51 protein-coding genes and 3 tRNA genes (1 of these 54 cut by a window edge) are annotated in these 56,296 nt (G+C 70.5%); 32 read left to right on the top strand and 22 right to left on the bottom strand.

Translation table 11 applies throughout. The features are described from left to right. Both pruA and ADL03_RS25685 read left to right on the top strand, forming a co-directional pair. Positions 1–1,480, top strand: partial view of an L-glutamate gamma-semialdehyde dehydrogenase gene (gene pruA / locus ADL03_RS25690; protein ID WP_053736110.1) — the 3' portion only. The gene continues 146 nt to the left of window position 1, outside the view; the window shows 1,480 of its 1,626 coding nt (coding positions 147–1,626); the start codon falls outside the window, past its left edge; it ends in the stop codon at positions 1,478–1,480. A gap of 89 nt (positions 1,481–1,569) precedes the next feature. Then, positions 1,570–2,493 (top strand): proline dehydrogenase family protein, encoded by a 924-nt coding sequence (locus ADL03_RS25685; protein WP_053736109.1) that lies wholly within the window; start codon positions 1,570–1,572, stop codon positions 2,491–2,493. On the opposite strand, the gene ADL03_RS25680 is transcribed toward ADL03_RS25685, so the two are convergent. Then, positions 2,480–4,900 carry an ATP-binding protein gene (locus ADL03_RS25680; RefSeq protein ID WP_053736108.1) on the bottom strand — a complete coding sequence of 807 codons (2,421 nt, stop codon included), beginning with the start codon at positions 4,898–4,900 and terminating at the stop codon, positions 2,480–2,482. The two genes, ADL03_RS25685 and ADL03_RS25680, sit on opposite strands and share 14 nt — an antisense overlap. Positions 4,901–5,094: 194 nt before the next feature. Here ADL03_RS25680 and ADL03_RS25675 point away from each other — a divergent pair, with 194 nt between their 5' ends. The 4 genes from ADL03_RS25675 (at position 5,095) to ADL03_RS25660 (ending at position 9,435) form a co-directional block, all read left to right on the top strand. Then, positions 5,095–6,738: a bifunctional 3'-5' exonuclease/DNA polymerase gene (locus ADL03_RS25675; protein ID WP_053736107.1), complete on the top strand. Its 1,644-nt coding sequence runs from the start codon at positions 5,095–5,097 to the stop codon at positions 6,736–6,738. Between the two features lie 493 nt (positions 6,739–7,231). After that, positions 7,232–8,611, top strand: a complete 1,380-nt coding sequence (locus tag ADL03_RS49765) for a carbohydrate-binding protein (protein ID WP_053736106.1) — start codon at positions 7,232–7,234, stop codon at positions 8,609–8,611. 55 nt (positions 8,612–8,666) lie between these two features. Continuing rightward, positions 8,667–8,738 (top strand) — tRNA-Val (locus ADL03_RS25665). Positions 8,739–8,793: 55 nt separating this feature from the next. Beyond that, on the top strand, positions 8,794–9,435 hold the full coding sequence (locus ADL03_RS25660) for a helix-turn-helix domain-containing protein (protein WP_063798704.1): 642 nt from the start codon (positions 8,794–8,796) through the stop codon (positions 9,433–9,435). Here the strand turns inward: ADL03_RS25660 and ADL03_RS50525 are convergent. Next, complete coding sequence (locus ADL03_RS50525; protein ID WP_053736105.1) at positions 9,417–10,244, bottom strand: hypothetical protein; 828 nt, start codon at positions 10,242–10,244, stop codon at positions 9,417–9,419. The genes ADL03_RS25660 and ADL03_RS50525 overlap by 19 nt on opposite strands. Positions 10,245–10,396: 152 nt before the next feature. On the opposite strand from ADL03_RS50525, the gene ADL03_RS48725 reads away from it, so the two are divergent. From ADL03_RS48725 to ADL03_RS25635, 4 genes are read left to right on the top strand one after another with little or no spacing between them, the layout of a single operon-like run. Further along, positions 10,397–10,810, top strand: coding sequence for a hypothetical protein (locus tag ADL03_RS48725; RefSeq protein WP_053736104.1), 414 nt, complete (start codon positions 10,397–10,399; stop codon positions 10,808–10,810). A gap of 7 nt (positions 10,811–10,817) precedes the next feature. After that, positions 10,818–11,396, top strand: a complete 579-nt coding sequence (locus ADL03_RS25645; protein WP_197288652.1) for a DUF3558 domain-containing protein — start codon at positions 10,818–10,820, stop codon at positions 11,394–11,396. A 3-nt stretch (positions 11,397–11,399) separates the two neighbouring features. Beyond that, a complete protein-coding gene (locus tag ADL03_RS25640; RefSeq protein WP_053736102.1) occupies positions 11,400–12,722 on the top strand; it encodes a PPE domain-containing protein in 1,323 nt (440 codons plus the stop codon). 9 nt (positions 12,723–12,731) lie between these two features. Further along, positions 12,732–13,511, top strand: a complete 780-nt coding sequence (locus ADL03_RS25635) for an ESX secretion-associated protein EspG (RefSeq protein WP_053736101.1) — start codon at positions 12,732–12,734, stop codon at positions 13,509–13,511. A gap of 23 nt (positions 13,512–13,534) precedes the next feature. Here ADL03_RS25635 and ADL03_RS25630 read toward each other — a convergent pair whose 3' ends face one another. The 6 genes from ADL03_RS25630 to ADL03_RS25605 form a co-directional block, all read right to left on the bottom strand. Then, positions 13,535–14,695 carry a lactate 2-monooxygenase gene (locus tag ADL03_RS25630; RefSeq protein ID WP_053736100.1) on the bottom strand — a complete coding sequence of 387 codons (1,161 nt, stop codon included), beginning with the start codon at positions 14,693–14,695 and terminating at the stop codon, positions 13,535–13,537. 40 nt (positions 14,696–14,735) lie between these two features. After that, positions 14,736–16,862, bottom strand: a complete 2,127-nt coding sequence (secD, locus tag ADL03_RS25625) for a protein translocase subunit SecD (RefSeq protein ID WP_197288651.1) — start codon at positions 16,860–16,862, stop codon at positions 14,736–14,738. An 80-nt stretch (positions 16,863–16,942) separates the two neighbouring features. Then, entirely contained in the window at positions 16,943–17,269 is a 327-nt protein-coding gene (locus tag ADL03_RS25620) for a hypothetical protein (protein ID WP_053736098.1), read from the bottom strand. Beyond that, positions 17,269–18,216, bottom strand: a complete 948-nt coding sequence (locus ADL03_RS25615) for a tetratricopeptide repeat protein (protein WP_053736145.1) — start codon at positions 18,214–18,216, stop codon at positions 17,269–17,271. The genes ADL03_RS25620 and ADL03_RS25615 overlap by 1 nt, the downstream gene beginning before the upstream one ends. A 303-nt stretch (positions 18,217–18,519) precedes the next feature. Further along, complete coding sequence (locus ADL03_RS25610) at positions 18,520–18,912, bottom strand: NUDIX domain-containing protein (RefSeq protein ID WP_053736097.1); 393 nt, start codon at positions 18,910–18,912, stop codon at positions 18,520–18,522. A 9-nt stretch (positions 18,913–18,921) separates the two neighbouring features. Further along, complete coding sequence (locus ADL03_RS25605; RefSeq protein WP_053736096.1) at positions 18,922–19,503, bottom strand: FMN-dependent NADH-azoreductase; 582 nt, start codon at positions 19,501–19,503, stop codon at positions 18,922–18,924. 82 nt (positions 19,504–19,585) lie between these two features. Here ADL03_RS25605 and ADL03_RS25600 point away from each other — a divergent pair, with 82 nt between their 5' ends. Next, complete coding sequence (locus ADL03_RS25600; protein ID WP_053736095.1) at positions 19,586–20,059, top strand: MarR family winged helix-turn-helix transcriptional regulator; 474 nt, start codon at positions 19,586–19,588, stop codon at positions 20,057–20,059. Here the strand turns inward: ADL03_RS25600 and ADL03_RS25595 are convergent. Continuing rightward, positions 20,056–21,243, bottom strand: coding sequence for an NAD(P)/FAD-dependent oxidoreductase (locus tag ADL03_RS25595; RefSeq protein ID WP_053736094.1), 1,188 nt, complete (start codon positions 21,241–21,243; stop codon positions 20,056–20,058). The genes ADL03_RS25600 and ADL03_RS25595 overlap by 4 nt on opposite strands. A gap of 175 nt (positions 21,244–21,418) precedes the next feature. Here ADL03_RS25595 and ADL03_RS45765 point away from each other — a divergent pair, with 175 nt between their 5' ends. From ADL03_RS45765 to ADL03_RS48720, 3 genes are read left to right on the top strand one after another with little or no spacing between them, the layout of a single operon-like run. Further along, entirely contained in the window at positions 21,419–21,619 is a 201-nt protein-coding gene (locus ADL03_RS45765) for a hypothetical protein (RefSeq protein ID WP_082373472.1), read from the top strand. 53 nt (positions 21,620–21,672) lie between these two features. Further along, complete coding sequence (locus tag ADL03_RS25590) at positions 21,673–23,172, top strand: AMP-binding protein (protein ID WP_053736144.1); 1,500 nt, start codon at positions 21,673–21,675, stop codon at positions 23,170–23,172. A 33-nt stretch (positions 23,173–23,205) separates the two neighbouring features. Further along, complete coding sequence (locus tag ADL03_RS48720; RefSeq protein ID WP_053736093.1) at positions 23,206–24,516, top strand: helix-turn-helix transcriptional regulator; 1,311 nt, start codon at positions 23,206–23,208, stop codon at positions 24,514–24,516. A gap of 225 nt (positions 24,517–24,741) precedes the next feature. Here the strand turns inward: ADL03_RS48720 and ADL03_RS25580 are convergent, their stop codons facing one another. Then, positions 24,742–25,980, bottom strand: a complete 1,239-nt coding sequence (locus tag ADL03_RS25580) for a helix-turn-helix domain-containing protein (RefSeq protein WP_231642244.1) — start codon at positions 25,978–25,980, stop codon at positions 24,742–24,744. Between the two features lie 283 nt (positions 25,981–26,263). Between ADL03_RS25580 and ADL03_RS25575 the strand changes: the two genes are divergently transcribed. The 3 genes from ADL03_RS25575 to ADL03_RS25565 are packed head-to-tail and all read left to right on the top strand — an operon-like array spanning position 26,264 to position 30,968. Beyond that, the gene (locus ADL03_RS25575; RefSeq protein WP_231642241.1) at positions 26,264–26,752 is read left to right on the top strand and encodes a PH domain-containing protein; all 489 of its coding nucleotides are present in this window, start codon (positions 26,264–26,266) and stop codon (positions 26,750–26,752) included. Continuing rightward, on the top strand, positions 26,749–28,251 hold the full coding sequence (locus ADL03_RS25570; protein WP_053736090.1) for a PH domain-containing protein: 1,503 nt from the start codon (positions 26,749–26,751) through the stop codon (positions 28,249–28,251). Before ADL03_RS25575 ends, ADL03_RS25570 begins: the two co-directional genes overlap by 4 nt. Continuing rightward, the gene (locus tag ADL03_RS25565) at positions 28,248–30,968 is read left to right on the top strand and encodes a BTAD domain-containing putative transcriptional regulator (protein ID WP_053736089.1); all 2,721 of its coding nucleotides are present in this window, start codon (positions 28,248–28,250) and stop codon (positions 30,966–30,968) included. The genes ADL03_RS25570 and ADL03_RS25565 overlap by 4 nt, the downstream gene beginning before the upstream one ends. Here ADL03_RS25565 and ADL03_RS25560 read toward each other — a convergent pair. After that, positions 30,947–31,882: a GlxA family transcriptional regulator gene (locus tag ADL03_RS25560; RefSeq protein WP_053736088.1), complete on the bottom strand. Its 936-nt coding sequence runs from the start codon at positions 31,880–31,882 to the stop codon at positions 30,947–30,949. The genes ADL03_RS25565 and ADL03_RS25560 overlap by 22 nt on opposite strands. Positions 31,883–31,953: 71 nt before the next feature. On the opposite strand from ADL03_RS25560, the gene ADL03_RS25555 reads away from it, so the two are divergent. Next, positions 31,954–33,219, top strand: a complete 1,266-nt coding sequence (locus ADL03_RS25555; RefSeq protein ID WP_053736087.1) for an MFS transporter — start codon at positions 31,954–31,956, stop codon at positions 33,217–33,219. Here the strand turns inward: ADL03_RS25555 and ADL03_RS25550 are convergent. Next, on the bottom strand, positions 33,151–34,665 hold the full coding sequence (locus tag ADL03_RS25550) for a helicase HerA-like domain-containing protein (RefSeq protein WP_053736086.1): 1,515 nt from the start codon (positions 34,663–34,665) through the stop codon (positions 33,151–33,153). The genes ADL03_RS25555 and ADL03_RS25550 overlap by 69 nt on opposite strands. Before the next feature lie 72 nt (positions 34,666–34,737). Here ADL03_RS25550 and orn point away from each other — a divergent pair, with 72 nt between their 5' ends. The 3 genes from orn to ADL03_RS25535 all read left to right on the top strand — a co-directional run bounded on the left by orn (position 34,738) and on the right by ADL03_RS25535 (position 37,167). After that, entirely contained in the window at positions 34,738–35,343 is a 606-nt protein-coding gene (gene orn / locus ADL03_RS25545) for an oligoribonuclease (RefSeq protein ID WP_053736085.1), read from the top strand. 67 nt (positions 35,344–35,410) lie between these two features. Further along, positions 35,411–35,483: transfer RNA gene (locus tag ADL03_RS25540), tRNA-His, on the top strand. Positions 35,484–35,541: 58 nt separating this feature from the next. Beyond that, positions 35,542–37,167: an ABC-F family ATP-binding cassette domain-containing protein gene (locus ADL03_RS25535; protein ID WP_053736084.1), complete on the top strand. Its 1,626-nt coding sequence runs from the start codon at positions 35,542–35,544 to the stop codon at positions 37,165–37,167. A 64-nt stretch (positions 37,168–37,231) separates the two neighbouring features. Here ADL03_RS25535 and ADL03_RS25530 read toward each other — a convergent pair whose 3' ends face one another. After that, entirely contained in the window at positions 37,232–38,236 is a 1,005-nt protein-coding gene (locus ADL03_RS25530; RefSeq protein WP_231642233.1) for an Ig-like domain-containing protein, read from the bottom strand. A 443-nt stretch (positions 38,237–38,679) separates the two neighbouring features. Between ADL03_RS25530 and ADL03_RS25525 the strand changes: the two genes are divergently transcribed. Continuing rightward, positions 38,680–38,753 (top strand) — tRNA-Lys (locus ADL03_RS25525). Positions 38,754–39,184: 431 nt separating this feature from the next. Here the strand turns inward: ADL03_RS25525 and ADL03_RS47365 are convergent. Next, entirely contained in the window at positions 39,185–39,325 is a 141-nt protein-coding gene (locus ADL03_RS47365; RefSeq protein ID WP_157529219.1) for a hypothetical protein, read from the bottom strand. A gap of 314 nt (positions 39,326–39,639) precedes the next feature. On the opposite strand from ADL03_RS47365, the gene ADL03_RS25520 reads away from it, so the two are divergent. After that, the gene (locus tag ADL03_RS25520) at positions 39,640–41,400 is read left to right on the top strand and encodes a hypothetical protein (protein WP_053736082.1); all 1,761 of its coding nucleotides are present in this window, start codon (positions 39,640–39,642) and stop codon (positions 41,398–41,400) included. Between the two features lie 272 nt (positions 41,401–41,672). Here ADL03_RS25520 and ADL03_RS25515 read toward each other — a convergent pair whose 3' ends face one another. Beyond that, entirely contained in the window at positions 41,673–41,876 is a 204-nt protein-coding gene (locus ADL03_RS25515; protein ID WP_053736081.1) for a hypothetical protein, read from the bottom strand. Positions 41,877–42,582: 706 nt separating this feature from the next. Between ADL03_RS25515 and ADL03_RS25510 the strand changes: the two genes are divergently transcribed. From ADL03_RS25510 to ADL03_RS25495, 3 genes are all read left to right on the top strand, one after another. Then, entirely contained in the window at positions 42,583–43,167 is a 585-nt protein-coding gene (locus tag ADL03_RS25510) for a hypothetical protein (protein WP_157529217.1), read from the top strand. Positions 43,168–43,805: 638 nt separating this feature from the next. After that, a complete protein-coding gene (locus ADL03_RS25500; RefSeq protein ID WP_197288650.1) occupies positions 43,806–44,924 on the top strand; it encodes an ImmA/IrrE family metallo-endopeptidase in 1,119 nt (372 codons plus the stop codon). 65 nt (positions 44,925–44,989) lie between these two features. Further along, positions 44,990–46,141 (top strand): hypothetical protein, encoded by a 1,152-nt coding sequence (locus tag ADL03_RS25495; protein WP_053736077.1) that lies wholly within the window; start codon positions 44,990–44,992, stop codon positions 46,139–46,141. Here ADL03_RS25495 and ADL03_RS25490 read toward each other — a convergent pair. The 5 genes from ADL03_RS25490 to ADL03_RS25475 form a co-directional block, all read right to left on the bottom strand. Continuing rightward, complete coding sequence (locus ADL03_RS25490; RefSeq protein ID WP_157529215.1) at positions 46,128–46,760, bottom strand: hypothetical protein; 633 nt, start codon at positions 46,758–46,760, stop codon at positions 46,128–46,130. The two genes, ADL03_RS25495 and ADL03_RS25490, sit on opposite strands and share 14 nt — an antisense overlap. Next, positions 46,757–47,038 (bottom strand): hypothetical protein, encoded by a 282-nt coding sequence (locus ADL03_RS25485; RefSeq protein WP_053736075.1) that lies wholly within the window; start codon positions 47,036–47,038, stop codon positions 46,757–46,759. The genes ADL03_RS25490 and ADL03_RS25485 overlap by 4 nt, the downstream gene beginning before the upstream one ends. A 71-nt stretch (positions 47,039–47,109) precedes the next feature. After that, positions 47,110–47,532 carry a hypothetical protein gene (locus ADL03_RS48715; RefSeq protein WP_197288649.1) on the bottom strand — a complete coding sequence of 141 codons (423 nt, stop codon included), beginning with the start codon at positions 47,530–47,532 and terminating at the stop codon, positions 47,110–47,112. After that, a complete protein-coding gene (locus ADL03_RS45745; protein ID WP_197288648.1) occupies positions 47,499–47,873 on the bottom strand; it encodes a hypothetical protein in 375 nt (124 codons plus the stop codon). Before ADL03_RS45745 ends, ADL03_RS48715 begins: the two co-directional genes overlap by 34 nt. A 131-nt stretch (positions 47,874–48,004) precedes the next feature. Next, positions 48,005–48,976: a LysR family transcriptional regulator gene (locus ADL03_RS25475; protein ID WP_053736074.1), complete on the bottom strand. Its 972-nt coding sequence runs from the start codon at positions 48,974–48,976 to the stop codon at positions 48,005–48,007. Between the two features lie 118 nt (positions 48,977–49,094). On the opposite strand from ADL03_RS25475, the gene ADL03_RS25470 reads away from it, so the two are divergent. The 3 genes from ADL03_RS25470 (at position 49,095) to ADL03_RS25460 (ending at position 52,253) form a co-directional block, all read left to right on the top strand. After that, positions 49,095–50,336 carry an MFS transporter gene (locus ADL03_RS25470; protein ID WP_053736073.1) on the top strand — a complete coding sequence of 414 codons (1,242 nt, stop codon included), beginning with the start codon at positions 49,095–49,097 and terminating at the stop codon, positions 50,334–50,336. 74 nt (positions 50,337–50,410) lie between these two features. Beyond that, a complete protein-coding gene (locus ADL03_RS25465) occupies positions 50,411–51,337 on the top strand; it encodes an NADP-dependent oxidoreductase (RefSeq protein ID WP_053736072.1) in 927 nt (308 codons plus the stop codon). A 79-nt stretch (positions 51,338–51,416) separates the two neighbouring features. Then, a complete protein-coding gene (locus ADL03_RS25460; RefSeq protein ID WP_053736071.1) occupies positions 51,417–52,253 on the top strand; it encodes an alpha/beta fold hydrolase in 837 nt (278 codons plus the stop codon). Positions 52,254–52,269: 16 nt separating this feature from the next. Here ADL03_RS25460 and ADL03_RS25455 read toward each other — a convergent pair whose 3' ends face one another. Beyond that, a complete protein-coding gene (locus ADL03_RS25455; RefSeq protein ID WP_053736070.1) occupies positions 52,270–53,124 on the bottom strand; it encodes a helix-turn-helix transcriptional regulator in 855 nt (284 codons plus the stop codon). An 85-nt stretch (positions 53,125–53,209) separates the two neighbouring features. On the opposite strand from ADL03_RS25455, the gene ADL03_RS25450 reads away from it, so the two are divergent. From ADL03_RS25450 to ADL03_RS25440, 3 genes are all read left to right on the top strand, one after another. Further along, positions 53,210–53,983: an SDR family NAD(P)-dependent oxidoreductase gene (locus ADL03_RS25450; protein ID WP_053736069.1), complete on the top strand. Its 774-nt coding sequence runs from the start codon at positions 53,210–53,212 to the stop codon at positions 53,981–53,983. A gap of 123 nt (positions 53,984–54,106) precedes the next feature. Then, a complete protein-coding gene (locus tag ADL03_RS25445; RefSeq protein ID WP_053736068.1) occupies positions 54,107–54,859 on the top strand; it encodes a class I SAM-dependent methyltransferase in 753 nt (250 codons plus the stop codon). 337 nt (positions 54,860–55,196) lie between these two features. Next, the gene (locus ADL03_RS25440; protein WP_082373467.1) at positions 55,197–55,979 is read left to right on the top strand and encodes a GAF and ANTAR domain-containing protein; all 783 of its coding nucleotides are present in this window, start codon (positions 55,197–55,199) and stop codon (positions 55,977–55,979) included. 37 nt (positions 55,980–56,016) lie between these two features. Here ADL03_RS25440 and ADL03_RS25435 read toward each other — a convergent pair. Next, positions 56,017–56,296 (bottom strand): fasciclin domain-containing protein (locus ADL03_RS25435; RefSeq protein ID WP_197288647.1); only part of this gene is annotated, 280 nt, incomplete at its 5' end.

Below are 56,296 nucleotides of genomic sequence, written 5' to 3'. Positions count from 1 at the left end.
GCAGCGCATGGGTGGCGGCGAGCGGTTCGACGTCGTCCAGCCGCACAACCACCGCGCGGTCCTCGGCACCCTGGCCGGCGCGACCCAGCAGGACGCCACCGACGCCCTGCGCGCGGCCCGCGAGGCGGCCCCGGCGTGGCGCGCGATGTCGTTCGACGACCGCGCGGCGATCATCCTGCGCGCGGCCGACCTGCTCGCCGGTCCGTGGCGGCAGACGCTGAACGCCGCGACGATGCTCGGCCAGTCGAAGACCGCGATCCAGGCGGAGATCGACTCGGCGTGCGAGCTGATCGACTTCTGGCGCTTCAACGTGCAGTTCGCCCGCACCCTCCTGGCCGAGCAGCCGATCTCCTCCCCCGGTGTGTGGAACCGCACGGACCACCGCCCGCTGGAGGGCTTCGTCTACGCGATCACGCCGTTCAACTTCACCGCGATCGCCGGCAACCTGCCGACCGCGCCCGCGCTGATGGGCAACGTGGTGCTGTGGAAGCCGTCGCCGACCCAGTCGTTCGCCGCGCACCTCACCATGCGGCTGCTGGAAGAGGCGGGCATGCCGCCCGGCGTCATCAACCTGCTGCCCGGTGACGGCCTGGCCGTGTCCGAGGTGGCGCTGAGCTCCCCCGACCTCGCGGGCATCCACTTCACCGGCTCCACCGCGACGTTCCAGAAGCTGTGGGCGCAGGTCGGCGCGAACATCGCGAACTACCGCTCGTACCCGCGGATCGTCGGCGAGACCGGCGGCAAGGACTTCATCCTCGCGCACCCGTCGGCCGACCCCGACGTGCTGCGCGTGGCCATGATCCGCGGTGCTTTCGAGTACCAGGGCCAGAAGTGCTCCGCCGCGTCACGTGCCTACGTGCCGCGCTCGGTGTGGAACAAGATCTCCGACCAGTTCCTTGCGGAGGTCGAGGCGCTGACCTACGGCGACGTCACGGACTTCTCGAACTTCGGTGGCGCGGTGATCGACCGCCGTTCGTTCGACAAGCTGTCGGGCGTGCTGCAGGCCGCGCGTGCGGACTCCTCGCTGGAGATCGCCGCCGGTGGCACCGCGGACGACTCGGACGGCTTCTTCGTCCGGCCGACCGTACTGCTCGGCTCCGACCCGTCGAACTCCGTGTTCACCACCGAGTTCTTCGGCCCGGTGCTCGCGGTCCACGTGTTCGAGGACGCGGACTACCACAAGGTTCTGAAGCAGATGGAGAGCGCGGCGCCCTACGGCCTCACCGGCTCGATCATCGCCCGTGACCGCGCCGCCGTGGCGCACGCGCAGGAGGAGCTGCGGTTCGCCGCGGGCAACTTCTACGTCAACGACAAGCCCACCGGTGCCGTCGTCGGCCAGCAGCCCTTCGGTGGCGGCCGCGCGTCCGGCACGAACGACAAGGCGGGGTCGGTCCACAACCTGCTCCGCTGGGTCAGCCCGCGCTCCATCAAGGAGACCTTCGCGGCGCCCACCACCCACCTCCACCCGCACCAGGGCTGACACCCAAGCCCCCCGAAGTGAGGGGAACGTCCTTGCGCCACAAGCACTGGGACGTTCCCCTCACCTCTCACACCCCGAGGACGTGAACCATGTTGCGCTCCAGCCTCCTCCTGGCGTCCCGCAGTGCCGGTGCCCGCAAGCTCGTCGAGTCGACGCCGCTGACCCGGCCCGTCGTCGAGCGGTTCGTCGCCGGTGCCGACGTCTCCTCCGCGATCCACGCGACCGCCGAGGTGCTCGGTGACGGCCGCCTGGTCACGCTCGACCACCTCGGTGAGGACACCTTCGAGGAGTCGCAGGCCAACGACACCGTCGAGGCGTACCTGACGCTGCTGGCGCAGCTGGAGTCGCACGGGCTGACCGAGGGCGCCGAGGTGTCGGTCAAGCTGTCGGCCGTCGGCCAGTCGCTGCCGGTGGACGGCGAGAAGATCGCGCTGGAGAACGCGCGGCGGATCTGCGCGGCGGCCGCCGTCGTCGGCACGACCGTGACGCTCGACATGGAGGACCACACCACCACCGACTCGACGCTGGGCATCCTGCGCGAGCTGCGGGTGGACTTCCCGTGGGTGGGCGCGGTGCTGCAGGCCTACCTGCGGCGCACCGAGCAGGACTGCCGGGACCTGGCGCACTCCGGGTCGCGCGTGCGGCTGTGCAAGGGCGCCTACCAGGAGCCTGCTTCCGTTGCGTACCAGGACAAGCACGACGTCGACCTGTCGTACGTGCGGTGCCTGAAGGTGCTGATGGAGGGCAAGGGCTACCCGATGGTGGCCTCGCACGACCCGCGGCTCATCGCGATCGCCGCCGACCTCGCCTCCGCGCGGTCCAAGGACTCCTACGAGTTCCAGATGCTGTACGGCATCCGTCCCGAGGAGCAGCGCCGGATCGCCGCCGAGGGCAACCGCATGCGCGTCTACGTCCCGTACGGCGACGAGTGGTACGGCTACTTCATGCGTCGCCTCGCCGAGCGTCCGGCCAACGTGGCGTTCTTCGTGCGGTCGCTGCTCACGACCAGCTGAGCGAGCTCTCCGCCGCGGCCACCGTGTCCAGCGCGAACTCCAGCTTGACCTCGTCGCCCACCTCGCGTGCGATCCGCACCGCGCGGTGGGCGAGCTGGAGTGCTTTCTCCACCTCGTGCCTGGTTTCCACGCACAGCATGCTGTAGATCGTGAGTGCGTCGGCGTACCCGGCCTCGTGGTCGAGGTCCCGGCCGACCAGGTGCCACAGCACGATCGCGGTGTGGGCGGTGTTCCTGGCCTCCTCCTCCCGTTGCGCGGCACGGAGTTTGCACGCGTGCTGCTGGACGGCCGCGAGGTAGGCGCCCGGTCCGGTCCGCGGCAGCAGCACGCGCCACACGCCCAGCGCGAACTCCGAGACCTGCAACGCCCGCACGTGGTGGTCCGACTCGGACAGCGCGCGAACCACGGGGTGCAGGCCCGGCGCGAGCTTCGCGCCGAAGAAGTCGAGGAGCTGTGACGGCAGGCGGCGGCACAGGTCCAGGCACTCGTCGGCGTGCGCGAGGGCCGGCTCGTGCCGGTCGGCGCGCAGCAGCTGTTCGGTGAGGACCGCGAGGGCGAGCACGAGGTCGACCTGGTTCCAGACGAGGTCCCGCCCGGCCAGTTCCCGGTGCACCGCAACGGCTTCCTCGGCCGCGCGCAGGTCGTTCGCGACCTGGGCGACGTTGAGCAGGGCGGCACCGAGTCCCTTGCGGTCCCCGGTCTCCCGCCACAGCATCACGGCCTCCTCCGCGACGAGCCGCGCGTCCGGGTCGCCGAGATCGCGCAACGCCTGGCTGTGGCGCGTCAGCACGTCGGCCAGCTCGCCGCGGAACGTCTCCGGGTTGACGATCGCGAGCCTGCGGAACAGGTCGACGGCCTCCTGGAGGGTCTCGCTCGCCGCCTCGGCGCGCCGGAGGTCGATGAGCATGACGCCCGCCATGGCGAGGTTGCGGGCGAGCTCCGGTTCGAAGCGCGGGTCCTCCTGGGCGAGCACCCGCCAGTTGGCGATGGCGAGCTGCATCGAGTCGGCGGCGTGCTGCTTCTCGCCCTCGGCGTGGAACCGGCGGGCCATCGCGGCGGCGACCCTGGCGTAGTCGGCGCGGAACAGCGCGGGGTGGCTCTTCGCGAGGTCCTGGTAGAGCAGGGTGGCGCGGCTCAACGCCGTCATCGCCGCCTCGTCCTGGTTGAGCGCCTGGTAGCGGTAGCTGATCTGCTCCAGCGCGGAGGCCAGCTGCGGGAGGGTCTCCCGGTCGTCCTCGGCGATCTCGCGCCAGAGCTGGATGGCCTCCTCGGAGACCCGCAGCACCTCGTCGCGGCGCCGGGCGTTGATCAGCCGCAGCCCCAGGTCGCCCAGCGCGTCCGCGAGCAGCGGCCGGTTCTCCCGGTCCTGCCGCACCAGCTCGCGGTAGCACTCGACCTCCTGCAGGGAGGCCTCGACGGACTCGTGGCGCAGACCGCACACCATCGTGCGGGCGCTGAGCATCCCGTACATCTCGGCGCGTTCGAGGGTGTCCTGGGCGTGCTCGACCAGCCGTCGCGTGAGGATCGACGGGATGGCGTCGGTCGCGAACCGCTCGTCGCGGAAGATCTGGCGGGCGAGGTGCTCCGCCGTGGCCTGGGAGCCGATCTCCGCGGTGATGCGGAGGCTGTCGCGGGCCATGTCGCGGACGATCGCCGGGTCGTCCGCGATGAGCCGGTCGAGCCTCGGGCGCAGGACGGGCCAGCGCAGCGCGGCACGGGCGAGCAGGTCCGGGTCCGGGCTCTCCGGGGTGGCGACGGCCAGGTAGTCCTCCGCGACGCGGCCGGTGCGGGGACCGTCGTCGCGCCGCAGGAGCTGGCGGACGAGCTGCGTGCGGTTCACGTCGCACGGGTCGCCGTGCACCGCCGTGAGCGCTGCCATGTGCAGGTCGAGGGTGGTCTCGTCGGCGATGTTCGGCGGTGGCTCGTCGGGTGCGGTGACGTTGAGCTGCTTGGCGAAGTGCTGGCAGGCGAGGGTGAACGACTCGGCGCGGTCCGCCACCGTCGGCGGGAGGGCGAGGTCGGTGACCTCGTGATCGAAGTCGGCGATGCGCTGGCGCGTCGAGGACCACCACCAGCCCGTGATCCGGCCCGCCAGCAGCACCCTGGTGCGCTCCGGGCCGTGCCGCAGCGTGTCCTGCAGCTGCTCGAAGACCTCCTGCCAGGTGCGGCGGTCGGCGTCGTCGACCACCAGCAACCGGCCGTGCGCGTCGTCGTCCCACTGCTCGGCGAACCGCTGGAGCAGCCTGGTCTTGCCCGCGCCCGCCGGAGCGTGCACGAGCAGGGACGCCTGAGGGGCGGGGCTGTCGCGCCACGCCGTCAGTGCGTCCAGTTCGGGTTCTCTGCCGTGAAAGGGGACCACCTGGTGGGCGGGGTCCAGCAGTGCGGCGACGCTGAGTGCTCGGTCCACCGCTTCATAGTCGGCCGGTGATCAGGCGAGCGACAGCAAGACCACACCATCGGGGAAACTTCCGGATTTTCCTTCACTCCTTTGCTGGCTGGCTTGGAAGAACTCCATCGGATTCGTGCTGCGGGGAACGGTTGCAGAGGTGCTGTGGCGTCGGCTCGACCGAAATTGTCGGACCTCCTCGGCACAATTGACCCGTGCTGGTCTCACTGGTTCCGGAAGCGGACGGTGCGGGGCGGTGGCAGAAGCTGCACGACGACGGGAGCCCGGCCGGTCCCGCGATGGCAGCCCCGTCACTGGCCTCGGCCGTCGCGTCGCTGGAGCGCGCCCACAAACCGCGGTGGCTGTGGGCGGACACCGCGGAGGCCTACCCCGCGCTGCTGGCGGCCGGCGTGCGGGTGGACCGGTGCTGGGACCTGCACCTGACCGAGGCGCTGCTGCTGGGCGCCGAGGGCAGGCACCGCGAGCCGCGCGAGCTGCCGGCGGCGGTGGCACGGGCACTGGGCCTGCCCGCGCCGCCCGACGTGGGCCCGCGCAAGAAGGACGTCGCGCTGACGTTGTTCGAGCCGGAGCCGGTGCAGCTGCCGGGCGGTACGGACGAGCTGGCCGCGTTGCCACTCGTCTTCCAGGCGCAGCAACGCAACCCGGCGCTGTCGCTGCTGATCGCGGCGGAGTCGGCGTCGGCGCTGGCGGCGGCGGAGATGACCCACCACGGCCTGCCGTGGCGGGAGGACGTGCACCTCGCGCTCTTGGAGGACCTGCTCGGCCCGCGCCCCGCCCCCGGCGCACGGCCGAAGGTGCTGCAGGCGCTGGCCGACCGGATCAGGGAGGCGTTCGGCGGCCACGACGTGAACCCGGACGCGCCGGGCAGCATCGTGCGCGCGTTCAAACGGGCGGGCATCGAGGTGCCGTCCTCGCGGCGCTGGGTGCTGAAGAAGGTCGACCACCCGGCGGTGGCGTTGCTGCTGGAGTACAAGGAGCTCGCCCGGCTGTGGGTGGCGCACGGCTGGACGTGGCTCGACGCGTGGGTCTCCGAGGGCCGGTTCCGCCCGGAGTACGTGGTCGGCGGCGTCGTGACCGGCCGCTGGGCGTCCCGCGGCGGCGCGGCCCTGCAGATCCCCCGCGTGCTGCGCCAAGCCGTGCGGGCAGACGACGGCTGGCGCCTGGTGGCAGCCGACGCCTCCCAGCTGGAACCGCGCATCCTGGCCGCGCTGTCCGGCGACGAACGCCTGGTGGAGGTCTGCGGCGACGACGACCTGTACGCCGCACTGGCCGCCGACTCGTTCAAGGGCGAACGCCCCCGCGCGAAGATCGCGATGCTCTCGGCGATGTACGGCGGCACCTCCGGCGAGGCCGGCCCCCTGCTCGCCGTGCTGCGCAAGAGGTTCCCGATCGCGGTCGGCTACGTCGAGTCAGCCGCCCTCGCCGGCGAACAGGGCCGCATGGTCCGCACCCGCCTCGGCCGCACCTCCCCGGAACCGTCCGCGGCCTGGCAGGACCTGGTGAGCGGCGCCGACGACGCGGGCAACGTCTCCAGCTCCTCCCGCCAGGCAGCCCGCAACTGGGGCCGTTTCACCCGCAACTTCGTGGTCCAGGGCAGCGCGGCGGACTGGACCGCCGCCCTGCTCGGCGTCCTGCGCACCCGCCTGCCCCCGCGGGCCGCGCTGGTGTTCTTCCAGCACGACGAGGTCCTGGTCCACTGCCCGGTCGACGACGTGGAGGAGGTGGTGGCGGCGATCGCGGAGGCCGGGCAGGCGGCGACGCGGTTGCTGTTCGGCGAGACTCCGGTGCGGTTCCCGATGAACGCCGTGCCGGTGGAGTGCTACGCGGACGCGAAGTAGCCCGCGCGCCGCATCCCCGCCGGGCGCACGGGCCGTGCAGTCCGCACGCGCGCCGCCCGTTGCTGCCGCGTGCGCACATCACGTCGTGGGCGCATAGCGTCCTGCGCACGGCGGCACGGTGCGTCAACGCGCCGCCCGTCATTGCCGCGTGCGCACACCACGCCGTGCGCGCATCGCGTCCTGCGCACGGCGGCACGGTGCGTCGATGCGCCCCAGATGAGGCGGCTCCAACAACGTGTGCCGACATCAGCCGCGCTCTCCCGCCGCGCAACCTCCCCGCCGCACAACCTCCCGCCGCGCAATCTTCCCCCCGCCCACGCGCGAGGCCGCACATCTTCCCCATCCCGTTCCTCACCCCACCCCTGTCCTGTCCAAACGAGACGTGACGCCACCTGCGCACTCCGTGGCCGTTGGTCCGAATGGCCGCTTGTCCCCACGCCGTGAGAGCGCTCTCATAAATGGACTGCACCCGTGACAAGGAGGTCACTCGCGCATGAGGCAACGCCGCCGCGTCTTCGCGGCCACGACAGCTCTTCTTGCCGCGGTACCCCTGGCGATCGCCGCCATGTCCGCCAACGCATCGATCCCCACCCCCGCACCGGGATGGACGCAGGTGTGGGGTGACGACTTCAACGGAGCGAGCGGAACCCTGCCGTCCAGCTCCAACTGGATCTTCGACCTCGGCCACGGCTACCCCGGCGGACCTGCCAACTGGGGTACGGGAGAGATCCAGAACTACACGAACAGCACCGGCAACATCAAGCTCGACGGTGCCGGCAACCTGCGCATCACCGCGTTGAAGGACGGCGCGGGCAACTGGACGTCGGCGCGCATCGAGACCCAGCGCGCGAACTTCAAGCCGGCGCCGGGCGGCAAGCTCGCGATCGAGGGCCGCATCCAGATGCCCAACGTCACCGGCGAGGCGGCGCTGGGGTACTGGCCCGCGTTCTGGGCGCTCGGCTCGCCGTTCCGCGGCAACTACTGGAACTGGCCGGGCATCGGTGAGTTCGACGTGATGGAGAACGTCAACGGCATCAACTCGGTGTGGGGCGTGCTGCACTGCGACGTCGCGCCCGGCGGTGCCTGCAACGAGTTCACCGGCATCGGCAACTCGCGGACGTGTCCCGGCGCGTCCTGCCAGTCGGCGTTCCACACGTACCGCTTCGAGTGGGACGACGCCGAGAAGTCGTTCAAGTGGTTCGTGGACGGTCAGCACTTCCACACGGTCACGCAGGCCCAGCTCGGTGCGGGCGTGTGGGACCGGATGACGTCGCACGCCGGGTACTTCATCCTGCTGAACCTGGCGATGGGCGGCGCGTTCCCGAACGCGTTGAACAACAACCAGCCGACCCCTGTCGCGGCCACCCAGTCCGGGCACTCCATGGTCGTGGACTACGTGGCCGTCTACACGGCTGGCGGTTCGACGACGACTCCGCCGACGAGCACGACGACCTCGAACCCCGGCGGTGGCGGTTCGGCGTACAGCGAGCTCCAGGCGGAGAACGCCTCCGAGCGCTCCGGCGGCTCGGTGGCACCGGCCGAGGGCGGTTCGGGTGTCCACCAGATCGCGAACGGTGGCTACCTGAAGTTCTCCGGCGTCAACTTCGGTTCCGGTCCGGCGCGGCAGTTCTACGCCCGCGTGGCGTCGGGTGCCGCGGGTGGCGTGAGCGGTCTGGTCGAGGTCCGGCTCGGGTCGCGCACGGCGGCCCCGGTCGGCAGCTTCGCGGTGGGCAACACCGGCGGCTGGGACGCGTGGAGAACGATTCCGGCGAACATCTCGGGCATCTCGGGGACGCACGACGTGTACGTGACGTTCACGAGCGGTCAGCCGGCGGCGTACGTGAGCGTCAACTGGGTGAAGTTCGGCCTCTAGGCCCCGGTGTGCGTCGAGGCGGTGCTCGTCCGCTAGAATCTCGTCCGGCATCTCCGGACGATTAGCTCAGCGGGAGAGCACTACCTTGACACGGTAGGGGTCACTGGTTCAATCCCAGTATCGTCCACGGTCATCAGGCGCCGCGTCCTCCGGGACGCGGCGCTTTTTGCTTTGATGGGCCCGTGTACGCCGAACGCCCGGCCCCCGCCGGTCTGGCCTGCCTGTGGACGCGCACGGTGTCGTCGGAGACCGTGCAGCGGGTGGTGCCCGACGGCTGCACGGATCTGATGTGGACACCCGCGACCGGGGCCCTGTTCGTGGCCGGTCCTGACACCCGCGCGCAGCTCGCCTCCGTCGCGCCCGGCACGTTGTACGGCGTCCGGTTGCCGCCCGGCGCGTTCCCCTCGGTGTTCGGGGTGCCGGCGTGCGAGGTGCGGGACCTGCGCGTGCCGCTGGCGGAGCTGGTGCCGTCGGCGCGGCTGTCGTCGTTCTCGGAGATGGTGTCGTTCTGCGCCGCACGGGTGTCCGTCGACCCCGCCGTCGCCGGGACCGCCGCGGTGCTGCGGACCTCCGACGTCCGCTCGGCCGCGTGGGACATCGGGCTGAGCGAACGCCAGCTGCGGCGGCGGTGCCTGGACGCGTTCGGCTACCCACCCAAGGTGCTGCAGCGGGTGCTGCGCTTCGACCACGCGATGCGCCTGGCGTGGGCCGGTCGCCCCTTCGCATCGGTCGCGTTCGAAGCGGGCTATGCCGACCAGGCGCATCTCTCCCGTGAGGTGCGCGCGTTGGCCGGCGTGCCGTTGAGTCAGCTGATCCGGCCGTGACGCCGCAACGTCAGCAGCGCGTCCATCGTGGCGATGGACCGCCATTCGAACTCGACCACCGGCGTGAACGCCGGGAAGCCGAAGTTCCAGCCGCCGTCCTCCTGCTGCCCGTTGCGCAGCTCGTCGAGGTCCGCGTCGAACTCGGCGTCGGCGAACCACGGCCGGGCGAGGCTGGTGGGCTTCGCCGCGTAGAAGTGCGGCGCCATGCCCTCCCCTTCCGCGTACCCCTCCGTGCCCGGCTTGAGCTGCCCGAGCCGCGCCGCCGCCAGCCCGGCCCGCTCCCGGTCCGGCACCTCGTCCAGGAACATCACCGCCGCCCGCAGCTCGTACGGATGGGTCTCACCGAGCCCGTCGATCTGCGCCCAGCAGTAGTCGGTGGCCTTCGCGAGCCACGGGTGGGTGACCCCGAGCGCGTACAACGCCGCCGCGATCTGTGCCGTGAGCAACAACCCACCCTGGTCGTCCAGCGTGATCCACGGCGCCACCGGATGTCCTTTGGACGTGGACATCCCGAACGGCACCGCGCCGTCCGGACACGTCGCCGCCAGCCACGCCACCACCGACTCGGCCTGCTCCGGCGCGTTGACCTCGGCAAACATCTGCAACGCCCGCAGCGCGTGCAACGGCTGGCTCGTCGGCCCCCGGTGATCCGGCTCGAGCCCGTGCCCGTACCCGCCGTCGTCGTTGCGGTACGCGAGCACCGCCCGCACCACCGCGTCACCACTCCCGCCGTCGAAGGCGTGCTCGAACCAGCGTTGCTCCAGCGTGCGGGCGTTGTGCCAGATGAAGTTCCTCGCGTGTTCGATCATGCCGTCGAACCTAGGCCGCCGCTTCGGCAGGTGTCTTGAACGAAACGGTCATGTGAGCAGGTCAGCTCAGTCGTTCGCCCGCCGGTGGAACCAGCGCTGTGCAAAAATCCTCCAACAGGGGTGTGTGGAAGTTCTGAGGGGAGCTGGCCGAGATGCTGATGTTCGACGCGGTCACACCGTTCACCGCGGTCGGGAAGGCCGTCGGCTCCGCCGCGGCCGCAGCGGGTGCCGCGGCCGGTGCGGCTGGAGCGGGCACCACGAGGTTCGCGGTCGACCCCGACCAAGCCCAGAAGATGATCGACGGCCTGGAAGCCGCCGCCAAGCAGCTGAAAGACCTCATGCGTGAGGCGGAGTTCATCACGAGCACGGGTGCGCCTGGACCCGACCCGTACAGCGGCTGGGCGACCCTCAACATGCGCAAAGCCGCTGGTGAGGATCCAGGCGGCTATGCGTGGGCCAACAAGAAGGCAGTGGAAGCCCTCGAAGCGACGGTCGCGAACATCAAGAAGGCTCTCGCGGAGTACCGCGGCACGGACGACGATGCGAAGACTGCGATGGGAAGGTAAGTCCGTCTTGAAGCGCACCACTTTGTTGGCGACCTTGTTCGCGGCGACGGCTCTGGCCGGCTGTACGAGCATCAACGGCGGCAACCCCACCACGGGTGCCACACAGCCGCCTGCCACGCAGACGAGCGACACGGGTTCGACCGGGTCCCCGGCCGCCAGGCTGAACCTCGACAAGGTGAAGGGCAACCCCTGCGACCTCCTGACCGCCGCACAGGTCAGCGCCCTCGGCAACGTCGACGTCAAGACCAAGACGAGCTCGACCGGCCCGGTCTGCACCTGGGAAGGCAAGTCGCTCCTCGACGACTCGACCTACGAGGTGCGGATCGCTGCGGACCAGACCTTCGAGAACCAGCTGGCGAACTCCCGCAGCGCTGCGGTCTTCAGCGAGAAGACCATCGACGGGGTCCGGACGTTCAGCAGGGACAGCACGGACGCTTCGCGCAGCTGCCTCACCATCATCGAGGCGGGCGACAAGGGAACCGTCGGGGCGGCGGTCGACGTCGCGAAGAACAAGCTGTCGACCCAGAAGCCGTGCACGGAGAGCGAGAAGCTCGCGGCGACAGTCATCGGAAATCTCAGGGGGTAGGTCATGGCTGGGGACGAGCCGAACATCGCCGGCTTCGCGATGCTTCCGTTCGCGGGTGGCGAGACCATCTACAACTGGTTCGACAAGGGCGCCGGGCCGAGCCAGAGCACCGCTCCGGCCAGCGAAGGCTGGAGGGGGCTCGCGAGCAGCCACAACGACATCGCCGAGATCATCAACAAGGCGGTGCGCGACTCCGGTGCGGCGTGGGAAGGCCAGGCGGGTGACGCTGCCCGCAGCACCACCTCGCCGCTCGCCACCTGGGCGGACGTGACCGGCAAGTCCGCGCAGGACGCCGGCAAGACGGCCGACAGCGTCGGTGAGGCGTACGTCAACGCCAAGTACCAGATGCAGAAGCCGCCCGAGGTCCCCGACAAGCCGTGGCTCAACGACCTGGCCTTCTGGGACACCGACTACGACAAGGCGGTCGAGAAGAACCAGCAGGTCAGCGAGCAGAACATCCGCGCGTTCAACCAGTACGCGGACGCCGTCTCGCAGAGCACGAACCAGATGCCTACCTTCATCTCGCCGGACGCGACCGACGCGAGCATGCAGGAGCAGAACACGCCGCCGATCGAGCGGGTGCATCCGCCGGGGTCGCAGCCTCCGGGCACCGGCACGCCCCCTGGCACCGGCACGCCTCCCGGCACGGGCACCCCGCCCGGTATCGGCACGCCGCCGGGGTCGGGGCGGCCGGGTGACGACACGAACCTGTCGGGCTGGCGGCCGCCGGGCACCGGTGACGACACCAACCCGTCGCGGCTCGACCCGAACGACCCGCGCAACCGGCCGCCGGGCTTCGACATGAACGACCCTCGCAACCGGCCGCCGGGCACCGGTGACACCGGGCTGCCGCCGACGGGGCGGTTCGACCCCAACGACCCGCGCAACCGGCCGGGCGGGCCGAACGACCCGCGCAACCGGCCCGGTGGGATCAACGGGCCCGGTGGTCGTGTCGGCGGGGGTGGCGGTGGCGGTGGTGCCGGTGGCATGCGGCCGCCGGGGGCCGGTGGGATCGGTGGCGCTGCCGCTGCCGGGCTCGGCAAGGGGCCCGGTGGCATGGGTGGTGGCGCCGGTAGTGGCTTCGGCGGTGCTGCCGGCGTGGCCGGTGAGCAGGGCCGTGGTGGTGCCGGTGGCTTCGGACCCGCGGGTGGTGCGGCCGCCGGCCGTGGCGCCGCGGGGGCCGCGGGCATGGGCGGTATGGGTGCCGGTGGTGCTCGCGGGGAGGGCGACGAGGACAAGGAGCACAAGTCCGCGTCGTACCTGCAGGAGACCGAGGACATCTTCGGCGACGGAACGATGGTCGCTCCGCCGGTCATCGGCGGATAAGGGGGAATCGTGCTTCGGAGCAGGGTCGCCATCCCTGTCGTCGCGCTGTACCAGGCGTGGCAGGTCGCGGGTCTGCCGCAGCTGCACAGGGCGTTGGTCACGCAGGTCGACTTCGACTCGGAGGCGCTCGAGGAGGGCGACCTGAGCGGGTTGGAGCGGTTGCAGCGCACGGCGTGGGCGCAGCTGGAGCAGAGCGGGCTCGCGCGCGGCAACGAGATCCACCCGGACCTCGTCAACGCGCTGCGGCTCGTCGCCGAGGCCGGCGTGGAGTACTGGGCGTTCTTCGGCCAGAAGGACGGTCCCCAGCAGGCGGTCCTGGTCGTGTCGAACGGCCAGGAGGCGCTGCGGATCGTGCTGACGCCGGACCAGCTGTTCGTGCTGGAGCCGGTGCGGGCGGAGGAGGCGCCGCAGGCGCTGGTGGCCGCGCTGCCGCCGACGCCGGCGGGCAAGGGTGCGCCGATCACGTTGCCGGAGGACGCGTTGCAGCAGAAGCGGCAGCCGTCCTACGAGGACACCGGCTCGTTCCTGCAGCAGAGCCGGCCGACCAGCACGCCGAACGACCAGCTGGTCACGCAGCTCAAGACGATCATGTCGGAGCCGCGGACCGGTGGCGGGCAGCTCTTCTCGGCCAAGCGCGACCACCTGGGCCGCAAGCAGCGCTGCGTCGCCCCGCTGACCTACCTGGACACGCACAGCGGGCGGTACGTGGCGACGAAGAGCGAGGGCTGGCTGCGGGTGCAGCCGGCCGACTTCGGCACGCTGGCCCGTCTCACCGCCACGATGCCGTAGCGGCGAGACGGGCCGGGCACGACTCAGGAGAACCGCAGCGCGTCCGGGCTCAGCTCGGCCGGGCTGCGGTGACCCGAGAGCCCGAGCGTCAGGTCGAAGTCCGCGAGCAGGCTCCGCAGCACGTGCTTCACCCCGACCTGCCCGCCGTGCGCGAGCCCGTACGCGAACGGCCGCCCGACCAGCACCGCCTTCGCCCCGAGCGCCAGCGCCTTCACGACGTCGGCGCCGGTGCGGATGCCGGAGTCGAACAGCACGTCGACCTGCTCCCCCACCACCTCCACGATCGCGGGCAGCACGTCGAGCGACCCCACCGCGCCGTCGACCTGGCGGCCGCCGTGGTTCGACACGACGATTCCGTCCATTCCGGACTCGACCGCCTTGCGCGCGTCGTCGGGGTGCTGGATTCCTTTGAGGACGATCGGCCCGTCCCAGTGCTCGCGCAGGAACGACAGCCGGTCCCACGACTTGTCGGTGCCGGTGAACAGCTGCACCCACCGCAGAATGGCCATCGGCAGGTCCTCCTCCGGCGCCTTCTGCAGCCCCGCGCGGAAAGCCGGGTCGCTGAACGGGATCGCGGTCCCGACCCCGCGCAGGAACGGCAGGTACGCCTGGTCCAGGTCGTGCGGCCGCCACGCCAGCGTCCACGTGTCGAGCGTGACCACCAGCGCCGTGTACCCGGCCTTCTTCGCCCGCTCCAGCAGCGACGCGCACACGTCCGGGTCGTTCGGCCAGTACAGCTGGTACCACCGCGGCCCTTCGCCGGAGGCCTCCGCGACCTCCTCGATCGTGTGCGACGACGCCGTCGACAACACCATCGGCACGCCCAGCTCGGCCGCGGCCCGCGCGGTGGCGAGCTCCCCGTCGGGGTGCAGGATCGACTGCACGCCAACGGGTGCGAGCATCACCGGCGCCGGCAGCTCGGTGCCCAGCACGGTCACGCCGAGGTGCCGTTCGGTGGCGTCGGTCAGCATCCGCGGCACGATCCGCACCCGGTCGAAGGCCTCGCGGTTCGCGCGCACGGTGGCCCCCGACCCCGCGCCTCCCGCCACGTACCAGAACGGACCCGGCCCCAGCCTGGAGCGCGCCGAGTCCTCCAGCGCGTCCGGATCGGTGGTGAACGGCGGCACGGTGCCGCCGAGCCCCTGCAGGTAGATCTCGTTCTGGTACCCGGCGAAAGAGGTCATGCCCCCTACTCTGCTACGAGGCGAGCGGTGCGAGGAAGGGCTACACGCGGGCTCCCTCCGGCCGCTTCCGCACGGCCGCCCTGACCTGCCGCGGCCACCGCTGCTCCAGCCAGATCGCGACCGGCGCCGCGGTGACCACTGTGGACATCGTGCCGAACACCAGCCCGATCAGCAGCGCCGTCGCGAAGTTCGCCAGCGACCCGTCGCCCAGCACCAGCAACGCCGCCAGCACGAACAGCACGCCGATGCCGGTGTTCACGGTGCGCGGCACGGTCTGCACGACCGCGTCCGACACGACGTCCGGGTAGTGGGCCTTCAGCCGTGACCCGCGCAGGCTGCGCAGGCGATCGAACACGACCACGGAGTCGTTCACGGAGTAGCCGATGACGGTGAGCAGTGCGGCCAGGAACACGCCGTCGGCGGTCTTGCCGAGCCACGCGAAGATGCCGACGAGCACCAGCACGTCGCTGAGCAGGGCGGCGACGGTGGCCACGCCGAGGCGCCAGTCGAAGCGCACGGCCAGGTAGCCGAGCTGGGCGGCGACGGCGATGGCGAGGCCGATCACGGCGTTGCGGCGCAGTTCGGAGGACAGCGACGGGCCGATGAGCTCGTTGCTGGACTGGCGGGCGCCGCCGTCGACCGCGGAGTTCACGACCTCGCCGATGCGGTTCGACGCCGCGTCGTCGACCGGGCCGGTGCGCAGGGAGACGTCGGTGCCGGTCGAGGACACGACGACGTCGGGGAAACCGGCGTCGGCCAGTGCGGTGCGCACCCGCGCGGCGTCCACGGGGCCGCCGGCGGTGAAGTCGAGCATGCGGCCGCCGGTGAACTCCACGCCGAGGTTCAGGCCGCGCAGGAACAGGCCGGAGAACGCGACGAGCACCAGCGCGCCGGCGGCGGTCAGCCACAGCCACGGGCGGCGGTACAGCACGACCGACAGCTTGGAGCGCACCCAGCCGAGCGAGTGCAGGCCGCTCAGCCGGGGACGACGGGCCACGAACCGCGTCCCCATCGCCCACAGCACCAGCACCCGGGACAGCACCAGCGCGCTGAACATCGACGCGAGGACACCGATGGTCAACGTGACACCGAAGCCGCGCACCGGACCGGTCGCGAGCCAGAACAGCAGGCCCGCGGCCAGCAGGGTCGTCACGTTCGAGTCGGCGATCGCGCTCAGCGCGCCGCGGAACCCGGCCTCGGACGCCCGGCGCAGGTTGGGTTTGCGCGCGTACTCCTCGCGGGCGCGTTCGAAGATCAGCACGTTCGCGTCGACCGCCATGCCGATGGCCAGCACGAAGCCGGCCAGGCCCGGCAACGTCAGCGTCGCCCCCACCGCGAGCAGGCTCGCGTAGGCGACACCGGCGTAGCCGACCAGCGCGGCCACGGCGAGGAGCCCGGCCAGGCGGTAGGCGACGATCAGGAACAACGAGGTCAGCGCGATGCCGATGATCGCGGCCTGGGCGCTCGCCTCGATGGCCTCGGCGCCCAGGGTGGCGCCGACGGTGCGCTGTTCGACCACCTCGACCGGCACGGGCAGCGCGCCGGAGCGGATCACCAGGGCCAGCTCCCTGGCCTCCGCCTGGGAGAACCGGCCGGTGATGGTCGTGGCGCCGCCGGGCTGGCCGCCACCGCACGGGGTGTCGGTGCTGACCTCGGGCGAGGACACGACGGTGCCGTCGAGCTTGAACGCGATCTGGCGGCCGGGCTGGCCCGAGGGCACGCAGGCGGCTTCGCCGGTGACCTTCTGCCACGTCCTGGGCGCGTCGCCCTGGAACTCGATGTTGACCACGTGGCCCGTGCCCTGCGGGTTCGGGGCGGCGTTGGCGTCGGAGATGCCCTCGCCGGTCATGACCTGGGTGCCGTCGCGTTCGACGGTGAGCTGGGCGGTGCGGCCGAGGACCTGCACGGCCTCCTCGGGGTCCTGCACTCCGGGCAGCTCGACGACGATGCGGTTCTCGCCGGAGCGGGCCAGCACGGGTTCGGCGACACCGAGCTCGTCGACGCGGCGGCGCAGGACCTCCAGCGCGCGGTCGGTGGCGTCGGCGTCGCCCTTGGCCTGGAGCACGATCTGGGTGCCGCCGCGCAGGTCGAGGCCGAGGCGGGGGTCGGTGGTGAGCAGCAGGAATGCGGAGGCGACGAGGACGGCGAGCGACAGCAGCGCGCGCACCAGTAGCCCTCGTCGCGCGGTGTCGCGCGACATGGGTGAAGGGGCCTTCCGGGTGAGATGAGGTGGCTGAAGGGCGAGGTTCAGCGACCGGAAGGCGGCGAGCGGTCCCGCTGCGGGGCGCGGCGGACGCCCTCGGGCGTGCGGTGCACGCGGCGGGCGAAGCCGACGAGGAAGCGGACGGGCAGCGCGGGTCTCGCGACCGGCGGCACGTCCGCGGGGAGCTGGGCCAGCGGCACCTGGGCGGCCTGCTGGTTGTGCGGCCGGGGCGCGGCGCCGGGCAGGTTCGCGACGTCGTGCGCGTGCCGGACGACCGAGCCGCCGGCCGGAGCGGGCGACGCGGGCGCGGCGAGGACGAACAGCTGTCCGAGGAACAGCATGATCGCGAGCGCGACCGCGTTGCGCCGCATCACCGCTTCCGGCCTCCCCCGACGTACACGAGCGCGCCGCCGACGACAGCGCACAACCAGGAAAGCACAAGAGGCTGCATCGTGGTGGCGCCGAGCAGCAACGCGACCGTCCACCCGGCGAGCAACGCGGCCGACGCGCCGAGCAGCGACACGGTCACGGCGAGCTTGCGCAGGTGCCACAGCGCCTTGAACGGGCGCAGCCGCAGCCCGACCAGCACGCAGCCCAGCACCAGTGCGGCGGTCAGGAACGCCAGGTAGGGCGTCGGCCGCGGCATGCCGGCGAGCAACGCCAGCAGGCCCCCGCCGACCAGCAGCAACGACAACGTGCGCAGCGAACGCCACACCTGCGCCCTGTTCAGCTGCGCCGGTGGCCGGGCGGCGCGGCGGCGCTGCACGGTCGCCAGGTTCGCCTTCGAGTCGGCGTCGGACGGGTCGAGCTTGAGCGCGTGGCGGTAGGCGTGCTCGGCGGTGCCCCAGTCGCGCATCCGGAGGGCCGCGTCACCGAGCACCTGGAACGCGCGGACTTCCGAGGGGGCGAGCTGCGAGGCGTGCAGGGCGGCGTCGAACGCCTCCACCGCGCCCTCGGCAACGTCGGCCAGCACCTCGGCCAGCACGACGTACCCCCGCCAGTCGCCGGGTTTCTGCCGCACGGCCTCACGGGCCGCCACCGCGGCTTCCTGGTGCCGGCCGAGGTCGCCCAGCGCCAGCGCGGCCAGCCGCTGCGACCAGGCCCGTTCCCCGTTGAGCACCATCGCGCGCTTGGCCGAGTCGAGCGCGGCGTCCGGTTCGTGCAGGTCGAGGTGGGCGGCGGCGAGCCGGCACCACGCCTGCGCGTGCCCGGGGTTCGCCGCCACGAGGGGGCGCAGCAGGTCGATCGCCTGCCTGGGCCGCCCCGAGGCGGTGAGCTCGGCGGCGCGCAGCAGCACCGCGTTCATCGACTCGGACACGCCGCCCAGTGTGACAGCGCGTCCACGGACCTCGAACGGGTGACCGTGGCCCGGCCGTGCTGCGTCCACGACCTCGACTCACTTCTGTGTTCACGGCGAGCCGGTGGGCATGGTGCGGTGGTTGCACACGCGAGGGCCGCGCACGCCGCTTCACTGCGTGCGGGGCCCCCGCGCAACCGACGGCCGGTCAGATGGAGTGACCGGCCGCGGTCCCGTTGCCACAACCGCTGCAACGAAGGACCGCGACCGGGAACTCCCGTCCGCGTCGAAAGTCGCGTGGATCACCTCGGACGAGGCGCTCCCTCAGGACAGCAGTCCCGCCTCGTTCAGGTGAGCGAAGATGATCCGGTCGACCGGGGAGATGCGGTCCGAGTCGGCGGTGGTGAGCCACGCGAGCTCCTCGATCTCGCTGGCCGCCGCCAGCTCCCCCGTGAACGAGGCGGTGTAGCAGGTCATCCGCACGGTCACCCCCGACGAACGGCCGTGCGCCTGCGCCTCGAACGTTCCCACGTGCCGCGCCGACGCCGCGTCGATCTCGACGGACAGCTCCTCGCGAATCTCGCGCACGAGCGTCTCGACGTCGGACTCGCCCGGCTCGCGCTTGCCGCCGGGCAGGTAGTACGTGTCCTTGCCGGCCGAGCGGGTGCCGAGCACCCGGCCGTTCTCCAGCAGGATCCAGGCGATCTTGTCGATCATGCCGCCAGGTTAGGCGGACGCGAGCTCCTTGACCACGCGGTGCGCGTCGGCCAGCGACTCCACGGCCAGCTCGCGGAACTGGTGCATCTGCGGCACCACGTCCGCCAGCGTCAGCTCGGCGTGCACGAACTCCAGGTCCCGGTCGAGGCCGACCATCGACAGCACGGCCCGCAGGTACGGCTCCTGGAAGTCGAAGCCCTCCCGCGGCGTGCCCGGCTTGTACGAGCCACCCCGCGCGGTCACGACGACGACGCGCTTGCCACCCCAGGCGAACGTGCCGTCCTCGCGGGCGAAGTTGGCCGAGGTCGCGACCTGGTCGATCCACGCCTTCAGCGTCGACGGGATCGAGAAGTTGTACATCGGCGCGCCGATGAGGAGCACGTCGGCGGCGTCGACCTCGGCGATCAGGTCGGCGGCGATCCCCTGCTCGGTGCCGTCCTTGTGCGGGACCGGCGCGGCGTGCAGGTCCCGATGGGTGTAGCCGCCCTCCGGATTGGCCGCGCGCCAGTTGTCGGCGAAGGCCTTGGTGATCTCGCGGGTCACGGACCCGTCGTAGCGGATGCTCGAGTCGAGGTGCAGCAGGTTGGTCATACCCAGAACATACGAGTGAAGAAGTTCCGCGTCAAGATGTTCCGAGCCGAGAACATCTCCTCCGGGAGGTAGGATGGGTCACATGGAGGAGCAGCCGGAACTCATCGCCGCGTGCGCGGAGAAGTGGGACCTCAACTGGCTGCTGCACCGGGCCGCCCAGCGCGTCGGCGCCGCGTACGCCGAGGAGATCCAGAACTTCGGCGTCTCCCTGCGCGGCCAGCTGATCCTGCAGGCGCTCGCCACCGAGGAGGCCCAGCGCACGCAGCTCGCGCTCGGCGCCATGCTCGGCCTGGACAAGACGACGCTGACCAGCGAGCTCGACAAGCTGGAGCGCGCCGAGCTGGTCATGCGCGTGCCCGACCCGAACGACCGCAGGGTGCGCAAGCCGGTGATCACCGACAAGGGCCGGGCGCTGCAGAAGGAGGCGGGCGACGCGCTCGCCGAGGTGGAACGCGCCTTCCACTCCCGGTTCTCCCCGCAGGAGATGGGGATCATCCGCAAGGCCCTGCAGGACCTCTCGCGCGGCGAGGGCCCGGTGCACGGCTCCTGCATCTAGACCAGCGAACCCAGGTCCGCCTCCCGCAGCTGCGCCGGCGTGACCGCCGCCCGGGCGTCCACCAGCGCCTGCAACGCCGTGCCGTGGTCCCAGACGTTGACGTTCATGGCCGCCCGCAGCCGGCCGTCCCGCAGCCAGAACGCGACGAACTGCCGCGCTTCGAGGTCGCCGCGGACCACCAGCTCGTCGTCGGGGCCCGCGAGGCCGCGGTACTCCATGCCCAGGTCGTACTGGTCGGTGAAGAAGTACGGCGACTTCTGGTACGGCTCGTCCAGTCCCAGCAACGACCCGGCGACGTGCGTGCCCTGGTCCTTCGCGTTCGCCCAGTGCTCGACGCGGACGCGGTGGCCGTAGCGGGGGTGCTCGTGCGCGGCGATGTCGCCGGCGGCGAACACGTCCGGTGCGGACGTGCGCAGCACCGGGTCGACCGCCACTCCCCCGGCGGCGAGCGCCAGCCCGGCCGCCTCGGCGAGCTCCAGGCGGGGCGTGGCACCCACGGCCAGCACGACGAGGTCGGCGAGCAGCTCGTCGCCGTCGTCCAGCACCACACCGGAGGGCGTGAACCGGGAGACCCCGGCGCCCAGGCGGAACTCGACGCCGTGCTCGGTGTGCAGGCGGCGGAACACCGCGCCCAGCTCCGGGCCCAGCACGCGCACCAGCGGTTCGGCCGACGGGTCCACGACCGTGACGCGGCAGCCGCGCACGCGGGCGGCCGCCGCGACCTCGCAGCCGATCCAGCCCGCGCCGACGACCAGCACGTGGCTGCCCTCGCGCAGGGCCGGGCGCAGGGCGAGGGAGTCGTCCAGCGTCCTGAGCACATGTCCTCGCGCGCCAGGCAGAACACGCGGGCGGGAGCCGGTGGCGAGCAGCAGCCGGTCGTACGTGCGGACGGCGCCGTTCGAGTCGACGACCGCGTGGTCGCCCGGCCGGAGCTCCCGCACCGGGACGCCGAGCTCCAGCTCGATCTCGTTGTCGGCGTAGAAGCCCGGCTCGTGCACCCAGGCGGGTTCCGCCGCCTTGCCCAGCAGCAGGTCCTTGGACAGCGCGGGAAGCTCGTACGGGCGGTGCGGCTCGGTGCCGAACACGGTGATCCGGCCGCCGAAACCGCGGTCGCGCAGCGCGCCGGCGGCAGTGGCACCGGCCAGGCCGGCCCCGACGATCACGATCCGTTGCGGTTCCGCCATTTTTCACCCCTTCAGGTGACCTTTTGTCGTGTCCCATGCGACGCTATCCGCAGCTCGGCGCGGTCGCCGGACAAAGAAAGCTACAAATCCCCGTCATGACCCTCGGTCACGCACGTCCCATGGATGTGAGTGCCCGGAGCATCCGGGCGGGCGCCGGACGATCTGGAGGACACCCGTGGGAGCCAAAGAGGAGTGGCAGGTGAGCTGCCGCGACATCGCTTCGCGCCGACGGGACATGACGGTGTTCGTCAGCCAGGGGCACATCGTGGTCAACGTGCCGCCGGGCGAAGCCGCCGTGTTGACACCGCTGGAGGTCGGACGGCTCAGGGCCGCCCTCCGCGAGGCGGTCGTGGCCGCCTCCAACACCGAGCTGTGATCGCGATCACACCGTTACCTACTCGCAAGTAGGTAAGTGGCAGAGTGGGTCTCATGCTGACCCGCGTGCTGCTGACCCTGGTCAAGGCAGGAGTGATCCGGCCGCTGGGCCCGCGTGGGCTCGCCACCACAGCGAGCGGCTACCTGCACTGGAACATCACGCTCGCGTGGGGCTACCGGACCGGCGCCGGACGCCACCCGCACCGCGCGGCCATCATCGACGACGACGGCGTGCTCACCTACGCGCAGGTCGACGAGCGCACCAGCCGGCTCGCGCACGCGTTCCGCCCGAAGGAACGCATCGGACTGCTGTGCCGCAACCACCGCGGTTTCATCGAGACGCTGACCGCGTGCACGAAGATCGGCGCCGACGCGGTCCTGCTCAACACCGGCCTGAGCGCGGGCCAGCTCGCCCAGGTCGCCCGCGAGCAGCAGATCGACCGGTTCGTCGCCGACCGCGAGTTCGCCGGCGTGCTGCCGGACCGGCCGGTGGTCTTCACCGACGAGCTCGAGTCGCTCATCCGCACCGGCCCGGACCGGCCGCTGCCCCGCCGCCCCCGGCGCGGCCGGCTGATCATCCTCACCTCCGGCACCACCGGCACCCCCAAGGGCGCCCAGCGGCCGGAGCCCGCGAGCCTCGCACCGGCCGCCGCGCTGTTGTCGCGGATCCCGCTCAAGCACGGTGACGTCATCTCGATCCCCGCGCCGCTGTTCCACGCCTGGGGCCTCGCCGCGTTCCAGCTCGGGCTCGTGCTCGGCGCCACCCTGGTGCTGCGGCGGCGGTTCGACCCCGAGCAGACCCTGCGCGACGCCGAGCGGTGCACCGCGATGTTCGTGGTTCCCGTGATGCTGCAACGGATGCTGGAGATCCCGCTGCGGCCGAAGCTGCGGATCATCGCCTCCAGCGGCTCCTCGCTGCCGCCGAAGGTCGCCGCCCGCACCCTGGCGGAGTTCGGGCCGGTGCTCTACAACCTCTACGGATCGACGGAGGTGAGCTGGGCGAGCATCGCGACGCCGGAGGAGATGCTCGCGGATCCGGGCACGGCGGGCAAACCACCGCTCGGCACGCGTCTGGCCATTGTGGACGACCACGGCAAGCCGGTGGCGCCCGGCGAGACCGGCCGGATCTTCGTGGGCAACGAGATGCTGTTCGACGGCTACACCAACGGCACCAGCAAGGAGTCGCTGGACGGCCTGATGTCGACCGGCGACCTCGGCTACCTGCGCAACGGGCTGCTGTTCGTCGCCGGCCGCGACGACGAGATGATCGTCTCCGGCGGCGAGAACGTCTACCCGCGCGAGGTCGAGGACCTGCTCTCCCAGCTGGACGGCGTCACCGAGGTCGCCGTGCTCGGCGTCGAGGACGACCGGTTCGGCCAGCGCCTCGCCGCGTACGTGGTGGGCGACGACACCCTGACGGCCGACCACGTGCGCGACCACGTGAAGGCGCACCTGGCTCGGTTCTCGGTGCCCCGCGACGTCTTCTTCGTCGACGAGCTGCCCCGCAACGCGGCCGGCAAGGTGCTGAAACGGCAACTGCGCGAACAAGGCTAGAGTCTGGCCCCGGACGGAGGGGGCTCGAGATCGATGACGGTTCCCGGACGGACGGCCGACCCGCGCTCCAGCGCGGTGCACAACCTGCGCGAGGCCCGCATCGCACTGGACGAGGGCAGGCCGGGCGAGGCCCTGGAGTTCGCCGAGAAGGCTGTCGCGGCGTTCAGCTGGCTCGACGACGTCGAGGGTGTCGCGGAGGGCGTGCTCGCCCAGTCCGTGGCACTGGGCAAACGCGGCCTGTGGCCCAGCGCGCTCGACACGATCGACCGGGTGCAGGAGATCGCGGCGGCCAACCGCCACATCGGACTGCAGGCGCGGTGCAGCTTTTCCCGAGCGGTGGTGGAGCTCCGGCTCGACTCGCGGGAACGCAGCTTCAACTCGTTCGCCCGCGCGCTCGGGCTGGCCGAGCTCACCGGCGACAGCGAGCTGATCGGCTCGGTGCTGTTCGAGCAGGCCCGCGTGATGCGCGTGCAGTACCACGAGCACTGCATGATCCGCACCCGGGAGAGCCGCTGCAGCCTCGACGGCGAACCGTGCGTGCGCAAGCTCCGGCGCGCGGAAACCCTGTGCGCGCAGGTGCGCGACCGCTGGAAGCAGCTCGGCGACCCGGTCCGGATGGCGATGGTCAACGTCCTGCTGACACACGTGCGCATCGATCTGGGCGAACTTGACCGCGCGCACCGCAGCTGGCAGCGCGCTGACCAGTTGCTTGCCGGAAGGAACCGCCCGGTGGCGCGTGCGGAGGCGTTGATGGCACGGGCCCGGCTCAGCGGAGCGCGCGGCCGCCACCCCGAGCAGATCACCCAGCTGACCGAGGCCGCCGAGCTGGCCATGAGCTGTCTGGCGCGGGAGGTCGCGGTGCACGCGCACCAGCAGCTGAGCGAGGCCCACGAACGGTCCGGCGACCTGGGCCAGGCGTTGCGGCACGCGCGGCTGCAGCTGGAGCAGTACCGGCTGTGGGAGCTGCAGGAGGGCAGGGACCTGCTGCGGATGCGTGAGCACGACCTGTCCGCCCGGCTCGTGGAACAGTTGGCGCACCGGCGTTTCGAGCCCAAGCGGGAGAACGCGGTGGTGCGCGTGCCGCACGCCGGCGAGCTGCGCGAGACCGGTACGGCCGAGCACACGAACACCCGGATCGCGCGGGCGTTGCGGGCCGGGCTCACCAAGCGCGGCATCGAGGTGCTGCGGCTGCTGGCGGCGGGCGCGAGCACCGCGATGATCGCCGAGTCGCTCGGGCTGTCGCCCAAAACCGTGCAGAACCACCTGCAGCGGATCTACTCCACGCTTGACGTCAACGGCCGTTCCGGCGCCGTCGTGTGGTGGATGAGCCTGACCGAGGCGTAGTCATCGATTGTCAACGTGTTGACAACTGCCCCGACCGGTGCGTGCCGCGATCGTCCGTTCGGTCGCTTGCCGCCTACGGGCCGGTTCGCGTTCTTGGGTGAATTACCCAGGTGGCTGCGGGTGAATTGGGTGATGTGACGGGTAACCCGTCTGTGTCATGCTCCGTTAACAACGTGTCCAGTTGCAGGGCGAGGGGCGGTCATGACCGGGCAATGCGGCCCGCGCTCAGTGCTTGCGGAGCGCGATGCGAGCCACGTCGCGCCACAGGAGCGGATCAACGCCCTCGGGGTTGATGTGCTCCAGCAGCGCGGCCAGCGCCGTGCGCGCGCTCGCACCGCCCCCGGCGTCGACCTCGTCCGCGGCCCGCACGAGCAGAAGGTGGCACCGCAGCTGCTGTTCCGCGTCGAGCCGGCCGGTCGCGAGCGCCTCCTCGGCGAGCTCGCGCGCCCTGTCCACCTCACCGTCGCGCAACGCCAGCTCGGCCCGCAGCGCGCGGGCGTGCGCCAGCAGCCCGTCCGGCCTGCGCATCGCCGCGACCGTCGTCTCCACCTCGTCCAGCAGCGCGACGACCTCGTCGAGGTTCGCGCCGGGCGTGCGCAACGCGATGGACGCGCCGGCCAGCCGGACCCGGCACCGGTACTCGGGATCGCCGTCGTAGTCGTCGAGCAGCGCGACGGCCTCGCGGATGCAGTGCGCGGCCTCGGTGCGGTCGCCCAGCCGGTCGGCCACCTTGGCGCGCACCCACCACGTGGAGATGGCCAGCCGGTCGCGGCCGAGCTCGGGCAGCCGCGCGGAGAGCTGGTCCACGACCTGTTCCGCGTCGGCCAGCCGGCCGGCGGCCGTCAGCTCGGCGCACAACGCGATCAGCGCGCGGGTGCCGACCCGGCGCACGCGGTCGCCGTCACCGGTGGCCAGCTCGACGGCCTCACCGGCGGCACGCACGGATTCGGCCGTCCGGCCGAGGCGCCGCAACGCCGATGCGCGCAGGATCTCCACCAACGCGTCCACCGCCGGGCCGGGAGACCACGACTTGCGCAGCTTCGCCGCCGCCAGCAGCAGGCCCTCGTGGTCGCGGTGCCGGGCCAGCATCACGAGCCTGGTCCAGCGCACGCACCAGCCGAACATCTCCTCGTCCGACCGCTTTCCCAGTGCCTCCAGCAGATCGACGGCCGTCACCAGGTCGCCGTCGTGGTAGGCGAGCAGCGCCTCGCACCACGCCAGCGCCTCGTCCTGCATGGCGGTGCGGTCCTCGTCGACCACCAGCTCGGTCGGGTCGACGCCCAGCACCTCGGCGAGCCTGCGCACGACGGCGGGCGACGGCACCCGTTCGCCGGACTCCAGTCGCGACACGTAGCTCATGGAGACACCGGGGCACGCGAGGTCCTTTTGCGACAAACCACGTTGCAGGCGAACCGCCCGCAGCCGCGCGCCGAACCTCGTCAACGACTTCCTGCCCTCATCCACGGCCGCCACCTATCGGAACGGAGCACCTCAATGAAGTTGAACACTATCGCTCGAACCATCGCCGCCGTGATCCTCAGTTTGGGCGCGGTCGCAGCGGTGGCCACGGCGGCGTCGGCCGACCCGGCCGAGTCCTTCACGCCGCCGTACAGCGTCACGCGCTGACCGTCCGGACCCGCTCCGGTGCGGTCCCGCCTCCCTCGCAAGCGGGACCGCACCGGTGCCGGCGCACACCAATTGACACACCTGGCCACATCGCCGGCGGCCGGTGAGGCACAGTTGTGGGGTGACTCTGCAACTGCGCGCGCCACGTCACCAGGTCAGCCCGAGGTCGGTCCTGCTGTGGACGATGCAGGCGGCCGTGTTCTGGCTGGTGCTCTTCGTCCCGCAGCTCGTCGTGTTCCTGCTGGTGACCGAGCCGCCGACGTGGGAGCTGGCGCTGCTGGTGGCCACCGGCGTCATCGGGCTCGCGCACACCGCGGTCGAACCGAGCTGGCGCTACCGCGTGCACCGCTGGGAGACGACCCCGGACGCGGTGTACACGCTGTCCGGCTGGCTGAACCAGGAGTGGCGGGTCGCCCCGGTCTCGCGCATCCAGACCGTCGACACCAAACGCGGGCCGTTCCAGCAGTTGCTCGGCCTGGCCACGGTCACGGTCACGACGGCGTCGGCCGCGGGCCCGGTGGAGATCGAGGGCCTGGACCACGAGACCGCGCGCCGGCTCGTGGAGGAGCTCACCACCACGACGCAGGCCACGCCGGGTGATGCCACGTGACGACCCCGACCGGGCTGCCCGCCGCGCCGGAGCTCACCGAGCCGCTGTCGGAGTGGCACCGCCTGCACGTGCGGATGCTGATCGTGCGCCCGCTCAACGAGGGCATCACGATGCTGGTGCCGATCCTGGTCCTGCTCTTCACCGGCGACGGCGAGAAGTGGCGGATCATCGCGAGCGGCGCGACGGTCGCGATGATCCTCGCGTTCAGCTTCCTGCTGTGGCGCACCACCCGGTACCGCATCACCGACGACCAGGTGGAGCTGCACACCGGTCTGCTGACCCGCAAGCAGCTCTCGGTGCCGCGCGATCGCATCAGGACGGTCGACCTCACCTCCAAGCCGGGCCACCGGGTCTTCGGGTTGTCGGCGGTGCGGATCGGCACCGGCCAGAAGGACGCGCCCGGCGCCGACGGCCTGACGCTCGACGCGGTGACGTCGCAGGAGGCCGAACGGCTGCGGGTGCTGTTGCTGCGCAAGGCCGCCGCGCCGCGGCCGGTCACCGGTGAGGAGCCGGCGGCACCGGCGCCGTCGGACGTGATCTCGCGGCTCGACCCGCGGTGGCTGAAGTTCGCGCCGCTGTCGTTGTCGGGTCTGGTCGCGATCGGCGCGGTGTTCGGCGTGGTGTCGAACTACGCCGACGACCTCGGTCTCGACGTCGTGCACGACCTGTGGGGGTGGCTGTTCGAGCACCCGAGCTTCTCGCTGTTCGGCGGGTTCGCGCTGGCGCTGGTCGTGCTCGCGCTCGTGCTCTCCGTGCCGCTGTACGTGCTCCAGTTCTGGAACTACCGGCTGACCCGTGAGCCGGACGGGACCCTGCGCGTGCAACGGGGTCTGCTCACCACCCGCTCGGTGTCGGTGGAGGAGCAACGGCTGCGCGGCGTCGACATCCAGGAACCGCTGCTGGTGCGCGCGGGCAGGGGCGCGAAAGCCGTTGCGGTGACGACGGGTCTGGGCTCGAAGGGCGAGAGCAACCTGCTGCTGCCGCCCGCGCCGCTGTCGGTGGCGCACCAGGTGGCGCGGGACGTGCTGCGGGTCGAGGACGACCCGACGACGCGGACGCTGCGCAAGCACCCGTTCGCCGCGCTGCGCCGCAGCCTGGTGCGCCACGTCGTGCCGTGGGTCGTGCTCGCGGCCGGGCTGGCGATCTGGGCACCGTCGTGGGCGTGGCCGATCCCGCTGCTGGTGCTGCCGTTCTCCGCGCTGGTCGGCTGGGACAACTACCGCTCGCTCGGCAACGCGCTGGACCCGCGCTACCTGGTGACCCGCAACGGTTCCCTGGTCCGCAGCACGGTCGCGTTGCAGCGCACCGGCATCATCGGCTGGCGCATCGAGCGGTCGTTCTTCCAGCGCCGCAGCGGACTGGTGACGATCGGCGCCACGACGGCGGCCGGTGCGGGCATCTACCGGGTCACGGACGTCGGCGAGTCCGACGGCCTGGCGCTGGCCGACGAGGCCGTGCCCGACCTGCTGCGCCCGTTCCTGCTGCGCGAAGGCGAATGACCGCGCAGTTCCGGGTGCTCGGCACCCTGGAGGTGACGTCGCACGGCCGGCCGGTCCCGCTCCCGGCCGGTCACAGCCGGGTGGTGCTGGCCGGGTTGTTGTTGCGCGCCAACGAGGTCGTCTCCGTCGAGCAGCTCACCCGCTGGCTGTGGGACGGCGCACCGCCGAACCCGGACCGCGCGGTCAAGACCATCCACATGATCATGACCCGGCTGCGCAAGGCGCTCGGCGAGGCGAACGTCGTGGTCACCACCGCCACCGGGTACGTCGCCAGGGTCGAGCCAGACCAGCTCGACCTCACCCGGTTCCGCGCGCTCGTGACCTCCGGCGCGCACACCGAGGCACTGGCGTTGTGGCGCGGCCCCGCCCTCACCGACGTCGTCTCGGACTCGCTGCACCAGGACGAGATCGCGGCGCTGGAGGAAGACCGCCTCGCCGCGCTGGAGCTGCGCGTCGACGACGACCTCGCGCGCGGACGGCACCTGGACGTGCTTCCCGAGCTGCGTGCGCTGACCCGGCAGCACCCGCTGCGGGAACGGTTCTGGAGCCAGCTGGTCCTCGCCCTGTACCGGGCCGGCCAGCAGGCGGACGCGTTGTCGGCCTACCGGGAGGTCACGCGGCTGTTCGCGCGGGAGCTCGGCAGCCGGCCGGGCGCGCAGCTGCGCGAGCTGCACCAGCAGATCCTCGCCGGCGCCGTGGCACCGCCGCCGGTCCGGGTCCCGCGCCAGCTGCCGGCGCCCTGCCCGTTCTTCGTCGGCCGCACCGGCGAGCTGGCCGCGCTCGACGCCCTCGTCGGCCCGGCCGCGATGACGGTCGCGGTGATCAGCGGTGCGGCCGGGCTCGGCAAGACGACCCTGGCCGTGCAGTGGGCGCACACGGTGGCCGAGCGGTTCCCCGACGGCCAGCTGTACGTGAACCTGCGCGGGTACGACGCCACCGCCCCGGTGCCACCGGCGGACGCGCTGCGCGCCTTCCTGGAGGCGCTGGACGTGCCGCCGGAGCAGATCGCGTCCACTGTGGACGCCCGTGCCGCGCAGTTCCGCGGCCTGCTCGCGGACCGCAGGGTGCTGGTGCTGCTGGACAACGCGCGGGACGCCGAGCACGTGCGCCCGCTGCTGCCCGCGAACCCCGGCTGCCTCGTCCTCGTGACGAGTCGCAACCAGCTGTCCGGCCTGGTGGCCAAGGAGGGCGCCCGGCCGATCAGCCTGCCCACGCTGGACGACGACCACGCCGCCACGCTGCTGGGGTTGCACCTGGGTGAGCAGCGGCTGCGCTCCGATCCGGACGCGGTCGCCGGGCTGGTCGCGGGCTGCGCCGGGCTGCCGCTGGCGTTGTCGCTGGTCGCGGCCCGCGCCGCGCTCGACCCCGGCGCCGCGCTGCGCGACCTCGCCGCCGAGCTCGCCGACGCGACCGCCCGGCTCGACGTGGCCGTCGTCGACGACGACGCGCCGGTGAGCCTGCGGTCCGTCTTCTCCACGTCCTACCGGCAGCTCGGGCCGGAGACCGCGAGGGCGTTCCGGCAGCTGTCCCTGCACCCCGGGCGGGGAGCCGGGGTGCACGCGGCGGCCGCGCTGTTCGACGTGCCGGTGGCCACGGCGCGGCGCCTGCTCACCGAGCTGAAGCGGGCCCACCTCCTGAACGAGCAGGCACCCGGCCGGTTCGAGTACCACGACCTGCTGTGCGCCTACGCCTACGAGCTGTGTCTGGAGCACGACCCGGAGCCGGAGCGCAGGATCGCGCGGCACCGCGCGCTCGACTTCTACCTGCACTGCGCCGAGGTCGCCGACGGTCAGCTGCCCGGCGGCCGCGCGCCCATCGGCATCGACCCGCTGCACCGGCCGGCGGAGCCCCCGGTGATCGACTCGACCGAGGCGGCCACGGCGTGGTTCGCGGCCGAGACGCCGAACCTCGTGGCGGCCGTCGAGCTCGCCGCCGCACTGGGCTGGCCGACGCACGCGTGGCAGCTCGTCTACGCGGTGGCACGCCACCTGTGGCTCGGGACCGACCACCGCACGCTCGGGCGGATCGCGCGCACCGCGCTCGGCGGCGCGGCGGAGGAGCCGCGGGCCCACCGGCTGATGCTGCAGTACCTCGGCACGGCCCACTACGGGCTCGGTGAGCACGAGGAAGCGCTGACCTGGTTCCGGCGCGCCACCGAGGTGAGCGCGAGCGTCTCGCCCGCGGCGCACGCACGCGCGTTGCAGTCGGAGGGCCTGGCGCTGGACCGCCTGCGGCGCTACGACGAGGCCGAGCAGCAGTACCTGGCCGCCCTTGAGATCGCCGGCGCGGACGCGGGCGAGGTGGAACCGGTGATCCGGCACAACCTCGCGTGCACCTACCGGGCCACCGGCAGGCACGCCGACGCTCAGCGGGAGCTGCACCGCGCGATCGAGCTGTACGGGGAGATCGAGCTGCGCGGCGCGTCCGGCGGGCCCATCGGGATCCTGCAGGCCCATGACGAACTGGCCAAGGTGCACCTCGACCTCGGTGAGCTGGCCGAGGCGGAGACCAGTGCGCGGGCCGCCGCCGACCTCGCCCGCGAGTACGCCGGACTGCCCCTGCAGGCCGAGATGCTGGTGTTGCTCGGCGACGTCCTGCACCGCGCGGGTGCCGACCCCACGCCGCACTGGGAGCAGGCGCTGGCGATCTACGAGGAGATCGGCGCCACCGAGGCGGACGGCGTGCGCGAGCGGCTTCAGGCCGTGCGAAACGTCTGACGGTAGGCGCTCGGCGACACCCCGATCGAGGCCGCGAGCTGGTGGCGCAGCGCCGCACCGGTGCCGAACCCGGCGTGCGCGGCCACCTGGTCGACCGGCAGGTCGGTGGACTCCAGCAGGTGCCGGGCGCGCTCGACGCGCTGCTGGGTGAGCCACTGGCCCGGCGACATGCCGGTCTCGGCGCGGAACCGGCGGGTGAACGTCCGCACGCTCATCCGCACCTGCGCGGCCATCGCGGCGAGGTCCAGCGGTTCTTGGAGCCGTTCCAAGGCCCACTCGCGTGCGAGGGCCGTGGAGGTGTCCGGGTAGCTGGGCACGGGGCGGTCGACGAACTGCGACTGGCCGCCCTGCCGCCACGCGGGGACGACGCAGTAGCGGGCGATCCAGTTCGCCACCTCGCTGCCGTGGTCGGACCTGATGACGTGCAGGCACAGGTCGATGCCCGCGGCGACCCCCGCCGACGTGAGGACGTCGCCGTCGTCGATGAACAGCACGTCCGGGTTGAGCCGCACCTTCGGGTACAGCGCGCGGAACTGCTCGGTGGTCCCCCAGTGCGTGGTCGCGGGCCTGCCGTCGAGCAGCCCGGCCGCGGCCAGCACGAACGCGCCGGTGCAGATCGACATGATCCGCCGCGCGTTCGTCGTCGTGAGCGCCTCCAGCACGGCCGGTTCCAGCCGGCCCTCGCGCGCGGGCCGGTAGTGCGTGCCGGGCACGAGCACGGTGTCCGCGTCTTGGAGCACCTCCAAGCCGTGCTCGGGCGCGATGGTGAAGCCACCGGTCGTGGGGATCGGGCGGCGGTCCGGCGAGCACACGACGACCTCGTACCGGTCGGCGAGCCGCGCGAACATGTGCGTCGCGCTGCCGATGTCGAACGCGACGGACTGTTCGAGCGCGAGGACGGCGATCCGGTGCATGGCCCGATCCTTTCACATGTTGGCCATCGGGCCACTGGTCGCCGGGTCGGTGATCACCGAACCTTGTCGCCGTGAGATTGCATTGGGCCTGGGTGGTCGCAGGTGTGTCGTTTGTCGCGTTGGTCGGCGCCGCGTCGTTCCGCGCGGCTCCCGGTGCGTTGATCGCGCCGCTTCAGGCGGAGTTCGGCTGGTCCACCGGCACGATCTCGCTCGCCATCTCGGTCAACCTGCTGCTGTACGGGCTGACCGCGCCGTTCGCGGCCGCGCTGATGGACCGGTTCGGCGTGCGGGTCGTGGTGACCTGCGCGCTGACCATGGTCTCGATCGGCAGCGGGCTGACCGTGTTCATGACCGCGTCGTGGCAGCTCGTGCTGCTGTGGGGCGTCGTGGTCGGGCTCGGCACGGGGTCGATGGCGCTGGCGTTCGTCGCGACGATCACCGGGCGCTGGTTCGTGCGGCACCGCGGGCTCGTCACGGGCGTGCTGACGGCCGGTGGCGCGGCCGGGCAGCTGGTGTTCCTGCCGACGGTGGCATGGCTGTCCGAGAGCTACGGCTGGCGGCCCGCGTCGCTGGTGATCTGCGTCGCGGCACTGGCCGTGGTGCCGCTCGCGGCGTTCTTCCTGCGCGAGTACCCGCGTGACGTGGGGCTGCTGCCGCTGGGCGCGACCGAGGACACTCCCCCGCCACCCGGCGGTGGCGCGGCCCGGCGTGCGATCGGCGGGCTCGTCTCGGCCGCCAGGACGCGGCCGTTCTGGTTGCTGGCCGGTGGTTTCGCGATCTGCGGCGCGTCCACGAACGGACTCGTGGGCACGCACTTCATCCCCGCCGCGCACGACCACGGCATGCCCACGACGACCGCCGCCGGGCTGCTGGCACTGGTCGGGATCTTCGACGTCGTGGGCACGATCGTGTCCGGCTGGCTGACCGACAAGGTCGACTCGCGGATGCTGCTGGCGGCGTACTACGCGCTGCGCGGCCTCTCGCTGATGCTGCTGCCCCAGCTGTTCGGCGCGGCGGCGCACCCGTCGATGCTGGTGTTCATCATCTTCTACGGCCTGGACTGGGTCGCGACCGTGCCACCCACGGTGGCGTTGTGCCGCCAGTACTTCGGCGTGTCCGGCCCGGTCGTGTTCGGCTGGGTGTTCGCCTCGCACCAGGTCGGCGCGGCGCTCGCGGCGTCGGCCGCCGGGCTCACCCGCGACCACCTGGGCAGCTACGACCTGGCCTGGTACGTCGCGGGCGCGCTCTGCCTCGGCGCCGCGGTGCTGTCAGCGTCGCTTGCGCGAGGTCCCGAAGACGCCGCGCGTGATCTCGCGCGCCAGGGCGCTGCCCGCTGACCGCAGGAAGGACTTCACGGCGCTGTTGCCGAGGACCTTCTCGACGAGCCCCGGTTCCTCCCGCTCACGCGGGGGTTCCGGGGCTTGCCGCTGTTCCTCCGGCGGTGGCGCCACCTTCCGCATCAGCCGCTCGTAGGCGGACTCGCGGTCGACGGTCTCGGCGTACCTGCCGTGCAGCTCGCTCTGAGCGGCGGCCTGCCTGATCGCGTCGGTGCCGATGGTGTCCATCAACGACCGCGGTGCGCGCAGCCGGGTCCACGCGACCGGGGTCGGCGCGCCCTTCTCGCTTAGCACCGTGACGACCGCCTCGCCGATGCCGAGCGACGTGAGTGCCTTCTCCAGGTCGTAGTGCGGCGTGGTCGGGTACGTCTTCACCGTGCGCGCCAACGCCTTCTGGTCGTCCGGCGTGAAGGCGCGCAGTGCGTGCTGGACGCGCGCACCCAGCTGCGACAGCACCTCGTTGGGGACGTCGGTCGGCAGCTGCGTGCAGAAGAACACGCCGATCCCCTTGGACCGGATGAGCTTCACGGTCCGCGTGATCTGGTCGAGGAACGCCTTCGACGCGTCCGCGAACAGCAGATGCGCCTCGTCGAAGAAGAAGACGAGCTTGGGCTTCTCGACGTCACCCTCCTCCGGCAGCGTCTCGAACAGCTCGGCCAGCAGCCACATCAGGAACGTGGAGAACAACGCCGGGCTGCCCTGCAGCTCGGCCAGTTCGAGCAGGCTGACGACGCCCTTGCCGTCGCGTTGCCGCATCAGGTCGGCCGGGTCGAGCTCGGGTTCGCCGAAGAACCGGTCACCGCCCTGCGCCTCCAGGTTGACCAGCGCCCGCAGGATCACGCCGGCCGTGGCACCGGAGACACCGCCGATGCCCTTGAGGTCCGCCTTGCCCTCGTCGCCGGTGAGGTGCTGGATGACGCTGCGCAGGTCCTTCGTGTCGAGCAGCGGCAGGCCCCTCGAGTCCGCCCAGTGGAAGATCAGGCCGAGCGTCGACTCCTGGGTGTCGTTCAGACCGAGGACCTTCGACAGCAGGATCGGCCCGAAGCTCGTGACCGTGGCCCGCAGCGGCACGCCGACGCCGCCGGTGCCGATCGAGAGGAACTGGACCGGGTACGACCGCGGCTGCCAGTCGTCGCCGGTGTCGGCCGCCCGCGCCGCCGTCCGGTCGTTCGCGGTGCCCTGCCGCGCCAGACCGGACAGGTCGCCCTTCACGTCCGCCATCAGCACCGGCACACCGTTGTCCGAGAGCTGTTCGGCGAGCAGCTGGAGGGTCTTCGTCTTGCCGGTTCCCGTTGCGCCCGCGACAAGTCCGTGCCGGTTCACCATGGCCAGCGGGATGCGGACGTGCGCGGCCGGCTCCACCTGACCGTCCACCAGCACGGCGCCCAGTTCGACGGCCGCGCCCGCGGAAGCGTATCCAGCAGCGATCTCCGACTGAGCCGTCATGCACGAGGAGCGTAACCAGGTTGCTGCACGCCGCCACTCGAAGTTGACGCTCCGCGCAGTAATGTTCGGGGCGTGATGGATCGTCTGGTGTGGATCGACTGCGAGATGACCGGACTCGACCTGGGCAAGGACGCTCTGATCGAGATCGCGGCACTGGTCACGGACGCCGAGCTGAACGTGCTCGGCGACGGCGTGGACGTTGTGATCCACGCCGATGACGAGGTGCTCGCCTCGATGCCGGAAGTCGTCATGGAGATGCACGCCAAATCGGGCCTGACCGAGGAGGTGCGCGCCTCCGCGGTGTCGCTGGAGGAGGCCGAGGCGGCCGTGCTCGCCTACATCAAGGAGTGGGTGCCCGACCCGCGCACCGCTCCCCTGGCCGGCAACTCCATCGCCACCGACCGCGGCTTCATCGCCCGCGACATGCCGGCGTTGGACGCGCACCTGCACTACCGCATGGTCGACGTGTCGTCGATCAAGGAGCTGTGCCGGCGCTGGTACCCGCGCATCTACTACGCGCAGCCCGGCAAGGGCCTCGCGCACCGGGCGCTCGCCGACATCGTCGAGTCGATCCGGGAGCTCGCATACTACCGGCGCACGGCGTTCGTTCCGCAGCCCGGTCCGACGAGCGAACAGGCCCAGGCCGTGGCCGCTGAGCTGCTGAAAAAGACCGACTGACCCCCTGATTTCTTTCTCAGTGGATGCCGTTGCTATGCTTCTCCTCGCCGGTCAACGACCGGCGATGGTGGGTGTAGCTCAGCCGGTAGAGCACTGGGTTGTGATCCCAGGTGTCGCGGGTTCAAGTCCCGTCACTCACCCTTTGTCGAAAGGCCTCCGCACTCGCGGGGGCCTTTCTTCACGTTCCGGGAGAAGTTCATGACCACGCTCGTCGCGAAGGACCTCGCCGCAGGCCACGGTGATCGCGTCCTGTTCTCCGGCCTCGACCTGGTGGTCGCACCCGGCGACGTGATCGGACTCGTGGGCGTGAACGGCGCCGGCAAGTCGACGTTGCTCAAGACGCTGGCCGGCCTCATTCCCGCCGAGCAGGGCAAGGTGTCGCTCAACCCGCCGTCCGCGAACATCGGGCACCTGCCGCAGGAGCCGGACCGCCGCGAGGGCGAGACCGTGCGCGACTTCCTGGCCCGCCGCACCGGCGTCGCCGCCGCCCAGGCCACGCTGGACGCCGCGACCGAGGCGTTGACCGAGGGCAACGACGAGGGCTACTCCGACGCGCTGGACCGGTGGCTCGCGCTGGGCGGCGCCGACCTGGAGGAACGGTCGCTGGAGGTCCTCGCCGACATCGGCCTGACCGTGGGCCTGGACGCGTTGATGACGTCGCTGTCCGGCGGCCAGGCGGCACGGGCGGGCATGGCGTCGTTGCTGCTCAGCCGCTACGACGTGTTCCTGCTCGACGAACCGACCAACGACCTGGACCTCGACGGCCTGGAACGGCTGGAGAAGTTCGTCACGGGCCTGCGCGCGGCCACGGTCCTGGTCTCGCACGACCGCGAGTTCCTGGCCCGCACCGTGACCAGCGTGCTGGAGCTCGACCTGCACCAGAACGCCGTGCGCCTCTACGGCGGCGGCTACGAGTCGTACCTCGAAGAACGCGCACGGGCCCGGCAGCACGCCCGTGACGACTACGACGAGTACGCCGACACCAAGGCGTCGCTGGAGGCCCGCGGCCGGATGCAGCGCGCGTGGATGGAGAAGGGCGTGAAGAACGCCCGGCGCAAAGCGGGCGACAACGACAAGAACGCCCGCAAGTTCCGCGCCGACGCCACCGAGAAGCAGGCCTCCAAGGCCCGGCAGACCGACCGGATGATCGAACGCCTGGACGTCGTCGACGAGCCGCGCAAGGAGTGGGAGCTGCGGATGGAGATCGCCGCCGCACCACGTTCCGGCGCCGTCGTCGCCTCCCTGCGCGGCGCCGTGGTGCAGCGCGGCGACTTCCGGCTGGGCCCGGTGGACCTGCAGATCGACTGGGCGGACCGGGTCGCGATCACCGGCGCGAACGGCGCCGGCAAGTCGACGTTGCTGGCCGCACTGCTCGGCCGCGTCGAACCGGCCTCCGGCTACGCGACCCTCGGCTCCGGCGTCGTGGTCGGCGAGGTCGACCAGGCCCGCGGCCTGTTCCTCGGCGACCTGCCGCTCGTGGACGCGTTCCAGGAGGCCGTGCCGGACCTGACCCCCGCCGACGTGCGGACGTTGCTGGCGAAGTTCGGCCTGAAGGCGGCCCACGTGATGCGCCCGGCCGCGTCGCTGTCACCCGGCGAGCGCACGCGGGCGGCACTGGCGTTGCTGCAGGGCCGTGGCGTGAACCTGCTGGTGCTCGACGAGCCGACGAACCACCTCGACCTGGCGGCGATCGAGCAGCTGGAGCAGGCGCTGGAGAGCTACACCGGCACGTTGCTGCTCGTGACGCACGACCGGCGGATGCTGGAGGCGGTGCAGGTGAACCGCCGCCTGAGCGTCGACGCCGGCCAGGTGACGGTCTCCTGACCGTCCACAGTGGACGTGCAATGAAAAAGGGGCCGCGGTGCGCGGCCCCTTCTCGTTCTTCAGGTCAGCGGTTGCCCTTCACCCACGTCTCCCACGGCACCTGCCAGTCACCGAAGCCGTCCCACGACTCCAGGACTGGCCCGCCGGAGTTGCGGACGATCACGACGTCACCCTGCTTGCTGTTGTCGAACACCCACTTGGCGTTCTCCGGCGAGAGGTTGAGGCAGCCGTGGCTCACGTTGCGGCGGCCCTGGTCACCGATGGACCACGGGGCGCTGTGGAAGAAGATGCCGCTGTTGGACATCCGGTACGCCCAGTCGACCGGCGTCTTGTAGCCGCCGTTCTCCAGCGCGAGGCCGTACGTGGTCGAGTCCATGATCATGTGGTCGTGCTTCTCCATCAGCACGTACGTGCCGGTGGGGGTGGTGTTCGCGGCGTTGCCCATCGACGTCGGCATGGTGCGCACGACCTGCCCGTTGACCTTCGTCACGACCTGGTGCGTCTGCCCGTCGGCCTCGTGGATCACCGCGTCGCCGACGGTGGTGTTGATCACGCGGTCTTCCTGGCCGTAGATGCCGTCACCGACGTGCTTGCCGTACACCCTGACGTGCATGGTGATCTTCGTGCCGGCCGCCCAGAACTCCCGCGGCCGCCAGTGCACTTCCTTCTTGTTGAACCAGTAGAAAGCGCCTTCCACCTTGGGCTCGGTGGTGACCTCCAGCATCTGCTCCGCCGCGACCTTGTCGGCGACCGGCTCGTCGAAGTAGAACGCCAGCGGCTGCCCGACCCCGATCGTGCTGCCGTCCACGGGGTTGGTCGACACGTACGTCAGCGTGCGCGGCTTGACCGTGGTGAACGACGAAGTCTTGGTCTGCGGCTTGCCATCCGCCCCCACCGCCGTGGCGCTGAGCTTGTAGGTCTTCGAGTACCCGAGCGGCTCGGTGTTGTTCCACTGCGTGCCCTCGGGGTTGAGCTTGCCCTCGACCACCTTGCCGTCGGGGTTCGTCAGCGTCACCTCGGTGAGCTTCCCGTCCGCAGCCGTGGCGATGACCGGCAGACCAGGCGACACGTCCGCCGCACCGTCGTTCAACGCCAGCGTCAGCGTGACCGGCTTGGGCGGAGGAGGAGCACTCGACGACCCCCCGGCGGCACCCGAACCCCCCGAGTCGCCCCCGGAACACCCCGCGACCAGCATCACAGCGAGCCCCGCTGCGACAACCCCGCGACCGCCGCGCCTGCCCCACATCCCCATCGACGTACATCCGATCTACTTGTCGCCACTCCCGAGACTGCCTGCACGAAGTCGCATCGGCGTCCCCCGATCAGGTGACGCCATCCGTCGCGCCGAAGTTGCCCAAGTGGCCGGATCGTTACGTGCCCGATGCACCCCGAAACCACCCTTGACCAGCCGATTGGGAGCGCGCGACGGCCGTGTGCTAACGTTCTGGACGTCGGAACGAGCACGACCTCCGGCACACAAACAAGCGCCGCTAGCTCAGTTGGCACAAACAAGCGCCGCTAGCTCAGTTGGTTAGAGCAGCTGACTCTTAATCAGCGGGTCCGGGGTTCGAGTCCCTGGCGGCGTACTCCAGAGAAGCAGGTCACAGATTTTGTGACCTGCTTCTCTGCATTCGGCGTGTGCATCCTCATTCTCCATTACTACGCTGTGGATCATGGTTTGCAAGCCCGAGGACATCCCTGGGATTAAGGGGGGTCACCCTGCAGCGAAGTGGTGCGCCCAGGAGGTGGTCTCGTCGTAGGTCGTGCGGCTGGCGAGGCAGCCGTGGAGGACGCCGATGAGCCGGTTGGCTAGATGTCGCAGGGCGGCGTTGTGTGGCATGCCGCGAGCGCCTTAGCGGTCGTAGTAGGCACCCGCCTCCTTCGCCGTCGCGGACCGGTCGTGGTGGCGCAGCGCGAACCACCGCGTGGCCGACTCGGTGGACAAGCTCCCGACGCAGCACGGGAGATATTTCCGACAGGTCCCGACCGCGCCGTCCGCCACAGCGGACCTGCGCGTTCAGCTGATCGGGAAGCGCCCACCCTCAGCGGTGATGGCCTTGGCCGCAAGCGCCTCGAATCCGCGGCGAGTCCGCTTCCGGTGCTTACTGCCGGTGTCTCCGAGCAGCAGCCCGGCAAGCTCGTCGAGACCCCACGTCACCGGAGCTCCGTGCCCTCCGTTGTCACCTAATGGTGCGGCAGATCCGTCTTCCGGCCGACCAGCGCACCTCACTCACAAAGAGACCATCGACTCAAGCAGCCGTGACTATCTCCTCACCCGCGCTCGGATCAGTACTCGCGACAGCCACGCGTCCCCGTCAAGTCGACGTCGTCGATCTGAGCCGCCAAGCGCCTTCTCGACCTCGATTTTTGCAATCATGTCACCCGATCGTGGCGATGCGCACGTCTGGGTTACCGTCCAACAACGACTTGCTCCTGCTGTCAGATCGCCGCGTAGTCGAACCGAGGAAGAAAGTGGAACCTACCGCCGAGTACAAGTTCGACGTCGAGCCCATCGCCGGCGTGGACAACGAGCTCGTGGAGATCGGCCTGCAGTATTGGTCGCTGACCGGAGTTGATCAGCACGGCAACCTGATGTGGGCCATGCCCGTCAAGGACATCGACACCCGAGGCCGCGGCCCCGCCAATATTGTGGCGGCAGCTGCGGTGCGGGCCGTCCTGCCTGAGATGCGGTGTTCGAAGTGCCAGCAAGAACTTCGGCTGCGCTCACGGTCCGCCCTCGAGACCGTACTGGCCGGTGGTCCAGCAAACTGCGTTGACTGCGACGCGAACCTACAGCGGCGTGCGGCAGCGTTGCTTGCGCCTGAGGGCGAAGCAGCTCGACAGATTCGCGAAGAGCGACAGCTACGCAAACAGCATGAGCAGCAGCAACGGGACACACTCATCCAAGCTCGCGACGGCTGGCGTAATACCCAGCAGCAGTTGCTGGTTGATACCTTTTCCTACGCCCAGCTGAGCATGGACCCCATCCCGGACGCCCCGGTTGAGGCTGAACTCACCGCGCTGGCGTTGCTTCGCTTCGCCGCCGCAACGAGCCCGATTCCTCCCCTGCGCGAGTGGCACCATGCGTTTCCTTTTCATGCTGATCGGGACCGAATCCATCACCTGATCAACGACGCTCGGAGCGCGAAGCTCATCCAGCCGGACGCGACGACACCACCAGAAGCGTTCGTCTGGGAGCCACGCACCTTCCAAGAAGCATGGGATCTCGTTCAAGATGATCACTCACGTCTGCATGGCCCTAGTCTCACAAGCGCCTACTACCCACTCAGCGTCCTCTGGCAGATTCCGTTTGGCCCAAGCCCGGATACAGGGCGTGAGCGCCTCGATGCGCATCTATGCGATCGACTGAAACCTGCGAACCTCACGGCGCAGCGACAGGAAGATCTCTTGCGGATAGTGCACGAGATCCTGGCTGCCGAGGCAGTGCGGTACTTCAACCGGGAACTGGAGCGGCACAACCTCCCTGAGGTAGCCGAGAACCATGCACCGCGGCTGTCTGACGCTGTGGACAGAGTGGTCGCGGAGTACTCGCTTGGGTTCGCGTACTTCCTCGCGTGGAAAGCTACGCAAACCGCCGCCGCAGCCGCCCAAGCCAACCCGCAAGCGCCGCGACACAACATGACCACGCACGGGGTCAACATGTTTGAGCGCCATGTTCAACGCGCTCTCGACGACGCTGGTCCGCCAGCTCGGGAGTTTGAGGAGAACACGAAGTTCCCGCTCGCGGCGACGACGAAGACCTTGTTTTACACCGTCCTTGAGATGGATCCTATGCGGACGAGCATGGCGGCAGCACGAATCGTGATGCCTCCGCCAGCTCCATCGATGGCCACCGCCAGTCAGACCACAGCATCGACCGAGGAGGACGGTCCCGGTTTCCGCAAATATTCCGGCACGTGGGTGGAGTTTACAGGGGAAGCGCAGGCCGAGGTCGTGATGAGGGCCGGCCTGTACCTACACCAGCTTGAGGATCAGGCGGACCTACATGTCTTGGTGTCGTCGATGCATTGGGAAGCGTTTTCCATGGAGTACCCCGATGGATACAGTCTCAGACTGGAGTTGGATGGAGTCACCGCGGAGCAGCTTCCTGCCGAAGCAAGATCCGATCTGAGCGCCGCTTCAGTCATGCCAACTGGATGTGACTCCGATCGTCCTGCCCCCCAGCCGGAGAACCCCCACGTCCGCAACGAGATCGATGATGAACACTCGTAGCCTCGGCCTGGGTCATGCGAGGTATCGCTGAAGGCTCATGGCGGGTTGCGATGCGCGTGAATCCGGCGTCAGCTTGGCATGCCAAACTGGAAGACCGAAGCCACAGTCGCGGGATTGACTTGTTCAGCCTCGACACCGCACTGCCCGCAGCGGTATGAAACCGGAGTTCGTCCTGCTCACGGGTCCACTGCTCAGGCACGGGCAGCACATCACAAGGGCGTAGACCCGCGGAGGCGATGCGCCAACGCTGCTCGCCCGTCGCGCTCGCTTCATTAGGAGCACTCCTGATCGATGATGAGATCAGCAAGCTCCCCTACCGTGCCTGAAACCTTCCTTCCTGCCTCCGTAAGGACGCCTTCGAAGAATTCTTGGCGTTGACGGTCAAGTTCGAGCTGTTCGTCGTCCTCTTCGTCCTCGTCAGACCACACCAACGGGTCATGCGGTTCGCAAGACCACCACCAGTCCAACTTCAGCACGGCGCCCAGATTACCCAGAATGTTGTCAGCGGTTGTCTTCCCTACCGCTTTTAACTAACCCGATGGCGGTAGCAATCGATCCCAGCCTCGGCCTTGGGCGTGGTAGTTAGTTCAGCCCATGCCATGACCGGCGTGAAGGACGATGGGGTCGAAGAAATGGCAGTGCTCCCACAGAGAAAGGTTGGTGAATGGCAGCGTAGGCGAGCAACATCTCGACAGTTCAGTGCAGCAACACCATATAACCGGACCAGGCGAACCGTTGTTGCCTACCGTTTGCCCAACAACTCCCATTCGGTTGAAGATGAACCGGTGAATCGACATCAACGACTTTATGACTGATAGTTGTCCAGGCAGGATGCTAGACCTGGCCGTTAAGGCTTAGAATTTCCAGGGTTGGAGGTCGTGGTTGTCGGCGCACGTGCTCGCAGGTGAGGAGCTTGGGCGTCCGCAGGAGTTTCCGGCAATCGGTCGGAACGAGTTAGTTCGGTTCTTCACGCTGAAGCAGGCAGATGCCGCATTCGTTGATCCTGGTCGTGGGCGTGGTCCTATGCGCACATCCTCGGCCGCCGCCTCCCCACTGACTCGATGTCCGCTTTGACGCCAACCGGTACCTCACCGAGATACTGCGCTTAGTCACCTCCCACAACACCTAACCCGGACACGACCAGCCGCCATGCGCCCGCCGACCCGCAGGAGCCAGAACACCGTGACCACCTCGCCTGTGACTACCCCTCCGAACGCCATGCCCCTGGCCCGCAACGCCGTCTATCGCGTAGGCCGGTGCTATATGTCATCCTGGCAAGCCACCGCGCCTGTACTCGACGCGGCAGGCGAACTGCTCCAGTCCTGGTGCGTCACTGCGGATCAGCACGGCGTCGACATGTCCGTCTTCTCCGCCGCTAGCGAGTGGGTTGACCGCCTCGCCGTCATCGCCCTCGAGATGACCTGCCGCAACGCACGCGAACTCCGACCCGCCACACACGAGCAGGCCATCGCGCTGCTCGACGCCGTCGTCACGCGACTGGCCGAGCGCGGCATCAAGACGCAGCGGCGCAAGCTGCACGTCCCGCTTCCCCGCGCCGACACCGTTCCCGAACAGGGCACGTCCCGGCCGGCCCCGCTCGCGATCACCATCGAACTCGAACACGGCTGGATGCTGGTGACCGACGAGCCCGTCGCCTCCCCGCTCGTCGAGATCGTCGGCCGATGCGATGAGGCCGGAATCGACGCGCTGCTCGACCTCGCCTACCTCATTGACGAAGGCGTCTACGGCGACGCCTTCCACCGCTGAATTACGCTTCCGCGCGGGGTCTCGTGAGCCAGCTCGAACAAAGAATCGACCCGTTCGGGCGCCTCTAGACATCCCTGGGATTAAGAGGTCACGCCGCAGCGAGGTGGTCGGCTCAGGCGGTGGACTCGTCGTAGGTGGCTCGGCTGGCGAGGCATCCATGGAGGATGCAGACGAGGCGAGGGGCGCAGGGCGCGGCGTTGTGCGGCACGCCGCGGGCGTGTTGACGGTCGTAGTAGACACGTACGCCGGGCGAGGTGCTCAGCGCGCTCATGGCCTCAGCCACCTCACTGCACGAGGACACCACCAACACTGTCTCGATCCTCAACCGGCCGCGGAGCCGCTAGCGGAACCTGCTCGTGTCACGACAAGATCCGACCTGCCGCACCTGCAGCTCAAACGGCTCACTCGGACACGGAGACCGCTGACCGGCGCGATACCCGGCTTAGCGCCACGAGGAAGTCCCACTCCAGCTCAGACCTGCGGTCCCCATAGGTCGAGCTGGCCTACACCCCAAAGACCGCTACGCCGCACACGTACCCTCAATCGGGGCATGCCAGTCGGTATAATCCGTTGTAATATTCTAAGGACAACCTGGAGGTCGGATGGCTAGCAGCTCCGTCGTGGCAGCTCAACCCCGCATGCTCGTGCTCGCGCGCGAGTCCCGCGGGTGGCGGCAGGGTGACGTCGCGAAGGAGATGAAAGCCCTGGACGGTGGGGATGACTCCAAGATCAGCCAGGCGTACGTCAGCAGAGCCGAGTCAGGCAAGCTGACCGTCAGTGGCGACCGGCTTGATCTCTATGCCAGCGCACTTGGCTACCCGGTGGAGCTGCTTGCCCTCGACGAAGCCGAGGTCGGCGCCGGTCCAGGGCTGGTGCACCACCGCAAGAAGCAGGCGGTCGGGGCGGCTGAGCTTCGGCGGATTCACGCCGTTCTCAACCTCACCCGCGTGCAACTACGCGGCCTGCTCGGCGACTCGCCACGAGTGGCCGACCTGAAGATCCCGCACATCACGGTCGACGACTACACCTCACCGGAGGACGCGGCCAGGGCAGTCAGGAACGAGTGGGCTCTCCCGCGCGGACCGCTCGACTCCGTGGTCACCACCCTGGAGGCGGCGGGCGGCTGGGTGTTCTCCCGGTTGCTGATCGCTCCGGCCGCCCTCGATTCCGGCAACGAGTCGGTACCGGTAGACGCCGTGAGCAGCTGCCCGCCCGGCGAGGACCCGATCGTCCTATTGAATGAAGGCACACCCGGCGACAGGCAGAGGTTCACCCTCGCGCACGAGCTCGGACACATGGTGATGCACCCCGTGCCACACCCGGATCAGGAGAAGCAGGCGAACCGGTTCGCAGCGGAGTTCCTGATGCCCGCAAACGACATCCGCCAGGCCCTCACGGGAACGATTGACCTGAGCCGTCTGCTGGTGCTCAAAGAGCAGTGGCGTGTATCGATGTGGGCGTTGCTGCGGCGGGCTCACACCCTCAGCGCGATCAGCGACTGGCAGTACCGCACGCTCACCGTCGAGATGTCGAGCCTCGGCTACCGCACCGCCGAGCCCCTCAAGCTGGACGCTGAGAAACCCGGTGCCGTACGCGCAGCCGTAGAAAGGCAGTTGAGCCAAGGCCACGACGTCGAGTCCCTGGCCCAGGCGTCCCTGCTTCGAATCGACGAGTTCACCCAGCTCTTCCTCGACCCTAACACCGCCGGAGCACCCGAACCGCCCCACTCGACACCTTCTGCCGAGGTCACGTCATGAACAGCGATGTCCCTGTGCCACTCCAGCGACCGGGTTCCCCAGTACCGGACCCCCGAGCCAGCGCCATGCTGACGCTCGGCATGTCCCCGAAGCCGTCGGCTCCGCCTGGTGCCGTTGGTGCGCTGACGGACCGGATGCTGGTCCACGCCAGTTTCGACGTCGGGTATCAGGTCCTCGGCCTGCTACCGGCCGACGTGAGTGGCCTCGCGCTGCGCGGCGCCAAGAGCCTCACGGGCATTCGCGAACTGCGGCGCAACCAGTACAAGGGCGTGCTGGTGCACGACCCAGAGGGCTACGTGGAAGCTGCCGCGACCGCCGACGAGCCGTTCGTACTGCCTGAGGACGACGGCCTGTTCAGCGTCTCGCTCAACGACGCTGTACAGGCCCAACTCGACGCCGGCGCGACTGTGGCCATGACACCGACCGGCTACTTCCTGCCCGGCGACGCCGACCCGATGAAGGTCGCGGGCAAGATGGTGGCAGACCTCGACCGGGACGACGTGCTGTTCAGTGTCCCGATCGACGTCGCCTGGCTGACCAACGACAGCTTTCCCCAGTTGGTCGCGGTGCTCTCCAGGATCCCCGTCCCGAAGGCGATCCTGCTCGGCGGACAGTTCGACCCGATGGACAAGTATCGAGCGGCGGTGGCGAACCTGCGGCGACTCGTCGCCGAGGGTGGTGACGTTGCCGTGTTCCGCACGGACCTCACGGCCTTCGACGTCATGAGTCACGGTGCGTTTGCCACGTCGATCGGCACCGGCGGCAGCTTGCGGCACGTCGTCCCGCTCGGCCAGTTTCCCCGCGCGAGCAAGAAGAAGGACTTCTCCCCCAGCGTGCTGCTTCCAGAGCTGATGACCTTCCACAAGGGAAGCCTGCTCTCAGAGCGCTTCTCCAACGCCCGGCGGCCACCGACTTGCGCCTGCTCAGCGTGCAACGGCCGCGGCTTGGACACGTTCCTCGCCAAGAGCGACACGCCCGCCGCGCACGCCCACGGCGTGCACATCTGGAACTCCTGGATCGCAGACATGCTCGGCCAGCGCGTGCTGTTCGAGCGCGCGGAGTGGTGGCAGAGCAAGTGCGCCTCGGCCATAGATCACTGCGACGTCATCAACGCCGAGATCGAGCAAGCCGGCGCCTTCAAGGCACCTCGCCCACTCAAGGCGTGGGCGGAGCTGCCCGCGTGGTCCCCGATGCCCGCCCCAGCTACGGCGCCGTGAACTGCGCGTAGAGCTCTTCGGCGAATCGCCACTGCGCGGGCGTGTGTCGCCTGCGCACGTACGGCTGTGGCTCGACGAGCATGGTCAGCTTGCCTTTGGCGTACACGCACACGCCCGCGCCGTAGAAGGACGCCTCCATCAGCACGTCGTCGTGGTTGGGTGGCGTCGAAGAGAGCAACACGGCGCGCGCGCAGAACGGCGCGAACCGTCCAGCGCGTTCGAGGCCAACTTTCCAGTCCTTCGCGGTGACCAAGGCCAGCCGGGCAGATACCGGTGCCACAGCACGCCGGATCACCCGCTCGTGTCCGAACTCGACCGTCCCGGAGGGTGCGGTGCGAAGAAGTTTCCGCTGGCCTGCGGTCAACGCGCTGAAAGCGACTTTCTGCCCGACCGGCAGGTTCATCAGCACATCCAGCAGCGCCAATGACGGCAGCGCGCTGCGTGACCCACGACTTGAGCGCCGGCGTACTTCTGCGGCATCCTCGACGTACGCGACTCCTGCAGTCGATCCGAACATCCGCACGACCGCGACGCTGGTTCCTCTGAGATCGAGGGCCGCTGCGGAAGCGCCGTCCGTGCCCGTCGCAGCACGAACTGCGGCCGCCAGAGCGGTCGTCATGACACCTTCACCTCGATCGTCGCGAGCTCTGCGGTGAACGACCGCATCGACTTCCACACCTTGCCCTCGACCCTGCGATACCAACGCCGTCGATCAGGCAACGTCCGTGGAAGCATCTCCACAAGACCCGCTTGGAGCAAATCCCGGATCGGCGGGTAGTACACACTCGGCGCCACCTGCTGCTCCGCCGCCAGCTCCGACAGGTTCACGCGGCCGTCAGCGGCGTGCGCCAAAGCCGCCAGCAACTCCAGCTTGTGCCGGTTTCCGAACAGCAGCATCGACGCCCTTCGACCAGGTGGGCACTCGGCGAGCGACATGGCCCAAAGAGTATCGATTCGCGAATCGCGATTCAATGCACCCGCGCTACCACCAGTTCGGCCAGCTCCGCACGGAGCGAGACGACAAGTTCACGCGCACGCTCCATGCTGATCTTGAGTTCCGTGCGCAGGGTGTCCGCGGCAATCGGCCGCCGGTGCAGCGGCCAGTGCCTCGCGTCCGCCAGCCGGGCGAGCTCAAGGTCATCGAGGTGCTGCTCGGCGTCGGCCAAGCCCTGCCTGCCACCGAGGGCCACGACCTCATCACGAGACTGCTGCCCCAGGTGAGCGATGGCCTGAAGCATGCCCGGCCCCACCTCTGCCCATCCAATCAGCAGCACCGGACCAACCGCGTCGAACTCAGCCTTCCCGTAGCCGCCGGACAGCAAAGGGTCGGCGGCGTTGAGCGCCAACATCACCGCGCTCACGAAGAGCGTGAACCGGCGCAGCGGCCGCAAGACCTCGACGGTCGTACCGCGCACGGCAGGTGCCTGGTCGCAAGAAGGAGACCAAGGACCGAGAGGTCAACGGCGGGCGCGATGAGCGGCGCCATCCAGACCGGGACAGCGAGCCGGAGAGCGAGGTTCAGGACGTTGCCGAAGCCGAACAGGAAAGCCAGCCCGACCACCATCGCCATGATCACCGTGACCGCACGTTCGACGTCCTGCAGCACGCCAGAAGCGGTGCCCGAGGAGCCCGAGCCGATCCCGAGATCCCCGACCTGCGATGACACGGGACGACATGAAGCGGCAGTGGCGTCTGAAGAATCCTGGCTCTGAAGTGCGGAAACGACGCTCACCGACCTCATCCGACACCACCGCCGTGGGGCGCCCGAGGACTCTTAATCAGCGGGTTCGGGGTCCGAGTCCCTGGCGGCCTACTCCAGAGAAGCAGGTCACAGATTTTGTGACCTGCTTCTCTGTTTTGGTTCTATTTCCTTTTCTGCCTCAGGGTTGTGGTGCTCACAACCGGGCGTTGTTCCCATTTCGGCGTCCAGACGACGGTGTCGGGCGCGTTGGGGTGCCTGGACGCGAGGTAGTCACGCAGTGCGGCCAGCGCGGGGTGGCGGTTGTCGTCCCGCCAGATCAGCGACATCGGGTAGACCGGCGCCGGGTTGACGATCGGGATGCGCCGCAGGTCGTAGTTGTCGGGCCAGAAATAGCGTGAGCGCCGGCCGATGAGGGTGGCGAGGTCGGCTGAGCCGGCGAGTTCGTCCAGCAGGGACTCGTTTCCGAAGAGCGGGCCGGACATGTCGATGGTGAGTCCGAACGTGGTGGCGAGTTCGGTGTAGTAGTCGGCGACCTCGCCGCGGTCAGTCAGGCCGGGCATCCAGATGCGGTGGCCGGCCAGGTGCGCCGGGGTGACGGTGTGGGCGTCGGCGAGCGGGTGGTGGGGGCCGACGAGCAGTTCGTGCGGCTCGTCGATCACCTGTGCGGTGCTGACCGGCTCGGGGATCTGCTGGTGTGGGGGGACGCCGTGGAAGGTGGCGTCGATCGCGCCGGCCTCGACGGCGGCGATGGCCCCGGCGGCGTCGGCGTCCAGGGTCACGACGTCCAGCTCGATGCCGGGGTGGGTTCGGTGGAAGTCCTGCAGGAGCACGGCTGTGGCGACTCGGCGGTTGACGACGTCGACGCGCAGGGCGCGCCGGCCGGGGCGGACCGAGGCGTCGGCTCGGTCGGCCGCCCTGAGGAGCTCGCGGGCGTGCGGCAGGAACGCCTGGCCGTCGATCGTGAGCGTGACGCCGCGGGCTGTGCGGGTGAACAGGCGCACGTTCAGGTCCTTCTCCAGCGCGGCGACGCGTTTGGAGGCGGCTTGCTGCGTGATCGACAACGTCGCGGCGGCCTCCTGGAACTGCCCGGCGTCCGCGGCGGCGACGAAGGTGCGCACGGCGTCGAGGTCCACGCGCGAAACCCTACTGGCACAACGAATGGTTGTGGCTCGCTGCACGTCCGGTTGTTTGTGCGCTCTGCCTGACTTTGATCGGATTCGTGGCGGCGCGGAGGGCGAGGGGCGGAGTTCGATGGCGGGAAGATCACTGGGGCGGCAGTTCGGCTGGCTGTGGGCGGCCAACGCGGTGAGCGCCTACGGTTCCGGGCTGGCGCTGGGGGCGTTCCCGTTGATCGCCGTGCTGGCGTTGCAGGTCGGCCCCGCCGAGGTGTCCGCGCTGTCCGCGGTGGGGCCGGCGGTGGGTGCGCTGATCGCGCTGCCGCTCGGCCTGTGGGTGGAGTTCCGCCGCAAGCGGCCGGTCATGATCGCGATGGACCTGACCCGGTTCGCGGTCATCGCAACGGTTCCGGTCGCCTACGCGTTCGGCTGGCTGAGTTTCGTGCAGCTGCTCGTCGTGTCGGCGGTGGTGGCCACGGCCAAGATCGCGTTCAACGCGGCCGGCGGTGCCTACCTCAAGGCCCTGGTCCGGCCGGACGACCTGCTGGTGGCGAACGCGCGGTTCGAGTCCACGAACTGGGGCTCCCTCGCGGTCGGGCCGCCGCTGGGGGGTGCGGCGATCGGGGTGTTCGGGCCGGTCGCCACCGTGGTGGCCGACGCGTTCAGCCACCTGCTCTCGGCGCTGGGCCTCACCGCGATCCGCGGCCGGGAGGAAGGCCCGGCGAAAAGCGGCAAGGGCCGGGTCACGGCCGGTGAGCTGCTGGACGGCTGGCGGAACATCCTGACCCACCCCGTCCTGCGGGCGCTCTACCTCAACAACATGGTCGTGGCGGGGCTCATCATGGCCACCGAGCCGCTGCTGGCCGTGCTCCTGCTGCGCGAGCTCGGGTTCGCGCCCTGGCAGTACGGGCTCGCCTTCGCCGCCCCGTGCGTCGGCGGGCTCATCGGTTCCCGGCTGGCCCGCCGCGTCGTGGCCCGCTACGGCCCGCAGCGGGTGTTCCGGACCGTCGGCACGCTGCGCGCCGTCTGGTTGATCGGCCTGGTCTTCGTCGGCCCCGGCGTGATCGGGCTCCTGACCGTGATCGCCGTCGAGCTGGCGATCATCATCAGCATGAGCCTGTACAACCCGGTGCTGGCGACCTACCGGTTGGAGCACACCCCGCAGCACCGCGTCGCCCGCACGCTCTCCGCCTGGTCGATCGGCCAGCAGCTGTCGATCGCGGTCTTCACCGCGCTCGGCGGCCTGCTCGCGGACGTCACCGGTCCCCGCACCGGGATCGCGGTCGCGGGACTGCTCATCCTCGCCAGCCCGCTGCTGCTACCCCGTCGCCCTCTTGCAGCCACGGGCGTTGCGCGCGTCACAGCGACTGGAAACTGACACTGGTGTCAGCTCATAGCGTCGGGACCACCTCGTTCCGAGGGCCGGAACGCAGGCGGAGGAGGAGATCCGCGATGAGCAAAGCGCTGGGGTACCGGGCTTTCGGCGGGCCGGAGGTCCTGGAGTTCTTCGACCGGCCCGATCCGTCGCCCGGCCCGTCCGAGGTCCTGGTCCGCGTCGCGGCGGCGGGGGTCAACCCGCTCGACCACGTGCTGCGCGAAGGGCTCATCCCCGCGATGAACGGGCACGTGCCGTTCCCGCAGGTGCTCGGGATGGAGGCGGCGGGCACGGTGCTCGCGGTCGGGGACGACGTGAGCGGGCTGGCCGTCGGTGACCGGGTCGCCGGGCTCGCGTTGACCTTCGCCGGTACGTACGCCGAGACGACGTTGTTGCTCGGCGCGGCCACGACGCGCGTTCCCGACGGGGTGCCCGAGACGTGGGCGGCGACGATTCCGGTCGCCGGCACCACCGCGTTGGACGTGCTCGACCAGCTCGGCCTTCCCGCCGGTGCGTCGCTGCTGGTGAACGGGATCGGTGGCGGTGTGGGCATCGCGGTGGCGCAGCTCGCGCGTGACCGCGGCCTGGTGGTGACGGGCACGGCGAGCGCGGGCAAGCGGGAGCTCGTGACGGGGACCGGTGCGCGTTTTGTCGACTACGCCGGGGGTGACGTCGTGGAACGGCTCCGGGCGCTCGCGCCGGACGGGTTCGACGGCGTGGTCGACACCGTCGGCGGGGAGTCGTTGCGCGCGGTCGCCGCGGTGGCGGCGGCACCGGAGGCGCTCGTGTCCGTCGGGGATCCGTCGGTGGCCGAGCTCGGTGGTGTGCCGGTGCGGCGCCGGCTGGAGCGGGCGGGGATCGAGCGCGTTGCCGCGCTGATGGCCGGCGGGCGGCTCGACCCGCACGTCACCGGGGTCTACCCGCTCGCGCGGGCGCAGGAGGCGTTGGCGCTCGTCGAGTCGCGCCACGCCGTGGGCAAGGTCGTCATCGACCCGCGCCTGTGACGGCGGTGGCCGTTGACAACGGTTGGCTAATGGCGTTAGCTTTTACCTAACGCCATTAGCCAACGTCCCGGAGGACGGCATGACCGAGTACCTGACCACCGCCGGCAACACCATCGCGTACGACGTCACCGGCGACGGTCCGCTCGTCGTGCTGGCCCACGGCATCGGCGACAGCCGCCACTCCTACCGCTTCCTCGCCCCCGCCCTGGCGGCGCACGGGTACCGGGTCGCGAACGTCGACCTCCGCGGGTGCGGTGACTCCGGCGTCGGCTGGGACGGGTACAGCCGCACCGACATCGCGGGTGACCTGGTCGCCGTGGTGCGGCACCTCGGCGGACCGGCCGTGGTGATCGGCCACTCGATCAGCGGTGGCGCGGCGACCATCGCGGCCGCCACCGCACCGGACGTGGTCGCCGGCCTGGTCGAGCTCGCGCCGTTCACGCGCGCGCAGTCCTTCGACGTCGGCGGGCTGGTGCGCCACAAGCGTTTCCGCACGGCCTACGGCCACCTCGCGAAGGTCATGTTCGGTGGAAGCCTGACGAGCTGGAAGAAGTACCTCGACCTGGCCGTGCCCGCCAAGCCCGCCGACTGGGACTTCGAGCTCGCCCGCATCGACGCCAAGCTGCGCGAGCCCGGCCGGATGGAGGTCCTGCAGGCCATGTGCAAGGCCAGCCCGTCCGACGCGGGCGCGCACCTGGCCGGCGTCGCCTGCCCGGTGCTGGTCGTCGTGGGCAGCGCCGATCCCGACTGGGCCGATCCGCGTGCCGAGGGCGAGAAGGTCGTCGCCGACCTGCCGCACGGGCGCGGTGAGCTGGTGGTCATCGACGGCGCCGGGCACTACCCGCACGTCCAGACGCCCGACGAGGTGCTCGCGCTCGCCCTGCCGTTCCTGGCCGAAACGCTGGCCCGCGCGTAGGGAACAACAGGTTCGGTCAGAGCGACCGGCGCGCGGTGATGCCGTCGGGCCCGAGCACGTGCAGCAACGCCAGCGCCTCGCTGTCGCGGGATCCGGGCGGCGCGGTGTAGAGCACGAGGTGCTGGTCGCGTTCGGTGAGCGCGAGGGAGTCGCACTCGACGGTGACCTCGCCGACGGACGGGTGGCGGAACGTCTTGGTGAGCACCGGCGCCACCTGGATGTCCCGCCGTTCCCACAGCCGGGCGAAGTCGGGACTGCCGTCGAGGAGCTCCTCGACGAGGCCGGTCACGGCGGGGTCCGACGGGTACCGGGCGTGGGCGGCGCGCAGTTGCATGACGACGTGGTGGCGGAACTCGGCGAGGTCGGAGATCCCGTACACCGCGTCCGGGTGCTGTGGTCCGAGGAACGCCCTGCGCGCCAGGTTGCGCTCACGCGGGGCGAGTGCGGCGAAGTCCTCCATGAGCGCGGCCGCCAGGTCGTTCCACGCGAGCACCTCGAACACCGCGGACGTCACGAACCCGGCCGTGTGCGGGAGCCGTTCCAGGAGCGTGAGGATGCTCGGGCGGACGTCGCGGCGGTGCAGGCCGCTCCTGGTCGGCGCGGTGCCCGCCAGGAGGTGGAGGTGATCGGACTCCACGTCGGTCAGGCGCAGCGCACCCGCGATGCCCGCGAGCACCTCGCCGGACGGCCGCGGTGCCCTGCCCTGTTCGAGCCGGACGTAGTACTCGGTCGAGATGTGCGCGAGCACCGCCACCTCCTCGCGGCGCAGACCGGGCGTGCGCCGCCGCGGACCCGGTGGGAGGCCGACGTCCTGCGGCTGGAGCCGGGCACGCCGGCTGCGGAGGAACGCCCCGAGCTCCTGCTTGTCCATACGCCGAGTCTGCTCGATGGACGACCGGTGAGCCTGGCACAGTTCGTACCTGTATCCGCGTCCGGTCCGGCGTGACGCTGTCGGCATGACAACCAGCTCCCCCATCGGCCTGCTCACCGGCAAGGTCGTCTTCATCACCGGTGCCAGCCGCGGCATCGGCGCGGCCGCCGCCCGCCTGTTCGCCCGGGAGGGCGCCGCCGTCGTGCTCGCCGCCCGCAGCGTGGACGCGCTCGACGACATCGTCGGCGAGATCCGCGCCGGCGGCGGTGTCGCCGACGCCGTCGCGCTCGACCTCGCCGACCGGCCGGCCATCCGTGCCGCCGTGGACCGGGTCGAGCAGCTGCACGGCCGCCTCGACGGCGCCTTCAACAACGGCGCGGCCATCCAGCAGCCGGGCCCGCTCGACACCACCAGCGACGAGGACGTCGACCAGCAGTTCGCCGTGAACTTCCGCTCCCACTGGACCGCCATGAACGCCGAGGCCGCGCTCATGCGCCGCACCGGCGGTGGCGCGATCGTCAACACCTCCAGCATCGGCAGCCGCCGTGCCAACCCAGCTCTGCCCGCGTACGGCGCCATGAAGCGCGCGCTCAACAGCATCACCGAGACGGCCGCCGTGACGTGGGCACCGGCCGGCATCCGGGTGAACGGCATCACGCCCGGCGGCACCGCCACCGAGATGATCGACGCCTGGGAGGCGGCCACGCCCGGCGTCGTCGACCGGATCAACGCCTCGATCCCGCTCGGCCGGATGGCCGAGCCGCACGAGGTCGCCGAGGTGGCCGCGTGGCTGCTCAGCGACCGCGCCTCGATGGTGACCGGCGCGATCGTCCCGGTCGACGGCGGCGCGGGCGCCTGACACCGGCCGGCGCACGGCGAACCGGGCCGGCTCTTGCTCCGGCCCGGTTCGCCGTCGCCGCACGGGTTTCTTCCGCGCTACGCTCGGTCGTCTGGTGGGCAGATGGGTCGTCTGGGGGGACGAATGGCCGGAACAGAGCTGTACGACGACATCGGCACCGGGTACTCGCTGGGGCGCCGCACCGACCCGCGGTGGATGGCGGCCGTGCTCGCCGCGCTCGGCACCGCGCGGTCGATCGCCGACGTGGGCGCGGGCACGGGCTCCTACGAGCCGGCCGGCCGCACGGTGCTGGCCCTCGAACCGTCCGTCGAGATGATCCGGCAACGCCCACCCGGCGCGGCGCCCGCCGTGCGCGCGGTCGCGGAGGCCCTGCCGTTGCGCGACGACAGCGTCGACGCCGCACTGGCCGTGCTCACGGTCCACCACTGGACCGACTGGCGCGCAGGGCTCGCCGAGCTGCGCCGGATCGCCCCGTTGCAGGTGGTCCTGGCCTATGACACGCGCAGGCACGCCGAGTTCTGGTTCGTCCGCGACTACGTGCCCGAGATCGCCGAGCTGGAGCTGACCCGGCCCTCCGCGGCCGACATCGCCGACGAGCTGGGCGCCGACAGCGTCATCCCGCTGCCGCTGCCCTGGGACTTCACCGACGGGGTGTTCCCCGCCCACTGGCGGCGCCCGGCCGCCTACCTCGACCCGCGGGTCCGCCGCGCGTGCTCCGCGCTCGCGCAGACCGATCCCGCTGCCGTCGAGCGCGGCGTCCGCGACCTGCGCCGGGACCTGGACAGCGGCCGGTGGCACGAACGGCACCGGGACCTGCTCGGCCTGGAGGAGTGGGACGCCGGCTTCCGCCTCGTCGTGGCGCACCGGGACAGGTGAGGGCAGGGCGTTCCGCCGCACCACGCACCGGAGAGCGTCCTTTGTGGACGATCAGGCCGCCGGGCAGGTCATCGACCAGCACCGGCTCACCCGTGCGTGCCGGGCCCTCCCCCCAGCGTGTACCGCTCCTCCGCCAGACCCGCCGCCCACGGGCCGCTCGCACCGACCGGCTCCTCGGCCCGGCCGCGGGTCAGGGGTGTTCGCGCACTCCGGGACTGGACCGGCGACTCGATCACCTCGCCGGGTGAGCCGCCCCTTGCCACCGGGTCGTACCATTCCCGGCGAGCGTTGAGCATCCAGCGCAGGAGGACGCTTCCACCGGAAGGCACTGTGCGGCATGGATGACAAGACGACGCTCCCCGGCAGATCCGGCACGTCGTGGACCGACGGCGGGCGTCCCGGCCCGGTGGAGCGGCTGGACGAGGCGACCGCCGCGCTCATCGCGTTGCAGGACAACCTTTCCGCGGAAGAACCGCTCGACCAGGCCCTCCAGCGGCTGGCGGAGACGGCGAAGATGGCGGTCCAGGACGCCGACGCGGTCACCGTGTCCGTGCGCCCGGAGGAGCCGAGGACCGCGGCCGCCACCGACAAGGCGCTCGTCGACATCGACGAGGTGCAGTACCGCGCCGACCGCGGCCCCTGTCTGAACGCGGCACGCACGCTGACGGCCGTCCGTGCCGTCGTCGGCGAGAACGCCCACGTGTGGCCGGAGTTCGAAGCCTGCGCGAGCCGGCACGGCGTGCACGCCTACCTGTCCGTGCCGGTGGTGTTGCCGGCCACCGGCAACGACGCCGAGCACGTGGCCTCGCTGAACATCTACAGCTACACCGCCGCCGCGTTCGACCCGTTCGACGAGAGCCTGATGCGGTTGTTCACGGCCGCGGCCAGCGCGGCGATCAAGAACGCCCTGCGGTGGCAGCACTCCCGCGAGGAGATCGGCCACCTGTCGACCGCGCTCGGCTCGCGAGCGGTGATCGACCAGGCCAAGGGCGTTCTGATGGCGGTGCACTCGTGCACCGCGGACGAGGCGTTCGCCATGCTCGTCCAGCGCTCGCAGCACGAGAACCGCAAGCTGCGCGACGTGGCCCAGGCACTGCTCGACAGCGTCACCGGCCGCTGAGGAGCAGTGCCTGGGAAAACGGTCGCCCTGCCGGAGATCAGGCGGGCATCAGGACCGTGTCGATGAGGTAGACGGTGGCGTTGGCGGTGTGCACGCCGCCGCAGATCACGTTGGCGTCGTTGGCCTTGAGGGAGTTGCCCGAGCCGGTGACCTTCACGGTGCCGGTCTGCACGGTCTTCTGGTCACCGGCGATCTTGTCCGGGGAGATCTGGCCGGGGACCACGTGGTAGGTCAGGATCTTCGTCAGCAGGGCGTCGTCGGTCTTGAGCTTCTCGATGGTGGCCGGGTCGATCTTGGCGAACGCCGAGTCGACCGGG

Source organism: Nocardia sp. NRRL S-836, assembly GCF_001279525.1.
GTDB lineage: Bacteria > Actinomycetota > Actinomycetes > Mycobacteriales > Pseudonocardiaceae > Lentzea.
This window is presented reverse-complemented; position numbering and strand designations above follow the sequence as displayed.

What these genes read in the sequence shown, in the direction of transcription:
- ADL03_RS25685 (WP_053736109.1), top strand. Translation starts at nt 1,570, where the DNA reads ATGTTGCGCTCCAGCCTCCTCCTGGCGTCCCGCAGTGCCGGTGCCCGC.
- ADL03_RS49765 (WP_053736106.1), top strand. Translation starts at nt 7,232, where the DNA reads ATGAGGCAACGCCGCCGCGTCTTCGCGGCCACGACAGCTCTTCTTGCC.
- ADL03_RS50525 (WP_053736105.1), bottom strand. Translation starts at nt 10,244, where the DNA reads ATGATCGAACACGCGAGGAACTTCATCTGGCACAACGCCCGCACGCTG.
- ADL03_RS48725 (WP_053736104.1), top strand. Translation starts at nt 10,397, where the DNA reads ATGCTGATGTTCGACGCGGTCACACCGTTCACCGCGGTCGGGAAGGCC.
- ADL03_RS25640 (WP_053736102.1), top strand. Translation starts at nt 11,400, where the DNA reads ATGGCTGGGGACGAGCCGAACATCGCCGGCTTCGCGATGCTTCCGTTC.
- ADL03_RS25630 (WP_053736100.1), bottom strand. Translation starts at nt 14,695, where the DNA reads ATGACCTCTTTCGCCGGGTACCAGAACGAGATCTACCTGCAGGGGCTC.
- ADL03_RS25620 (WP_053736098.1), bottom strand. Translation starts at nt 17,269, where the DNA reads ATGCGGCGCAACGCGGTCGCGCTCGCGATCATGCTGTTCCTCGGACAG.
- ADL03_RS25610 (WP_053736097.1), bottom strand. Translation starts at nt 18,912, where the DNA reads ATGATCGACAAGATCGCCTGGATCCTGCTGGAGAACGGCCGGGTGCTC.
- ADL03_RS25605 (WP_053736096.1), bottom strand. Translation starts at nt 19,503, where the DNA reads ATGACCAACCTGCTGCACCTCGACTCGAGCATCCGCTACGACGGGTCC.
- ADL03_RS25600 (WP_053736095.1), top strand. Translation starts at nt 19,586, where the DNA reads ATGGAGGAGCAGCCGGAACTCATCGCCGCGTGCGCGGAGAAGTGGGAC.
- ADL03_RS25595 (WP_053736094.1), bottom strand. Translation starts at nt 21,243, where the DNA reads ATGGCGGAACCGCAACGGATCGTGATCGTCGGGGCCGGCCTGGCCGGT.
- ADL03_RS25590 (WP_053736144.1), top strand. Translation starts at nt 21,673, where the DNA reads ATGCTGACCCGCGTGCTGCTGACCCTGGTCAAGGCAGGAGTGATCCGG.
- ADL03_RS48720 (WP_053736093.1), top strand. Translation starts at nt 23,206, where the DNA reads ATGACGGTTCCCGGACGGACGGCCGACCCGCGCTCCAGCGCGGTGCAC.
- ADL03_RS25565 (WP_053736089.1), top strand. Translation starts at nt 28,248, where the DNA reads ATGACCGCGCAGTTCCGGGTGCTCGGCACCCTGGAGGTGACGTCGCAC.
- ADL03_RS25560 (WP_053736088.1), bottom strand. Translation starts at nt 31,882, where the DNA reads ATGCACCGGATCGCCGTCCTCGCGCTCGAACAGTCCGTCGCGTTCGAC.
- ADL03_RS25550 (WP_053736086.1), bottom strand. Translation starts at nt 34,665, where the DNA reads ATGACGGCTCAGTCGGAGATCGCTGCTGGATACGCTTCCGCGGGCGCG.
- ADL03_RS25535 (WP_053736084.1), top strand. Translation starts at nt 35,542, where the DNA reads ATGACCACGCTCGTCGCGAAGGACCTCGCCGCAGGCCACGGTGATCGC.
- ADL03_RS25500 (WP_197288650.1), top strand. Translation starts at nt 43,806, where the DNA reads ATGCTCGTGCTCGCGCGCGAGTCCCGCGGGTGGCGGCAGGGTGACGTC.
- ADL03_RS25495 (WP_053736077.1), top strand. Translation starts at nt 44,990, where the DNA reads ATGCTGACGCTCGGCATGTCCCCGAAGCCGTCGGCTCCGCCTGGTGCC.
- ADL03_RS25490 (WP_157529215.1), bottom strand. Translation starts at nt 46,760, where the DNA reads ATGACGACCGCTCTGGCGGCCGCAGTTCGTGCTGCGACGGGCACGGAC.
- ADL03_RS25485 (WP_053736075.1), bottom strand. Translation starts at nt 47,038, where the DNA reads ATGCTGCTGTTCGGAAACCGGCACAAGCTGGAGTTGCTGGCGGCTTTG.
- ADL03_RS25470 (WP_053736073.1), top strand. Translation starts at nt 49,095, where the DNA reads ATGGCGGGAAGATCACTGGGGCGGCAGTTCGGCTGGCTGTGGGCGGCC.
- ADL03_RS25465 (WP_053736072.1), top strand. Translation starts at nt 50,411, where the DNA reads ATGAGCAAAGCGCTGGGGTACCGGGCTTTCGGCGGGCCGGAGGTCCTG.
- ADL03_RS25460 (WP_053736071.1), top strand. Translation starts at nt 51,417, where the DNA reads ATGACCGAGTACCTGACCACCGCCGGCAACACCATCGCGTACGACGTC.
- ADL03_RS25455 (WP_053736070.1), bottom strand. Translation starts at nt 53,124, where the DNA reads ATGGACAAGCAGGAGCTCGGGGCGTTCCTCCGCAGCCGGCGTGCCCGG.
- ADL03_RS25450 (WP_053736069.1), top strand. Translation starts at nt 53,210, where the DNA reads ATGACAACCAGCTCCCCCATCGGCCTGCTCACCGGCAAGGTCGTCTTC.
- ADL03_RS25445 (WP_053736068.1), top strand. Translation starts at nt 54,107, where the DNA reads ATGGCCGGAACAGAGCTGTACGACGACATCGGCACCGGGTACTCGCTG.
- ADL03_RS25440 (WP_082373467.1), top strand. Translation starts at nt 55,197, where the DNA reads ATGGATGACAAGACGACGCTCCCCGGCAGATCCGGCACGTCGTGGACC.